This is a genomic window from Desertihabitans aurantiacus, from assembly GCF_003344635.1.
GTDB lineage: Bacteria > Actinomycetota > Actinomycetes > Propionibacteriales > Propionibacteriaceae > Desertihabitans > Desertihabitans aurantiacus.
On record NZ_QPKK01000002.1, the window covers coordinates 1 to 55,752 of the forward strand.

The 55,752-nt window shown below is 71.5% G+C and carries 59 protein-coding genes and 2 pseudogenes (1 of these 61 only partly in view); 26 read left to right on the top strand and 35 right to left on the bottom strand.

Annotated features, from left to right (window positions below; translation table 11 throughout):
• The 4 genes and pseudogenes from DVA66_RS00390 to DVA66_RS00405 form a co-directional block, all read right to left on the bottom strand.
• Nucleotides 1-628 (bottom strand): annotated as a pseudogene (locus tag DVA66_RS00390) (carbohydrate ABC transporter permease); the annotation flags it as partial.
• Nucleotides 625-1,626, bottom strand: coding sequence for an ABC transporter permease (locus tag DVA66_RS00395; RefSeq protein WP_232821652.1), 1,002 nt, complete (start codon nt 1,624-1,626; stop codon nt 625-627). The gene DVA66_RS00395 and the pseudogene DVA66_RS00390, both read right to left, overlap by 4 nt.
• Before the next feature lie 169 nt (nt 1,627-1,795).
• Complete coding sequence (locus tag DVA66_RS00400; protein WP_114558237.1) at nt 1,796-2,644, bottom strand: sugar phosphate isomerase/epimerase family protein; 849 nt, start codon at nt 2,642-2,644, stop codon at nt 1,796-1,798.
• Nucleotides 2,641-3,840 (bottom strand): Gfo/Idh/MocA family protein, encoded by a 1,200-nt coding sequence (locus tag DVA66_RS00405; protein WP_114558238.1) that lies wholly within the window; start codon nt 3,838-3,840, stop codon nt 2,641-2,643. Before DVA66_RS00405 ends, DVA66_RS00400 begins: the two co-directional genes overlap by 4 nt.
• A 209-nt stretch (nt 3,841-4,049) precedes the next feature.
• Between DVA66_RS00405 and DVA66_RS00410 the strand changes: the two genes are divergently transcribed.
• On the top strand, nt 4,050-5,072 hold the full coding sequence (locus DVA66_RS00410) for a LacI family DNA-binding transcriptional regulator (protein WP_114558239.1): 1,023 nt from the start codon (nt 4,050-4,052) through the stop codon (nt 5,070-5,072).
• A gap of 119 nt (nt 5,073-5,191) precedes the next feature.
• Nucleotides 5,192-5,581, top strand: coding sequence for a hypothetical protein (locus DVA66_RS00415; protein ID WP_157973736.1), 390 nt, complete (start codon nt 5,192-5,194; stop codon nt 5,579-5,581).
• 21 nt (nt 5,582-5,602) lie between these two features.
• Here the strand turns inward: DVA66_RS00415 and DVA66_RS00420 are convergent, their stop codons facing one another.
• From DVA66_RS00420 to DVA66_RS00435, 4 genes are all read right to left on the bottom strand, one after another.
• Nucleotides 5,603-6,478, bottom strand: a complete 876-nt coding sequence (locus DVA66_RS00420; protein WP_157973737.1) for an aminoglycoside phosphotransferase family protein — start codon at nt 6,476-6,478, stop codon at nt 5,603-5,605.
• A 190-nt stretch (nt 6,479-6,668) separates the two neighbouring features.
• Nucleotides 6,669-6,998: an HTH domain-containing protein gene (locus tag DVA66_RS00425; protein WP_332872849.1), complete on the bottom strand. Its 330-nt coding sequence runs from the start codon at nt 6,996-6,998 to the stop codon at nt 6,669-6,671.
• A gap of 25 nt (nt 6,999-7,023) precedes the next feature.
• Nucleotides 7,024-7,515, bottom strand: a complete 492-nt coding sequence (locus tag DVA66_RS00430; RefSeq protein WP_114558242.1) for a MarR family winged helix-turn-helix transcriptional regulator — start codon at nt 7,513-7,515, stop codon at nt 7,024-7,026.
• A gap of 13 nt (nt 7,516-7,528) precedes the next feature.
• Nucleotides 7,529-8,608, bottom strand: a complete 1,080-nt coding sequence (locus tag DVA66_RS00435) for an alkene reductase (protein ID WP_114558243.1) — start codon at nt 8,606-8,608, stop codon at nt 7,529-7,531.
• Between the two features lie 453 nt (nt 8,609-9,061).
• Between DVA66_RS00435 and mraY the strand changes: the two genes are divergently transcribed.
• The 3 genes from mraY to DVA66_RS00450 all read left to right on the top strand — a co-directional run bounded on the left by mraY (nt 9,062) and on the right by DVA66_RS00450 (nt 12,286).
• Nucleotides 9,062-10,162, top strand: coding sequence for a phospho-N-acetylmuramoyl-pentapeptide-transferase (mraY, locus tag DVA66_RS00440; protein ID WP_114558244.1), 1,101 nt, complete (start codon nt 9,062-9,064; stop codon nt 10,160-10,162).
• A 194-nt stretch (nt 10,163-10,356) separates the two neighbouring features.
• Nucleotides 10,357-10,920, top strand: a complete 564-nt coding sequence (locus DVA66_RS20695) for a GNAT family N-acetyltransferase (protein ID WP_157973738.1) — start codon at nt 10,357-10,359, stop codon at nt 10,918-10,920.
• Between the two features lie 337 nt (nt 10,921-11,257).
• Nucleotides 11,258-12,286 carry a serine hydrolase domain-containing protein gene (locus tag DVA66_RS00450; RefSeq protein ID WP_157973739.1) on the top strand — a complete coding sequence of 343 codons (1,029 nt, stop codon included), beginning with the start codon at nt 11,258-11,260 and terminating at the stop codon, nt 12,284-12,286.
• 264 nt (nt 12,287-12,550) lie between these two features.
• On the opposite strand, the gene DVA66_RS00455 is transcribed toward DVA66_RS00450, so the two are convergent.
• The 5 genes from DVA66_RS00455 to DVA66_RS00475 form a co-directional block, all read right to left on the bottom strand.
• A complete protein-coding gene (locus DVA66_RS00455) occupies nt 12,551-13,459 on the bottom strand; it encodes a phosphotransferase enzyme family protein (protein ID WP_157973740.1) in 909 nt (302 codons plus the stop codon).
• 229 nt (nt 13,460-13,688) lie between these two features.
• Nucleotides 13,689-14,522: a carbon-nitrogen hydrolase family protein gene (locus DVA66_RS00460; protein WP_157973741.1), complete on the bottom strand. Its 834-nt coding sequence runs from the start codon at nt 14,520-14,522 to the stop codon at nt 13,689-13,691.
• A 141-nt stretch (nt 14,523-14,663) separates the two neighbouring features.
• Nucleotides 14,664-15,203, bottom strand: coding sequence for a hypothetical protein (locus tag DVA66_RS00465; RefSeq protein ID WP_157973742.1), 540 nt, complete (start codon nt 15,201-15,203; stop codon nt 14,664-14,666).
• 132 nt (nt 15,204-15,335) lie between these two features.
• A complete protein-coding gene (locus DVA66_RS00470; RefSeq protein WP_157973743.1) occupies nt 15,336-15,806 on the bottom strand; it encodes a DUF6884 domain-containing protein in 471 nt (156 codons plus the stop codon).
• A gap of 239 nt (nt 15,807-16,045) precedes the next feature.
• Complete coding sequence (locus DVA66_RS00475) at nt 16,046-16,321, bottom strand: HEAT repeat domain-containing protein (RefSeq protein ID WP_198671357.1); 276 nt, start codon at nt 16,319-16,321, stop codon at nt 16,046-16,048.
• 521 nt (nt 16,322-16,842) lie between these two features.
• On the opposite strand from DVA66_RS00475, the gene DVA66_RS00480 reads away from it, so the two are divergent.
• The 3 genes from DVA66_RS00480 (at nt 16,843) to DVA66_RS00490 (ending at nt 19,481) form a co-directional block, all read left to right on the top strand.
• Nucleotides 16,843-17,799: a phosphotransferase family protein gene (locus DVA66_RS00480; protein ID WP_157973744.1), complete on the top strand. Its 957-nt coding sequence runs from the start codon at nt 16,843-16,845 to the stop codon at nt 17,797-17,799.
• A gap of 82 nt (nt 17,800-17,881) precedes the next feature.
• Nucleotides 17,882-18,052, top strand: a complete 171-nt coding sequence (locus DVA66_RS21460) for a VOC family protein (protein WP_232821653.1) — start codon at nt 17,882-17,884, stop codon at nt 18,050-18,052.
• Between the two features lie 556 nt (nt 18,053-18,608).
• The gene (locus DVA66_RS00490; protein ID WP_114558252.1) at nt 18,609-19,481 is read left to right on the top strand and encodes an aminoglycoside phosphotransferase family protein; all 873 of its coding nucleotides are present in this window, start codon (nt 18,609-18,611) and stop codon (nt 19,479-19,481) included.
• A gap of 126 nt (nt 19,482-19,607) precedes the next feature.
• On the opposite strand, the gene DVA66_RS00495 is transcribed toward DVA66_RS00490, so the two are convergent.
• On the bottom strand, nt 19,608-20,045 hold the full coding sequence (locus DVA66_RS00495; protein ID WP_114558253.1) for an NUDIX hydrolase: 438 nt from the start codon (nt 20,043-20,045) through the stop codon (nt 19,608-19,610).
• A 381-nt stretch (nt 20,046-20,426) separates the two neighbouring features.
• On the opposite strand from DVA66_RS00495, the gene DVA66_RS00500 reads away from it, so the two are divergent.
• The 6 genes from DVA66_RS00500 to DVA66_RS00525 all read left to right on the top strand — a co-directional run bounded on the left by DVA66_RS00500 (nt 20,427) and on the right by DVA66_RS00525 (nt 25,882).
• Nucleotides 20,427-21,224 carry a nucleoside phosphorylase gene (locus DVA66_RS00500; protein WP_198671358.1) on the top strand — a complete coding sequence of 266 codons (798 nt, stop codon included), beginning with the start codon at nt 20,427-20,429 and terminating at the stop codon, nt 21,222-21,224.
• Between the two features lie 422 nt (nt 21,225-21,646).
• Nucleotides 21,647-22,180, top strand: coding sequence for a GNAT family N-acetyltransferase (locus tag DVA66_RS00505; protein ID WP_114558254.1), 534 nt, complete (start codon nt 21,647-21,649; stop codon nt 22,178-22,180).
• Between the two features lie 48 nt (nt 22,181-22,228).
• On the top strand, nt 22,229-22,771 hold the full coding sequence (locus DVA66_RS00510; protein ID WP_114558255.1) for a GNAT family N-acetyltransferase: 543 nt from the start codon (nt 22,229-22,231) through the stop codon (nt 22,769-22,771).
• Nucleotides 22,772-22,871: 100 nt separating this feature from the next.
• Complete coding sequence (locus DVA66_RS00515; protein ID WP_114558256.1) at nt 22,872-23,726, top strand: TrmB family transcriptional regulator; 855 nt, start codon at nt 22,872-22,874, stop codon at nt 23,724-23,726.
• Complete coding sequence (locus DVA66_RS00520; protein ID WP_114558257.1) at nt 23,726-24,739, top strand: adenylosuccinate synthetase; 1,014 nt, start codon at nt 23,726-23,728, stop codon at nt 24,737-24,739. Before DVA66_RS00515 ends, DVA66_RS00520 begins: the two co-directional genes overlap by 1 nt.
• Nucleotides 24,740-24,988: 249 nt before the next feature.
• Entirely contained in the window at nt 24,989-25,882 is an 894-nt protein-coding gene (locus DVA66_RS00525; protein ID WP_269801578.1) for a phosphotransferase, read from the top strand.
• A gap of 163 nt (nt 25,883-26,045) precedes the next feature.
• Here DVA66_RS00525 and DVA66_RS00530 read toward each other — a convergent pair whose 3' ends face one another.
• Nucleotides 26,046-26,645 (bottom strand): class I SAM-dependent methyltransferase, encoded by a 600-nt coding sequence (locus DVA66_RS00530; RefSeq protein WP_114558259.1) that lies wholly within the window; start codon nt 26,643-26,645, stop codon nt 26,046-26,048.
• Between the two features lie 377 nt (nt 26,646-27,022).
• A complete protein-coding gene (locus tag DVA66_RS00535; RefSeq protein WP_114558260.1) occupies nt 27,023-27,886 on the bottom strand; it encodes an aminoglycoside phosphotransferase family protein in 864 nt (287 codons plus the stop codon).
• 164 nt (nt 27,887-28,050) lie between these two features.
• On the opposite strand from DVA66_RS00535, the gene DVA66_RS00540 reads away from it, so the two are divergent.
• The 3 genes from DVA66_RS00540 to DVA66_RS00550 all read left to right on the top strand — a co-directional run bounded on the left by DVA66_RS00540 (nt 28,051) and on the right by DVA66_RS00550 (nt 30,692).
• Nucleotides 28,051-28,644: an AAA family ATPase gene (locus DVA66_RS00540; RefSeq protein ID WP_114558261.1), complete on the top strand. Its 594-nt coding sequence runs from the start codon at nt 28,051-28,053 to the stop codon at nt 28,642-28,644.
• 141 nt (nt 28,645-28,785) lie between these two features.
• Nucleotides 28,786-29,667 carry a phosphotransferase family protein gene (locus DVA66_RS00545; RefSeq protein WP_114558262.1) on the top strand — a complete coding sequence of 294 codons (882 nt, stop codon included), beginning with the start codon at nt 28,786-28,788 and terminating at the stop codon, nt 29,665-29,667.
• 47 nt (nt 29,668-29,714) lie between these two features.
• Entirely contained in the window at nt 29,715-30,692 is a 978-nt protein-coding gene (locus DVA66_RS00550) for a serine hydrolase domain-containing protein (protein ID WP_114558263.1), read from the top strand.
• A 38-nt stretch (nt 30,693-30,730) separates the two neighbouring features.
• On the opposite strand, the gene DVA66_RS00555 is transcribed toward DVA66_RS00550, so the two are convergent.
• Nucleotides 30,731-31,228 carry a mycothiol transferase gene (locus DVA66_RS00555; protein WP_114558264.1) on the bottom strand — a complete coding sequence of 166 codons (498 nt, stop codon included), beginning with the start codon at nt 31,226-31,228 and terminating at the stop codon, nt 30,731-30,733.
• 71 nt (nt 31,229-31,299) lie between these two features.
• On the opposite strand from DVA66_RS00555, the gene DVA66_RS00560 reads away from it, so the two are divergent.
• Together DVA66_RS00560 and DVA66_RS00565 are read left to right on the top strand one after the other, a co-directional pair.
• Complete coding sequence (locus DVA66_RS00560) at nt 31,300-31,722, top strand: HIT family protein (RefSeq protein ID WP_114558265.1); 423 nt, start codon at nt 31,300-31,302, stop codon at nt 31,720-31,722.
• A 98-nt stretch (nt 31,723-31,820) separates the two neighbouring features.
• Nucleotides 31,821-32,300, top strand: coding sequence for an NUDIX hydrolase (locus DVA66_RS00565; RefSeq protein WP_114558266.1), 480 nt, complete (start codon nt 31,821-31,823; stop codon nt 32,298-32,300).
• Here DVA66_RS00565 and DVA66_RS00570 read toward each other — a convergent pair.
• From DVA66_RS00570 to DVA66_RS00580, 3 genes are read right to left on the bottom strand one after another with little or no spacing between them, the layout of a single operon-like run.
• Nucleotides 32,281-32,817: a GNAT family N-acetyltransferase gene (locus DVA66_RS00570; protein ID WP_114558267.1), complete on the bottom strand. Its 537-nt coding sequence runs from the start codon at nt 32,815-32,817 to the stop codon at nt 32,281-32,283. The genes DVA66_RS00565 and DVA66_RS00570 overlap by 20 nt on opposite strands.
• Complete coding sequence (locus tag DVA66_RS00575; RefSeq protein ID WP_157973745.1) at nt 32,814-33,818, bottom strand: phosphotransferase; 1,005 nt, start codon at nt 33,816-33,818, stop codon at nt 32,814-32,816. The genes DVA66_RS00570 and DVA66_RS00575 overlap by 4 nt, the downstream gene beginning before the upstream one ends.
• 43 nt (nt 33,819-33,861) lie before the next feature.
• On the bottom strand, nt 33,862-34,548 hold the full coding sequence (locus DVA66_RS00580; RefSeq protein WP_114558269.1) for a class I SAM-dependent DNA methyltransferase: 687 nt from the start codon (nt 34,546-34,548) through the stop codon (nt 33,862-33,864).
• Between the two features lie 115 nt (nt 34,549-34,663).
• Here DVA66_RS00580 and DVA66_RS00585 point away from each other — a divergent pair, with 115 nt between their 5' ends.
• Together DVA66_RS00585 and DVA66_RS00590 are read left to right on the top strand one after the other, a co-directional pair.
• Nucleotides 34,664-35,641, top strand: a complete 978-nt coding sequence (locus DVA66_RS00585) for a phosphotransferase enzyme family protein (protein ID WP_114558270.1) — start codon at nt 34,664-34,666, stop codon at nt 35,639-35,641.
• 112 nt (nt 35,642-35,753) lie between these two features.
• Nucleotides 35,754-36,647, top strand: coding sequence for a phosphotransferase (locus DVA66_RS00590; RefSeq protein WP_157973746.1), 894 nt, complete (start codon nt 35,754-35,756; stop codon nt 36,645-36,647).
• Between the two features lie 24 nt (nt 36,648-36,671).
• On the opposite strand, the gene DVA66_RS00595 is transcribed toward DVA66_RS00590, so the two are convergent.
• Both DVA66_RS00595 and DVA66_RS00600 read right to left on the bottom strand, forming a co-directional pair.
• Nucleotides 36,672-37,874 carry an MFS transporter gene (locus tag DVA66_RS00595; protein ID WP_157973747.1) on the bottom strand — a complete coding sequence of 401 codons (1,203 nt, stop codon included), beginning with the start codon at nt 37,872-37,874 and terminating at the stop codon, nt 36,672-36,674.
• A 33-nt stretch (nt 37,875-37,907) separates the two neighbouring features.
• On the bottom strand, nt 37,908-38,966 hold the full coding sequence (locus DVA66_RS00600; protein WP_114558273.1) for a MerR family transcriptional regulator: 1,059 nt from the start codon (nt 38,964-38,966) through the stop codon (nt 37,908-37,910).
• Between the two features lie 129 nt (nt 38,967-39,095).
• Between DVA66_RS00600 and DVA66_RS00605 the strand changes: the two genes are divergently transcribed.
• Complete coding sequence (locus DVA66_RS00605; RefSeq protein ID WP_114558274.1) at nt 39,096-39,656, top strand: GNAT family N-acetyltransferase; 561 nt, start codon at nt 39,096-39,098, stop codon at nt 39,654-39,656.
• Nucleotides 39,631-40,500 carry a phosphotransferase family protein gene (locus DVA66_RS00610; protein ID WP_114558275.1) on the top strand — a complete coding sequence of 290 codons (870 nt, stop codon included), beginning with the start codon at nt 39,631-39,633 and terminating at the stop codon, nt 40,498-40,500. The genes DVA66_RS00605 and DVA66_RS00610 overlap by 26 nt, the downstream gene beginning before the upstream one ends.
• Nucleotides 40,501-40,522: 22 nt before the next feature.
• Here DVA66_RS00610 and DVA66_RS00615 read toward each other — a convergent pair whose 3' ends face one another.
• The 4 genes from DVA66_RS00615 to DVA66_RS00630 form a co-directional block, all read right to left on the bottom strand.
• On the bottom strand, nt 40,523-41,374 hold the full coding sequence (locus tag DVA66_RS00615; RefSeq protein ID WP_114558276.1) for a PHP domain-containing protein: 852 nt from the start codon (nt 41,372-41,374) through the stop codon (nt 40,523-40,525).
• A gap of 15 nt (nt 41,375-41,389) precedes the next feature.
• A complete protein-coding gene (locus DVA66_RS00620; RefSeq protein WP_114558277.1) occupies nt 41,390-41,575 on the bottom strand; it encodes a zinc ribbon-containing protein in 186 nt (61 codons plus the stop codon).
• Between the two features lie 76 nt (nt 41,576-41,651).
• Nucleotides 41,652-42,530: a GNAT family N-acetyltransferase gene (locus DVA66_RS00625; protein WP_198671362.1), complete on the bottom strand. Its 879-nt coding sequence runs from the start codon at nt 42,528-42,530 to the stop codon at nt 41,652-41,654.
• Between the two features lie 656 nt (nt 42,531-43,186).
• Nucleotides 43,187-44,170 carry an aldo/keto reductase gene (locus tag DVA66_RS00630; RefSeq protein ID WP_114558279.1) on the bottom strand — a complete coding sequence of 328 codons (984 nt, stop codon included), beginning with the start codon at nt 44,168-44,170 and terminating at the stop codon, nt 43,187-43,189.
• 92 nt (nt 44,171-44,262) lie between these two features.
• Between DVA66_RS00630 and DVA66_RS00635 the strand changes: the two genes are divergently transcribed.
• From DVA66_RS00635 to DVA66_RS00645, 3 genes are read left to right on the top strand one after another with little or no spacing between them, the layout of a single operon-like run.
• On the top strand, nt 44,263-44,628 hold the full coding sequence (locus DVA66_RS00635) for an ArsR/SmtB family transcription factor (protein ID WP_114558289.1): 366 nt from the start codon (nt 44,263-44,265) through the stop codon (nt 44,626-44,628).
• Entirely contained in the window at nt 44,625-45,365 is a 741-nt protein-coding gene (locus DVA66_RS00640) for a cation diffusion facilitator family transporter (protein WP_114558280.1), read from the top strand. The genes DVA66_RS00635 and DVA66_RS00640 overlap by 4 nt, the downstream gene beginning before the upstream one ends.
• Nucleotides 45,299-46,264 carry a cation diffusion facilitator family transporter gene (locus DVA66_RS00645; protein ID WP_456297808.1) on the top strand — a complete coding sequence of 322 codons (966 nt, stop codon included), beginning with the start codon at nt 45,299-45,301 and terminating at the stop codon, nt 46,262-46,264. The genes DVA66_RS00640 and DVA66_RS00645 overlap by 67 nt, the downstream gene beginning before the upstream one ends.
• Nucleotides 46,265-46,268: 4 nt before the next feature.
• Here the strand turns inward: DVA66_RS00645 and DVA66_RS00650 are convergent, their stop codons facing one another.
• From DVA66_RS00650 to DVA66_RS00690, 9 genes and pseudogenes are all read right to left on the bottom strand, one after another.
• On the bottom strand, nt 46,269-47,351 hold the full coding sequence (locus tag DVA66_RS00650) for an adenosine deaminase (RefSeq protein WP_232821654.1): 1,083 nt from the start codon (nt 47,349-47,351) through the stop codon (nt 46,269-46,271).
• Nucleotides 47,352-47,378: 27 nt separating this feature from the next.
• Nucleotides 47,379-48,125, bottom strand: a complete 747-nt coding sequence (locus DVA66_RS00655; protein WP_198671363.1) for a GAF and ANTAR domain-containing protein — start codon at nt 48,123-48,125, stop codon at nt 47,379-47,381.
• Nucleotides 48,126-48,239: 114 nt separating this feature from the next.
• Nucleotides 48,240-48,659, bottom strand: a complete 420-nt coding sequence (locus tag DVA66_RS00660) for a cytidine deaminase (RefSeq protein WP_114127198.1) — start codon at nt 48,657-48,659, stop codon at nt 48,240-48,242.
• Nucleotides 48,646-49,941, bottom strand: coding sequence for an ABC transporter permease (locus DVA66_RS00665; RefSeq protein ID WP_114558281.1), 1,296 nt, complete (start codon nt 49,939-49,941; stop codon nt 48,646-48,648). The genes DVA66_RS00660 and DVA66_RS00665 overlap by 14 nt, the downstream gene beginning before the upstream one ends.
• Nucleotides 49,938-51,122 carry an ABC transporter permease gene (locus DVA66_RS00670; RefSeq protein ID WP_232821658.1) on the bottom strand — a complete coding sequence of 395 codons (1,185 nt, stop codon included), beginning with the start codon at nt 51,120-51,122 and terminating at the stop codon, nt 49,938-49,940. The genes DVA66_RS00665 and DVA66_RS00670 overlap by 4 nt, the downstream gene beginning before the upstream one ends.
• Nucleotides 51,123-51,243: 121 nt before the next feature.
• A pseudogene (locus tag DVA66_RS00675) lies at nt 51,244-52,815 on the bottom strand (ABC transporter ATP-binding protein); the annotation flags it as partial.
• A gap of 76 nt (nt 52,816-52,891) precedes the next feature.
• Nucleotides 52,892-54,007, bottom strand: coding sequence for a BMP family lipoprotein (locus DVA66_RS00680; RefSeq protein WP_198671365.1), 1,116 nt, complete (start codon nt 54,005-54,007; stop codon nt 52,892-52,894).
• Nucleotides 54,008-54,193: 186 nt separating this feature from the next.
• Nucleotides 54,194-55,420, bottom strand: a complete 1,227-nt coding sequence (locus DVA66_RS00685; RefSeq protein ID WP_114558282.1) for an amidohydrolase — start codon at nt 55,418-55,420, stop codon at nt 54,194-54,196.
• A gap of 82 nt (nt 55,421-55,502) precedes the next feature.
• Nucleotides 55,503-55,752, bottom strand: partial view of an acyl-CoA mutase large subunit family protein gene (locus tag DVA66_RS00690; protein ID WP_232821655.1) — the 3' end only. It continues 1,331 nt past the right edge of the window; only the last 250 of its 1,581 coding nucleotides appear in the window; its start codon lies off the right edge, out of view; its stop codon occupies nt 55,503-55,505.

Here is a 55,752-nt window from a genome sequence, read left to right on the forward strand (position 1 = left end):
CGCTCGAGGCGCCGTCGATGGCGGCGGACTCGAACAGCTCACGGGGCAGGTCCTGGAAGAAGGCCCGCATGACGATGACGTTGAACGCGTTGATCATCACCGGGAGGATCAGCGACCAGTAGGAGTCGATCAGCCCGAGCTGGCGCACCACCAGGTAGGTCGGGATCAGACCCGGGGTGAAGAGCACCGCACCGAGCACCAGCAGCGTCATCGGCTTGGCACCGGCCGCCCCGGAGCGGGACAGCCAGTAGGCCAGCCCGGCGGTGGTGGCCAGCGACAGCAGGGTGCCGACCACGGTGATGAGGATCGAGATGATCATCGCCCGGGTGACGACCCCGCCGCCCAGCACCGCGGTGTAGGAGGACAGGTCGATCGGGCCGGGCCACATCACCATGCCGCCGGCGGCGGCGTTGATGGTCTCCTGGGAGGCCAGCGAGGTGGCGATGATCGACCAGAAGGGGACGATCACCAGCGCGACCGAGATCCCCAGCACGAGGGTCTTGCCGATCTGCACCAGCAGGCTGGGCTTCTCCATCCAGACCGGACGCTTGCGCTCGCCGGTGCGGGTGCTGGCCTTCATCTCGTCGCGCACGGTGTCCGTGCCGATGGTGGACTCCTGCGTGCTCACTTCTCGTACACCCCTCTCTCACCGAACACGTGGGCCAGCTTGTTGGCCCCGATCACGAGCAGCACCCCGACGATCCCCTTGACCAGGCCGACCGCGGCCGAGAGGCCCCAGTCGCCGCCGAGGATGCCGTTGTTGTAGACGTAGGTGTCGAGCACCTCGCTGGCCGGGATGCCGACCGGGCCCTGCTGCAGGATGATCTGCTCGAAGCCGACCGACAGGCTCTGGCCCAGGCGCAGGATCAGCAGCAGGATGAACAGGCCCTTGAGCGCCGGCAGCGTGATGTGCCACAGCCGCTTCCAGGAGTTGGCGCCGTCTACGGCGGCGGCCTCGTACTGCTCCTGGTCGATCCTCGAGATCGCGGCCAGGAAGATGATGGTGCCCCAGCCGGCGTCCTTCCAGATCACCTGCGAGGTGAGCAGCGCCTTGAACAGCTCCGGGACGCCGATGATCTCGACGATCGGCAGGTCGTTCTGCACGAGGAAGGTGTTGAGCATGCCGGCGTTGCCCAGCATCTGCTGGAACAGCGACACCACGATCACCCAGGACAGGAAGTGCGGCAGGTAGAGCACCGACTGCAGCACCCGCTTCAGCCGCTCACCGGCGAGGCTGCTGAGCAGCAGCGCCAGCACCAGCGGGATCGGGAAGACCAGCACCGTCTGGATGACCGTCAGCACCAGCGTGTTGTAGAGCGCGGTGAGGAACTCGGGGTCGGCCTCCCAGAGGAAGGAGAAGTTCTCCAGCCCCGTCCACTCCGACTCCCCCACGCCCAGGTAGGGCTGGTAGTCCTGGAAGGCGATGACGTTGCCGATCAGCGGCACGTACTGGAACATCAGCAGCGCCACGGCGCCGGGCAGTCCCAGCAGCACCAGCAGCCGGTCGCGGGTCCAGCGGTTCGTCCCGCGACGGTGGCGGTCGCCGCGGTCGGCCGGCAGCACCGCGCCCATCGCGCGGGCACGGGGGGTGTCTCGTAAGCGCTTGCTTGACTGGTCGAGCGCCATGTCGTTCTCACCTGCTTCATCGGAGGTCCGTCGCGTCACGCTGCCCGGAGGCCAGGCCTGCCCGGGGGTCGCGACTGCGGCACAGTCAATCCCGGACGCGTGGGATGTGGCAAGCCCTTGCCACAACTTTTTCCGGGGCCGGCGGCAAACGTGCCGCGGGCCCCGGAGGTCAGGCCACCAGCGAGCGGAGGTAGGCCAGGTTGTCGGCGGTGCGCTCGGCCAGCGGGAGCTCGGTGGAGAAGTCCTCCACCGTCACCCAGCCGTCGTAGCCGTGCTCGGCGAGGGCGGTCAGGTAGGCAGCGACGTCGGCCTGCCCGGCCCTCAGCGTCGCCCACCCGAACTCCCAGTCCACCGTGCCGTCGTCACGGGTGCCGGTGCTGCGCCACACGCCGTTCTTGACGTGCACGTGCGCCAGGTAGGGGCCCAGCAGCTGGAAGGCCCAGCGGTGGTCCTCCTGGCCCTCGGCGAGCAGGTTGCCGAGGTCGTGGATGACGCCCACCGCGGCCGGGTCGAGCCCGTCGAGCAGCCGCAGCGCCGAGGAGGCGGACGCGGTGAGCGTGCGGTGGTGCAGCTCGACCAGCGCCTTGACGCCGTGGGCCGCGGCCCGCTCGGCCACCCAGGCGTAGGCCTCGCGGACCCGGTCGAAGACCTCGGGGTAGGTCTCGTCCGCGCCCACCCCGGGCACGCTGACCCGCAGCTGCTTGGCGCCGACCGCCGCGGTGGCGGCGATGACGCGTTCGACGTCCTCGCGGCGGGTGGCCGGGACGTAGGGGCAGAGCCCGGAGATCTCCAGCCCGGCCTCCTCGCTGACCCGCGCGATCTCCTCGACCGACTCCTCCAGCCCGGTCAGCGGCCAGGTGGCCTGGTTGCCGCGCCAGAAGCCCGGCTTGCCGTCGGGGCTGCCGGGGTCGTCGACGACCCGCCACTCGATGCCGTCGTAGCCCTGCTCGGCCAGCGTGCGGGCGGCCTCCTCGGGCGTCCACTCCGGCGTGGAGGCGGTGAAGACGGAGAACCTCATGCCGGCACCCCCACGGTGGCAGGGGTGGCGCCGGGGACGACCGGCTCCACGTCGTCGTGACGCCCGTCGAGGACGTCCTGCACCTGGACGGCCTGGCCGAGGGCGGCCGAGACGTAGATCGAGCGCACCAGGGCCTGGGACAGCAGCGCGTCCTCGGCCCCGACCAGCGGAGCCCGGCCCTCGCTGATCGCCGCGGCGATGTCGTCGTACTGGCGCAGGTGGCCGGCGACGAACTTGTCGGGCTCGTTGCGCGAGCCGGCGAACTCGTCACCGAGCGCGGCCTCGGCCTGGTTGCCGGTGACCTTGGCAGCGCGCAGGTTGTCGGCGACCTCGCCGTCGCCCACGTGCAGGTAGCGCAGCTCGTCGTTGTCGATGATCGCCGAGCCGCGGGTGCCGTGCACCTGGACGCGGGTGGTCAGGCCCGGGTAGGCCGCGGTGGTGCAGAAGATGGTCGCCAGCGCACCGGACTCGAAGCGGACGGTGGCCGTCGCGGTGTCCTCCACCTCGACCCGCTCGTGGGCCAGCTGGGCCACGTGGGCGAAGACCTCGACCGGGCGGCCGAGGAACCAGCGCAGCAGGTCGACGGTGTGCACGCCCTGGTTCATCACCGCGCCGCCGCCGTCGAGCTCCCAGGTGCCGCGCCAGTCGCCGGAGTCGTAGTAGCCCTGGCTGCGGTACCACGACATCGAGGCCAGCGCGCTGGTGAGGGTGCCGAAGCCGCCCTCGTCGAGGGTGCGCCGCACCACCACCGCGCCGGGGTCGAAGCGGTGCTGGCTGATCACCGAGACGACCTGCCCGCGCTCGGCGGCCTCGGCGGCCAGGCGGGTGAAGCGGGCGCTCTTGGAGACGGTGACGTCGAGCGGCTTCTCGATGACCACGTGCAGGCCACGGGCCAGGGCCTGCTCGGCCTGGTCGACGTGCATCCCGCTCGGGGTGCAGATGGCGGCCAGATCGGCGCCGCCGGCGGCCAGCGCGGTCTCGAGGTCGGTGTACTCCTGCGGGGCCGTCCCGCCCTCGTCGACGACGGCCTGCGCCACGGCGGCGGCGCGCTCGGCCACCGGGTCGACCAGGCCGACCACCTCGAAGGAGGGGTGCCGGGTCAGCACGATGCCGTGGTGCTTGCCGATGACGCCGCAGCCGACGACGAGGACGCGCACGGGCCCGGATGTCGGTGTGGGGCTGGAGGTGGTGCTCATGGCAGGGGGACTCCTCAGGAGGTTCTCGGGCGGGGTCCGGCGGAGGCGCCGGATCCGGTCGGCGGGCGGGTGCCCTGCTCCACGACGGCGTCGGCGGGAACGGGTTCGCTGCCCACGACGGCGTGGCTCATGGTCGTGCAGCGTAGGACCGGTGCTGGCAACAGCGGAAGAGGTTTGCCAAGAAGTTGCCATGATGGTTCGATCTCGGCATGGCGTCCCCAGTCGCGCCGGTCGGCGGCGCCGCGGCCGGGCGCACCACCCTGGCCGACGTGGCCGCGCGCGCCGGGGTGGCGGTCTCGACGGTGTCGCGCGCGCTGTCGGACCCGGGACGGGTCAACGTGCACACCCGTCACCGGATCGAGGTGGCCGCCGAGGAGCTGGGCTACCGGCCCTCGCGCCCGCCCCAGCCGCCGGAGGGTGGTGGCGGCACGCGGACCGGGGTGGTCGCCGTCCTGGTGCCCAACATCAGCGACCCGTTCACCGTCGACCTCATCCGCGGCACCCACCACGAGCTGCGCGCCGCCGGCCGGCACCAGCTGCTGATCGACACCGAGGGATCTGACGCGCTGGAGGAGGTGCTGCTGACCCGTGCCAAGGACCTCTGCGACGGTGCGGTGCTGGGCATCCCCCGGCTGCCGGACGCACGGATCGACGCGCTGGAGCGGGCGACGGTGCCGCTGGTGACCATCAACCGCCCCCGGCGGCGGGGCGGCAGCGTGGTCCTCGACACCGCGGCGGGGATGGCCGAGGCGGTGGAGCACCTGGTCTCGCTGGGGCACCGCCGACTCGTCTACGTCAGCGGGCCGCGGACGTCCTGGTCGAGCGAGCGACGCTGGCGCAGCATCAGCCGGACGGCCGCCCGACTCGGCGCGAAGGCGACTCGCACCGGACCGCACCCGCCCTCGCACGCCGCCGGCACGGGTGCCGCGGAGGCGGTGGTCAACCTCGGCGCAACGGGGGTGATCGCCTTCAACGACATGATCGCGATCAGCATGCTGCAGCGGTTCGCCGAGCGCTCCGTGCGGGTGCCCGAGGACGTCAGCCTGGTGGGGTGCGACGACACCTTCATCGGGGCCTGCACCTCCCCCGCCCTGACCACCATCGCCAGCCCGACCGAGCGCGCCGCACGGACGGCGGTGTCGCTGCTGCTCACCGGCGGGCCCGAGCGACGCTCGGTGGTGCTGCCCACGCACCTGGTGGTGCGGGGCTCGACCGGACCGGTGCGCTCCTGAGCACCCCGACGAGACTCGCGTCCCGGTGGCGACACCGGGGCGCCTGCGGCCGCGCCGAACGCCTTCCGTGTCGTCCGGAGCGGGCCGGGTACCGGGCCGGGGTGACCCAGGACGACGGCGTGAGCCGCCCCACCTTCTGGCTGATGGTCGTCCCGAGCGTCCTGCTGGCGGCGCTGTTCCTGCTGGCGCCGGGCGCCCTGACCCGCCGGCTCGGGCTGCGGGACCCTCGCAGCACCACCCTGGCGCGGTGCTTGGGCGTCCGGCAGGTCGCGGTGCTCGCGGCGTTCGTCCGCCGGCCGGCCAGTACCCGGCTGTGGATGTTCGTCGGTGAGGACGTCATGGACGTGGCCCTGAGCCTGCTGCTCCTGCGCGGGCGGCCTCCGGCACGTGGGGCCCGCCGGGCGGCCCTCGCCGTCGCGGCCGGGCTCACCGTGGCCGACCTGCTCATCACCGTCCTGGCTCGCCGGTCCCGCCTGCCGGACGGGGCCCGTCGAGCGCCGCTCCGGTGATGACGCTGCGCTGCTGCTACCTCACACCAGGGCGTCGAGTCGGTCGCGAGCGGTCGTCGGGTCGCCCCAGGTCTCACCACCCGGCACCAGCTCGAGCAGCGGCCACAGGCTCCGCACCGCGCGGGCCGCGTCGACCAGGCCTGGGTCGGAGGTCCGCATCGCTGCGGCGATCTCGGTGACGACCTCCGCGCCCAGCTCGCCGTGCAGCAGCGCGAGATCGATGGCGGGGTCGTCGACGCCTACCTCGCCGAGGTCGAGGAGCCCGGTCAGCTCGCCGTCGCCGTCGACCATGAGGTGCTCGACGCGGAGGTCCCGGTGGCACAGCGTCCGGATCGCTGCGCGACCTTCGAGCCGGTCGACCACGCGCAGCACCCGGTTCCGCAGCTCGGGGCCCAGGCCCACCGTGGTCGCTGCGTGACGGAGCTCCGCTGTCGGGTCGTCCCGCCGCACGCCGTGGGCGACGGCGTCCTCGGCGTCCATGCTGTGCAGGCGGTCGAGCAAGGTGGCGATCGTCTGCACCATGGGTGAGCCGGGTCGGACGTCCTCCGGACGCAGTGGTGACCCGCCCACGCGCCGCTCGAGGATGGCCGCCGGTAGCCCGTCGACCTCCTCGAGCACCGTGGCGTCGGCGGGACAGGGCACGCCGCGGCTGCGCAGCTCAGCGAGGAGGGCGACCTCGTGCCGACGACCCCCTCGCCAGGTCCACGGCTCGGGATAGGACCGTGACACCCGCATCACCCAGTCCCCATCGCCCGACGCCAGCGCGTAGGTCAGCGTGCTGACGCCCTTCCCGATCAGCACAGGTGCCGTCGTGGTGATCACCGGTCTCCGTCGCCGGGCCCGCGCTGCCAGCCGTTCCAGCGCGAGCGGGGACAGGGTGCCGTCCGTCCCGGTCACGACGTCACGCCCAGGACTCCGGCGGGTGATCTGACACGAGTAGGACGGTACCCACAACGCGCCACCGGGCGATCCCGCGCGCCGGTGGCGAGTCCGGAGCGCCATCACCGGCCGGCTTGTTGCAGCGGGCGATCATCCGTCTCCTAGGTCCAGGTGGCCGAGCCGTACGGTCCGACCGCGACCAGCGTCGCTAGCAACCCCGAGATCTCGCCAGGAGACAGCTGGAGGCCTCGGCCCGTGCGGCGATGCGGTACCCGCCGCGGCGGCCGGTGACTGCCTCCACCGGGATCCCGGCCTGTCGCAGACGGGTGGTGTCCCGCTCGATCGTTCGTGGACTGACCCCGACCAGGTCGGCGAGCTGCCCGACGGTGGTGAACTTCGGGTGCCGGGCACGCAGGTGCTCGATCACCGCATGTTGGCGCTCCACCAACGGGACGACCTGGTGAAGCCGGATACTGCTCGCGCTAGACACATCGGCGAGACTCACACGCAAGGCAGCCCCTCCACCACCCCGACTCACAGACGAACGTCAGTGGACGGTTGTCCTAGGAGTTGGCCACTGCAGCTCCGGCCACGGCTGGCGGCCGCAGTGGGGCCAGGCTGGACTGTTCGACCAGGGCGGTGAGAGGGGCAAGTTCCGGGACGGTTTGGGCTTGATCCAGCGCGGACTGGAGTGCGGCGTCGTGGACAGGCCGGGCGCGATCGAGCAGGTTGCTGCCGTCCTCGGTGAGCTCGGTGTAGATGCCGCGCCGGTCGTCTACACAGATGAACCGGGTGAGGAGGCCGCGCTTCTCCAGCCGTGCGACGAGGCGGGTGGTCGCGCTGCTGGACAAGGCGGTAGCGCGAGCCACCTGCTGCATCCGCAGGTGGTGGACGACCTGGCGACTGAGCACGTCGAGCACGGTGTACTCGACGACCGACAGACCTACCTCCTGCTGCAGGGCGGCCTCTAGAGCGGAGTCGACCAGATCATGGAACGCGACCACTGCCCGCCACCCCCGGGCACGCACCTCGACCGCATCATCGGGGAAGGCCACCGGTAATCCCCTTCTACTCGCCTGCTGCGTCGATCAGGGCAGGGTAGTCGGTGTATCCGATTGCCGGATCCTGTCCAGGCCTGGGGTAGAAGGTGTCGGGGTCGGGGATGTTCAGTTCAGCGCCGGCCGCGACCCGTTGCACCAGGTCGGGGGTGGCGATGAAGTCCCGGCCGAAGGCGACGGCATCGGCGTGGCCGGACTTGATGAGTCGCCGCCCATCGTCGACGTTCATCTCCTCGTTGGCTACCACGGGCCCGCTGAAGGTCGCCTTGATGTAGCTGAGCAGGCTGTCTTCGGCCTCGATCTCCCGGACGAACAGGAAGGCGACCTTTCGCTCACGCAGCTGGGCTGCGACGTGGCCGAAGATTGCGCGGGGGTCGGAGTCGCCCATGTCGTGCTCCTCTCCTCGAGGACGCAGGTGCACCCCTACCCGGTCGGCGCCCCACACGTCGACGACGGCGTCGGTGATCTCCAGCAGGAACCGAGCCCGGTTTTCCACCGATCCGCCGTAGCGGTCGGTGCGGCGGTTGGTGCTGTCCTGCAGGAACTGATCGATCAAGTAGCCGTTAGCGGCATGGATCTCGACACCTTCGAACCCAGCGTGCTTCGCGTTCTCCGCCGCGCGGCGGAAGTCGGCGACGATCGCACTGACCTCGTCCGTCGACAGCGCACGGGGGACGACGTAGGGGCGCTTAGGGCGAAGTCGACGGACCCACCCGTCTGCGGCCACCGCACTCGGAGCGACCGGCAGCTCACCATCGAGGAGTTCTGGATCGGAGATCCGCCCGACATGCCACAGCTGCAGCAAGATCCGCCCACCCTCAGCGTGCACAGCAGCGGTGATCTGCTTCCACCCGTTGACCTGGTCCTCGTTCCAGATCCCGGGTGTGCCGTGGTAGCCGACTCCCTGCGGGCTCACCGATGTCGCCTCGCTGATGATCAGGCCGGCCCCGGCCCGCTGCCGGTAGTACTCGGCCATCAGGGCGTTGGGGACGCGGCCCGCGCCGGCCCTGCAGCGCGTCAGCGGGGACATGATCAGGCGATTGGGAAGGGAAAGTGCTCCGAGGTCGAGCGGGGTGAACAGGACAGACACAGCGGCTCCTACTAGGTGCAGACAGTGTGGATCGTTTGTGAGCAGTCGGAGCACCCGGGGGCACGCCCAGGTGAGCGGGAGCGCGCCGCAGTTTGTTCCGGTATCTGCGCGTGCAATTATCTGCGGCCGGACGCGGATGCGTACCCGATTTCGGACGGCTTCAACCCACCTGAGGGCGGCGACGCGGCAGCCGTTGTGACCTGGCACCACCAGGCGCTCAAGCCTGGCTTGCTTGCTACACCCCCTACCGCTGACGAAACGGCGCGCAGAACCGTGGGGCCTTCGATGGCGTGGTTTCGAGCGGTCGTTCTCGAGCCGGCCTGTCCGTCGGCGTCCTGTCATGAGGATCGGTCGGATCCGTGTGCACCTGCTCGGCGAGGCCAACCGCCTCGAGCCGTTGGTGCCGCTAGCGTCTCCCGCGTCTTCCACACCTGATCACGGAGGTGACCGTTCTTGGTTGCGGCCATCGTCGCCTTCTGCACCGGCGTCCTGTTCTGCCTACTGCTGACCCGGCCGGCCATCGTGGTCCTCAAGAGACTGGGCTGGTCCCAGTTCGTCCGCGCCGACGGCCCGCAGACCCATCTGGTGAAGAAGGGCACCCCGACCAAGGGGGGTCTGGTCTTCGGGGCCGGGACCGTGGTGGCCTACTCTATCGCCCACGCCGTCACGGGCCAGGAGGTCACGACCTCCGGGGTGCTGGTCCTGCTCGCGATGGCCGGCATGGGCGCGGTCGGGTTCGTCGACGACTACCTCAAGACCCATCACCAGAACTCCACCGGGCTGCCCGAGCGGGCCAAGATCGTCGGGCAGCTGCTGGTCATCGCCCTCCTCGTCCCGGTAGCGCTCTGGGGTGCGGACCGGGCCGGCCGGTCGCTGGTCTCCTCCCACATCACCTTCGTCGGTGACGTGGGCCTGCTCGACCTGGCCCGCTGGGGTCCGGTGGTTGCGGTGGTGCTCGCGCTGGTCTGGTACGGGTTCCTGTCGATCGGGACGACCAACGGCGTCAACATCGTCGACGGTGCGGACGGCCTGCTCGCCGGGTGCGCCATCTCCAGCCTGTCCGCCTACGCGCTGATGCTGCTGTTCCAAGCCCAGAACACCTGCTCCGGTGCGGGCGGTCCGGGCTGCTTCGACACCGTCCACCCGCAGGACCTGGCCGTGGTCACGTGCGCGCTGCTCGGGAACCTGGTCGGATTCCTGTGGTGGTCCTGCTACCCCGCGAAGATCTTCATGGGTGACACCGGATCGCTCGGCATCGGTGGGTTCCTGGTAGCGCTGGCGGTCCTGTCGCGGACCGAGCTGCTGCTGCCCATCATCGGGGTCATCTACGTGATGGTCACGTCCTCGGTGCTGATCCAGCGCTACTACTTCCGCTTCACCGGCGGGAAGCGGTTCTTCAAGATGGCTCCGTTGCACCACCACTTCGAGCTGAGCGGCTGGTCCGAGACCACCGTGACCATCCGATTCTGGCTGATCTCAGCGCTCGGGGCGATCACCGCCGTGATCATCTTCTACTCGGTCTGGCTCGCCCGCACCGGGCTCGTCGGCCCCTAGCCCCGCAGAGGCCGCGACCGCTCAACACGTGGGCTCGGCCATCAGGCCAGTGTCAGACGAGAACGACGCACCGGTTCCTGGACCGGCTCGGTGACGATCCTTTGTGCACGACGGTCGATCCACCGGCGCTACGACGTCGGCGAGCCGAGAGCCAGTGGCGGCTGAGGCCCCACAGTTCATCAACACTGAGACTTGTGCCGACACTTCCAGACGTCGAGATCCGGGTCGATGACAGCATCACGCTGAATCCTCTGAGGCCCGGCGATGCACCGGCGTTGCACCGTGCTGTCCACGACCCCGAGTTGCGACGCCGCTTTCCGCTTCCCGAGCCCTACACCCTCGAGCGGGCGCGCACCTGGTGCACCACCACGACGCGAGAACTCCGGGTCACCGGCCAGGCGCTGGTTCTCGCAGTACGGCACAACGGAGAGCTCGCGGGCAGCATCGATGCCAAGCGGATCGACTGGCGGACCATGACCACCGAGCTCAGCTACTGGACGGCAGCACACGCACGCGGCCGTTGCCTCATGCCAAAAGCCGTTGCAACGCTGTCGCGCTGGCTTCTTCGCGAACTCCACTTCGAGCGCATCGAGTTGCGCATCGCCCCGGACAACCCGTCCTCGATGCGCGTGGCAGAGAAGGCCGGGTACACAGCCGAGGGAACGGCGCGCAATGCGGGCTTCACGAACAGTGGCCGCAGCGACCTCGTCATCTACTCGCTGATCCCCAGCGACCTCTCGCAGCCTTCCTTGCCCTGAGAGGCGCCTCACGAAGATGGTCTCGAGCAGCGGCTAGGAGGCGGTCGGACGCAGTAGCGACCAGAACTGCGTGTCGGCCGGACGATCACGGTCAGCAGAGATCGGCGATCCTCACCGCGGTGCGGTCGGCCTCGACATGACTTCGAGCGAGCCGCCGTAGAGCCGGCACTGGTCGCGTCGGCTGCTGCGGCGAGCCGGAGGCTCAGCGCGAGGTCGTCTCGGTGCAGCCGATGCCAGAACGACGCTGCCACAGCGTTCCCTCTTCGGACCGTGGCTGGAGAGTCATTCGTGCCGCAACTGTTGGACAGTGGCCTCATGGCCGTGCGACTTTGTGGCGATGACCAGCGTGTCGGAGGCTGCTCAGCGCTGGGCCGGTGAGGAAGCCCTGCGCCTGCTCACTCGTCACCGGGTGCCGGGTCTTGCCGTCGGGTTGTGTGATCGCACCGGGCCGCTCTGGTCGGCCGGCTTCGGTGTGACGGCACTGAAGGCCGGTCGATCGGTGTCCACCGGCACCCTTTTCAGCCTCCAGTCCGCGTCGAAGATGTACACCGCGACGGCGGTGATGTGCGCTGTCCGCGACGGCCTGGTCGACCTCGACGAAGCCCTGCCGGCGTACCTCCCGGAGTTCACCGTTCACAGCCGTTGGGAGTCCACACCTGAGGCAAGGATCACGCTGCGGCACCTGTTGTCGCACCGGTCGGGTCTGGTCCATGAGGCGCCGCGCGGCTCCAACTATGACAACAGCGACGATTCGTTCGAAGACCACTGCGCGAGCATCAGCGAGACGTGGCTGGAGTTTCCCGTCGGGGACCACTACTCCTACTCGAACCTCGGAATCGACCTGGCAGCGTTGGTGCTCCAAAGGGTCAGCGGGGCCGACTTCGCAACCTACATCGACCGGGTTGTACTCCATCCCCTCGGTCTACATCGCACCACGTTCGACATCGCCCGCATCAAAGCCGATCCTGACCGTGCTGTCGGACACTCCAACAACGCGCCACCGCGGCTGAGAGTCCCGATGCTGGCCGCTGGCGGTGCTTACGCCAGCGTTGACGACGCACTGAGGTACATCGCCTTCCACCTGGACGGTGGCCGCGGCATCCTCACACCGGAGCTGCTGCGGCAGATGTACCAGGTGCCGGATGCTTCTCCGGGGCAACACGTCGGCTACGGACTCGGGATCGACACCGGCGTCTGGAACGGTCGGCTGGTGCGCAACCACGGCGGTGGGGGGTTCGGCTTCCTCTGCGATCTCGCCTGGTATCCGACCGTTGGGGTGGGCGTGGCGGTGCTGACCAACAGTGAGGACCACCCGTTTCAGGTTCACTTCGCGACGCAACTCCTGAACCTCGTTACGTCGCACTGAAGGGCGACTCACGATCAATGGCTGTCGAGCACCCGCGTCGGTCGACGACACGCCGCCTCGAAGCGCTACCCGAAAGTCCTATCACCCCGATGCCCCTCCGGAGTTCGAGCATCCGATCTCTGAACGCCTCCTGTAGTCCTGGAGTTCTCGCGCAGCGAAGCGGGCGAGTGGCTCCTCGATTCAGCTCGGAACCGCAATGTTGAGGTGGATCGGAAGACCTTAGTGTCCGTTCATCAACGCCGACCGAGGTGGATCGGCTCAGCCCTACTGCCTGAGCCATGTCCTGGCCAGCTCAAGAGAGCCAATCTGGCCACGCAGGTCGTCTACCGGGTTGAACGCAAGGCCGGCGATGGCAGGTCGGTGAAGAGCTGTAGCGGCAGCGATGATGGGTAGGGCACGGCGTTCGGCCTCGTCCAGCGGCGCCTTCGAGGCGTCCTCGTACTCACGGGTCCAGAGGGGGAAGTGGTCGACGGCGTGCGTGCCCATGACGAGCAGAGTCCAGTGCAGGGTGTAGGCCAGGTCGTGCACCCGCGGTCGGTACGCGGAGAACCCGAGGTCGAGGACGATGCTTTGTGCTGCATCGTCGCGCGGCAGGTTGTCGAGGGTGGCGTCACCGTGCACAACCTGCGCCGGGAGGTCGCGCAGCGGGATCCACCGCCTCGCGATCGCCTGGCACTGCCTGCTGAGCTCTGCAGCGAAGGCGGCCATCTCGTCATCGGCGCTCACAGCCGCTCGGGTGACCGACAGCCATCGGCGCAGCGTCGATGGTGTCGCCCAGGTGGCGACCACAGGTCTGCTGAGCCGACCATCGAATCCCCTCAGGTGCCGGTCAAGTCGCCCCAGATCGGCGGCGAGCACAGCACACGTCTCGGGATCGGCTTCCGGTGGTCGCCGGTGAGGAAGCTGAGCCCATCGGTCGGCGCAGCGGAACACTGGACGCCCTGCCAGCCGTAGCGGCCGCGGCCCTCTTACGCCGCGAGCGATGAGGTGCCGCCTGACCGCCTGCAGGTCGAGCAGTCGTCGACGCGAGATGAAGGGCTGATGGATCCGTAGCACCACCTCCGCTGTCTCGAGGTGGAGGTTGAGGCTGTAGGCGCCGCCGAGATCGCGGATCGGGCTGCCCGGGGCGATCCGCTGGGCCAGATCCGCCACCTCAGGCGTCGAGGCGTCCAATCGGCCCGGTGTAGCGGCTGGGGCCTCCCGCCACCAGGAGCGCAATCCGTGAGGGGGGAGCGCAGACGCCATGACACCCAAGTGTGCTGGGCCACTGGCAGGGCGACCTACAGCCCACCCGTAGCGCCAACACTTCAGTTGCTGCACGCCCCGGTGGACGCCTCTTCCGGCGGTGTGCTGGCCGGGGAGACGAGTCGCACGCGATCGCCGGGCCGCAGCTGAGGAACTCTCACCGACTAGCAGCGCTGGCTCGGTGCAGCTCGCGCCAGGTCCGGCCTCGTTCGCGGCCGAAGCGGATCCGGGGCTCGTCCCGGTCGAGATCGGCGATCACCGTCTGGACGGTGCCGTCGGGTCGTCCCTGCGCCAACCAGGTGAAGCCCGCCGCGGCCACCGCCGACGGCATGTGCCCGGGTGCGGTGCCGGGAGCCGCGAGGATGGTCCAGCCGTCGATCATGGTGGCGTGGGCCAGGGCGCGCTGGTCGTCCTGGGACTGCTGGGGCGTGGCAGCGGTGAAGGTGGAGATGACGACGGCGTCGACACCGAGGGTCTCGTACTCGATGACCGCATCAGGCAGCAACGCCTCGATGCACAGCAGGAGACCGAACCGGAATCCGTCGACGTCCACGACCACTGGAGCAGCCCCCGGCTGGTACATGAAGTCGGCCTCAGTGCGGGAGAGGTAACGCTTGTCGTAGCGGTCGACCACCACGCCGGTGTCGTCGATGACGAGGAGGCTGTTGAACGGCCGGCCGGCACCGTCTGCCGGCCACACCGACCCGACCACCACCCACACGCCGAGCTCGCCGGCCAGCTCCGCCACCCGCTCGACCTCCACCGCCAGCACGTCCCACGGCATCCGTGACCAGTCGGCCTCAGCGAGACGAGCGGGATCGGACGACATCATCCGTTTCCCCGGGTAGGTCGACAACGCGCCTTCGGTGAAGACCACCAACCGTGCCCCGGCCTGGTGGGCCTCCCGCATCACCTCGCAGATCGCGGTCGCGTTGTCCCGGACCGCCTGGGCGCTCGGTCGTTCCGACCCGATGCCCTGTCCGACAGCCACCCTCAGCACCGACATGCGCGTCCTCTCGACGTGGTCACAGCCCCCAGCGGTGAGACACACGAGAAAGAGGTCAACACGGGTCAGCAGTCCAGAGGAATCGAATCCCCTTCGCCTTCACGAGCACCGGGCTGGGGCCGGTTCTCAGCGGGCTCGGCGCTGGACGGACCGCCGGCAGCCCGATCCTCGTCGGCCAGGACGCTGGGTGTCAACGGCGACGCTCGCCTCGAGCGGCTGCGACGCCTCCCCGGCGGCTGCGGTGCGTGTTGTGTCGAAGGGCCAGTGCTCGGCATGGGTATGCGGGACGGCGACAACCTGGACGTCGTCCTCGTAGACGATGCGACCCGGCGTTCTGGTGCGCAGCTCGTGCCAGGGGACGGCGTAGCGGTCGAGCAGCGCTAGGTACTGCTGAACCGTGGAGAGCAGGCCGGTGGCGTCGCTCTTGAACCAGGAGCGGGCGCCGGGGTTGAGGGTGGGGTCGTAGCAGGAGGGGTCGACGGTGCTCGGGTCGTGGTAGGCCGCGTTGGCGGCGTCGTTGGCCGATCGCCACCACTGGTGGTCCTCGGGGCTGAGAAGACCCTGATGGGCCAGACCGTTGGCCATCGCGAAGACGCCGGGGAACCGACCCAGCCGGTTGGCGACCGCGCTCTGGAACCTGACAAGGGTCTGTGGTGCCCAGTCCATCGCTCGATCATGTCATCGCGCCACCGTCGCTTCGTCTCGCCGTACTGTCCAAGTGACGATCGTTTGTGAGCCCGGTCGCCGTCACGCCCAGCGAGTGCTCCCTCTGGCGCGGTCGGCGAGGGTGACTCCGACTCAGGAGGCGCTGTCGGGTGGAACACGGGCGTCGTACCACCTTGGCCAGTCCTCCCAAGCCACGCTGCTGAGAGGAAGGCTCAGGGAGGCACCGGCGGCGGCCAGAGGCGCTGTCGGCGGCTCGATGTAGCCCTTCGGGGCATGCACCTCCACCGTTGCACCCTCCAACCCACGCTGCTCCTTCAGCAGTTTGGCAACGACCCAAGCTCCCCACGCCCGGCGGTAGACATCGGTGGTGTCGTGCAGGCCGGTGTCGTACGGGGCCAGCCAGTCGTCGGGTCGGACGAGGCCGTGCTCGCCAGAGAGGATGTACCAGGGGTGGGGTTGCTGCTCGGCGTACCTCCGCGACCGCTGAAACAGCGGACCGGTGTACAAGTCTCTGGCCGCTGCGGGATGGGGCGCCTTCGGATTGACGCAGCAGATGAGCAGCACTCGTACAGCCTCGGCGTTCGGGCCTGCAGTGGTCGTCACCCAACCTGGACTACCAGAACGGAACGGCGAAGTCGCCCATGTTCTTGCGGTCGGGCCGATGGCGAGCCTGCGCGCGGGGCCGGACGGATCGCCGGAGCCCACGGTCGAGCGACCGGCTCACACAACGATCGACACCGGGCAGCCCTGGAAGGGTAGGCATTGGTGACGCATCGAGCGGCAACTCCGGGACGTTGAAGTTGCCGTCATCTTCTGGGCTCGAGCCCGGCCGGGGAGTGCGCTCAGGCGTTCGCACTGCTGATTCGGGCGATGGCGCGCGCGGCGGCCGCGGCGACGCGCCGGTCGGGGTGGTCGTCACGCAGCTGTTGCAGGAGCTCGAGCAGATCACCGAGCTGGTGCCTCGCCGCGACCTTGGCGGCCATCTCGCGAACGCGCCAGGCGGAGTCCCCCAGCGCCTCCTCGATCACCGGCGCGGCCCGGTCCTCCCAGACCCACAGCAGTCCTCTCGCCGCCCACACCCGCAACCAGTAGTCCGGATTGCTGACACCGCCGGACACCGCCCACTGCGCCGGCGGCCACCTAGTGCGAGGACCAGGGTCGGGTCGACGTCGGTGCTTCCACGCAAGAGCTCGACACATCCGTCGATGACCGCCGCTTGCCCGCGCTCGCGGCACTCTCGTTCGACGCTCTGTCGTGGGCTCGTTCCCCAGTTCGATGTGGTCGCCACCCTCGGAGTGTTCCCCGCTGACCCGGCCGAGGACCAGAGCGTTCGACGCCGGCCAGCAGCTCGGCATGCCGGCCGGTATCGGAGGACGAGTGTGGCGAGTAGTGCGGGTCTGGCTCAGGCCGGTCGCGCGCCTCGCTCCCGCGTTGCCTTGCCGACTGCACATGTTGAGAACTCGTAGCCCGCACCTGTCGGGTACGTCGAAGCACTCACTCGCGTCCGAGGTGCGACGTCCGGGAACACGGGTGCGGGCCGCGCAGACTTTGTCGTCACTGGTCAGATGCGACGTGCTGGACGAGTCGCGATCTCCCCGAAGCCTGTGCGCGCCGGGCCGATCTGTGCGGGAATGGGCACGTGCCGGAAGAGTCGTTCCTGGCCGGGTGGCATGCACAGGTCTCGCTCCCGGTCGACGCCATCCGGGTCCTCCTCGCTGACGCGACGGAGGATCGGCCGGCTCAGCTGGAGCAGGTGGTCAACGGCTATGACAACGAGGTCTACCGCGCCGAGTTGAGCAGCGGCTCGACGGTGTTCGTCCGGGTCGGACGTCAGCCGGACGAGCTGTTCGACGGTGAGACGTGGGCGATGAGGCAGGCGCGGGAGGCCGGCGTCCCAGTGCCTCAGGTGTTGCTCGAGACATCCGTCGAGACCAGCACCGGTCGACGTCCGGCGATGGTCGTCGCGAGCGCCCCGGGTGTGGCGTTGGCTCAGCTCCTGCCGCGGCTGTCGACGACCGACCGCGCGATGGTGCTGGCCAACCTGGGGCGGGTGCTGGCGAGGCTGCACTCGGTGCGTACACCGGGGGTGTGGCGTCCGGACCACGCGGGATCCTGGCCGGATCCGCACGAGCTGCGCCGCGACTTCGTCGCCAGGCGACTGGCCGAGCGTCCGCACCTGGTCGCCGCCGGACTCAGTCCCACTGAGGTCGAGCGGATCGTGGCTCTTCTCGGCGACTCACCCGACGTCCCTCCGCTGACGGGGTTCGTCCTCTGCCATGGCGACGCCACGCCTGATCACCTCTTCATCGACACCGACCTCCGCGTCAGCAGTGTCATCGACTGGGGCATGTGGCACGGCGGCTCCCCGGTGGGCGACCTCGGCTCCGTCGCGTCGTGGGCTCATTCCGAACCCGACCTCGACGCACTTCTCGCCGGCTACGGCACGCCGCTCGACCGGTCGCTACGCGAGAGGCTGGCTCGCTCGATCGTCAACAGCCTGGTCGGCCAGGTTGCGCACCACGTCACGATCGGCGACGTCCGGGGAACCGCGAACGTGACCAGCAGCCTGCGACGCGCACTGGCACTTCTGGGCTAGCTGCCCTCGTCGCTGGTCGACCCGCTGCGGGTGCTGCTCGAGCGGCATCTCCGCATCGGCGGTCATCGAGCACCGACGACGGATGTCGGCTCGCGCGGTGCATGGCCGTGACTCGAGCAGTGAGCGGGCCGAGATCGGCCGAGCGCTCGGGGCGTCCCTGGCAGAGCACCAGCCCCAGAAGGACGTGCGAGTCATGCTCGATCCCGACGGCCACCCCTTCTGTCTCTACCCGGATGCGCCGTCGTCTGGTTAGGGCGAGAAGTGTCGAGCGACCGCCTCCAGATGCTGCCGGTACTCGGCCCACCACGGCACGCTGGCCGGGTGCCCTGACCCACCTCACGGAGCACACGGTCGGAGTGGGCACAGGCTTGCTCGTGCAAGTCGACGATGTAGGCCCGCGACTCGTCGATAGTTGTCCGAGTTGGCCGCGCGCGCGGAGATGGCCGTTGCAGACAGGCACTCAGGTACCCGCCCTCGATGATCAGGTGCTTGACAACGCCCAGCAGGTTCGTGCCGGTCGCTTCATCGGGCGCCCAACCTGGTACTCCTGCAGGCCTTCGAGTGAGCGAAGGACCTGACGGCGTGACTCGTGCAGCTAGCCGTGATCGTCGCGATGAATCGGCGTGCTGGGCACCGCCGAGATGCCAGTTCGGACCCGGGGCGACCGTCGAAGGTGCGAGGTCGGCGAGAGCCCCGGTCTGCGGCTGGACGACGCATCAAACCCACGGCTAGAACTGCCCGAGTGACGGTCGGTTGTGAGCAGTTCCGCCAGGGGTGGGTGCCACGGACGCCGCTGCTACCTTCCGCGGATGGGTGACGACAAGTCCGAGGCCCTGAGAGCGTGGGCGGCGGCCAGGTGGCCGCGGGTGGACTGGACCGGCGCGGAGGTGCGGCAGGGCGCCTTTCACCAGGTGGTGTTGTCCCGAGGCGCGCCAATCATGCGCGGCGCCGTTGGGAACGGCCATCCGGCTCGCAGTGCACGTGAGGCGGCCATCGCGAGAGTGGTAGCCGGTCTCGGCCTCACCACCGCGGTCCCATCCGTACTGGACGGCCCCCTTGGTGACGAGCACATGACCGCCATCCTCATCAGCCGGGTGCCCGGCGTGCACGGAGCCGATCGCGACTGGAACACCGATCTCGCTGTCGAGTACCAGCGTCTCCTCGATCAGTTGACCGGTGTTGACACCAGCCGGTTGGAAGTGCTGCCCGAAGTTCGGTCATGGTGCGGCGGACAGCGGTGGCCAGAGATCGTGCAAGAGGTGACCGTGCCCTTACCGCGACGCTTGCGAGCACTGGCCGACCGCCTGGTAGCGGCCGTCCTGGACGTTGAAGCTGACCAGCCAGGCGCGCTCGTCCATGGCGACTTCGGCCCCCACAACGTCTTGTGGGACGACGGTCGGGCAGTGTCTCTGATCGACTTCGACCATGCTTGCGTGGCAGATCGAGCCATTGACGTTGCTCCCTTGATCGGGGTCTACGGCGCAGCAGCCGTAGCCGAAATGGTGGACGAGCCCCTGCTCACTCGAGCGATGCATCACCGAGCCACTCTGTCGCTGCAGGTTGCCTGTGGTGCTCACCTGATCGGCGAAGGAGAGCTGCGCGACTTCGCGCTCAGCAACTACGTCAGCCGGGCTGCCGCGGGGCTGCTGCATGACCCGGCCGGGGCCACTCCAGGGGGCTGAGTTGACGCGTTCGCGACGCAGTGAGCCGGGCTGGCGAACAACTCAGTAACCATGGTTCCGAGCAGACCAGACGGCTGCACCAACGGTGCCTGCCTGCCCCGGCGCGCCGCCGGTCGGCCCGCCGGATCAGCGGTACTGCTGCCAAGCGGTGAGGGCGATGTCGACGATGTCTGCTTGGGGGTGCAGGTGTCGCACCTGGTCGAGGGCCACCCAGCGCGCGAAGTCGGTCGTCCCTCCGACTTCGAGCGTGCCCAGCTGTCCGCCCACCACGGTGGCGGTGAAGAAGACCCGGACCGACCGGTACGGCCGAGGTGGTCGTGGTCCGTCAGGACTGACGCTGTGCGTGGTCAGGGGTCGCCCGACACTCACGTCATAGCCCGTCTCCTCCTTCACCTCTCGGACGACCGCTTCCTCGAGCGACTCGCCGTACTCCACGCCACCGCCGGGCAACGTCCACGCCGGGCCGGGGCGAGGGTTGTTGTACCAGGTGAGCAGGACCCCCTCGGCCGGGTCGACGATGACGCCGTAGGCCGCCAGCCTCGTGTCGCATTCGGTGAAATGCATCCCCGGAGTCTGTCAGGCCGATCGTCCGACGAAGCGCCGCCCGTTCTGCAGTGACTGCAGTCGTGGACCCTCCAACGACTTCGACCAGCTCACTGACGATGGCTTCCAGCAACCCTCGGGCCCGCGACACGCCTATCCCATGAGTGCTCTGCTCGACAACCGTGTGACCAGGCCGCCTACTTCTCGACCAGGGGGTTTCGAGCGAAGGCGGCGCCCCCGGCTCCCTGGAGCACTGGTGCGCGATCCACTACCGAGTATCGGACAGCCAGTGACTCTCGCGGCTCCATCGCAGCATCGGAGTCCGACGAACCCCACCGCAGCCGGGTGGCTGGCAGGTCGAATCAGTGTGCCGACGATGCCGGGGCGGCCTAACCTCGGCTCATGCCTGCCGACCCGCCGCTGCTTCCGCTGCTCGAGGACGACCTGGCCGAGCCCGGGCTGATCACTCCTGTTGGGTTCACCGCGGACGCAAACGTGCCGAGCGCGGTGGTGATCTGCTTCTTCGCTGAACTGATCGACCAACTCGCCAGGCGCCAGGACACCGAGCGGATCGGCGTACTCAGTGCTGCGCACGGCCAGCACCCGGTCTACTCGGTCGCGCATGGGCCCAGCCGTGTCGCTGTGTTCCACCCCGGCGTCGGTGCACCGATCGCAGCTGGCTTCCTGGAAGAGGTCATCGCTGCGGGTGGGCGATCCTTCATCGTCGTCGGTGGAGCGGGAGCCCTCCTTCCGAACCTCGTGCTCGGCCACCCGGTGGTCGTCCATAGCGCGGTTCGTGACGAGGGCACCTCCTACCACTACGCCCCGCCGGGACGGGTGATCGACGCCGACCCCGTAGGCGTCGTGGCGATACAGGAGACCCTCGACGCGATGGGCGCCGACTACCTGGTTGGTCGGACCTGGACCACCGACGCGTTCTATCGCGAGCCACGCACTCGGATCGCCCGCCGGGTCGATGAAGGTTGTCTGGTGGTGGAGATGGAAGCGGCCGCGTTCATCGCCGTAGCGCGCTTCCGTGGAGTACGGCTGGGGCAGCTCTTGTACGCCGGGGACAGCGTCGCCGGAGCCGAGTGGGACAAGCGAGACTGGTCCAACGCCAGGGACGTCCGGTCCAGCCTCTTCGATGTCGCCGCAACCGCCGCACTGCGCCTTGACTCAGTGACCGTCGTCGCGCAGTAAACGACACGTGAGAAGTCGAGGTGAGCCGCCGCGCGCCGCGGCTCGCTGGTCTCGGTGGTAAGGGCGCTGCCTGGTTAGGGGATCCGCTATCGAACCTGTGGCTGAGGCGCTGCGGTTGCAATTGCCCGGTGGCTGGCATCCGCTCGACAGCGCCGCGAGGAAAGCAGGCGCGTGCCCGAGACGCTCCAGCCCGTGCGTAGAGACCGCCAAGGCGACAGCCGCAGTTCCCACTGTCGGGAGCGGACTTCTGAAACCCAGCGCCCGGCGAGCCCGCGGGATACCCGTCGCGGACGACGGCTTGCCTGGAGATCGCCTTCCACCGCGCATGCCTGGTGAGGTGAAAGGCCGCGACTTAGAGACGTTCGTCTGTGAGCGAGCTACTCGGCCTCCTCCGCACGGCTCGTCCTGGCTAGCCTCCACACATGAAGGAGTACGTCGTCAGGGCCGCCGTCGCGGAGGACGCCCCTGGCATGGCGTCCGTCCACGTCGAGTCGTGGCGCCAGACCTACCGCGGCATCGTCCCCGATACCGTGCTCGACGACCCGGACATGCCCGGACGGAGGCAGCGGTGGTGGGTGCGAGCGATCACCGAGCAAGCCGAGGGAACGACCGCCGTCGTGGTTGCCGAGCACCTGGGCCAGATCGTCGGGATCGTGTCGGCGGGCAGACCGCGAGATGACGACGCGACGTGGCCGCTCGAGCTCTTCGTCATCTACCTGCTCGAGGAGCACCACGGTTCGGGCGTCGGGGCCCGGCTGCTGCACGCGGTGGTGGCTGACGGGCCGGCTGCGCTCTGGGTGGCCCAGCCCAACCCGCGCGCACAGGCCTTCTACCGCAAGCACGGGTTCGTCGCCGATGGCGCCTCCAAGCACGAGGGCATCCCCGAGATCCGGATGGTGAGGGACGTCAGAACGCCGACCACCCACCTCGGTGCCGCGGGCAGGCGTGACCTGTGAGCACTCCGAACGCCAGGAAGCAGTCGCAGAGAGACAGGAACTCATCGAATGGAAGTGACGGTGCACGACGCCCGGGCAGCGGCAGGCTTCCGGGACGACGTGCTGCGGGTCTGGAACGCGGTGTTCGGGCCGGTGGCGGAAGCTGACGCCTGGCGTGCGGAGGTGTGGGACCGGCACCGCGGCCGCGCCGACTACCGGTTGGGGACGGCTCACGATGACCGTGGTCGCCTGGTGGGGTTCAGCTGGGGCTACACCGGCCAGCGCGGGCAGTTCTGGCCGGACGCGGTCGTGGAGAAGCTCGGCGCCGCTGTCGAGGGCTGGGTCGGCGGGCACTTCGAGTTCGTCGAGCTGGCCGTCCTGCCCGACGCGCGCCGACAGGGGGCGGGCGGGGCGCTGCACGACGCGGTGCTGGCCGGGCTGCCGCACGACCGCGCGCTGCTCGGCACCTCCCCGGACCCGGAGGACCCGGCGGTCCGGCTCTTCCGGTCCCGCGGGTGGCACCACCTCGGGCTCCTCCGGCCTGACGCACAGGTCATGGGCCGTCGGGCCAGCCCAGCGCAGAGCTCTGACGCGGTCGGCCTGCCCGAGTGAACCAGTCCGCCGTAGCGGGGATGCTCTTGACCACTGATGTCACTGCTTCGAACGGGAAGTAGTTGCGGGAACTACTACGCCCTGCCTAGGCTGGCGGCACGTGATCGACGAGATGACCGCCCTCGGCTTCACCGCGTCCGAGGCGCGGGTGTACGTGGCCCTGCTCAAGCGCCCCGAAGCGACGGGGTACGAGCTCGCCAAGGAGGCGGGTCTGCAGCGGGCGAACGTGTACGCGGCCCTGGAACAGCTGGTCACCAGGGAGTGCGTCACCCGCATCGCTGCGGCGAGCGGCCCGGCGCGGTTCCTCGCCGTTCCACCCGCAGACGTGTTCGGACGCATCAAGCGTTCGACGAGCCGCCGAGCCGACGCGTTGATCGCCGACCTGGCTCGGGTCGCACCACCGCCTGCGGCCACGTCCTTCTACACGCTGCACAGCCTCGAGGCGATCATCGACCGGGTGGCCAGCCTGGCCGACACGGCGCGGCACCGGATCGGGGTCTGCGCCTGGAGCGACGACATGGACTGGCTCGCCGGCCCTCTCCGGGCGGCGGCCAACTCGGGTTGCCAGGTCGTGCTCAACCTCTTCGGCGAGACCAGTCTCGACTTCGGTGAGGTCTACCAGCACGAGAGCCCGGATCGCACCGTGGCTGGCCACGTGCTGACGATGGTCTGCGACTCCTCCACCGCGGTCATCGCCAACCTGGGCGCCGAGCCCTCTGCGCTGTGCACCAACCAGCCGGCGGTGGTGCAGGTGGTGGAGAAGCTGATCCGTGACGAGGCCTACCTCGCGGCCATCTACGCCACCCACCACTCCGAGCTCGAGGAGACGTACGGACCGCACCTGGTCCAGCTGCGTCGCAAGCTCCTCCCGGCTGACCAGGCCGACAACCTCGTCTCCATCGTGGGGTTCGGCGCCACGGACCTCGACCGCGACCCGTTCCGGCAGGAGAGCTGATGCCCGTCACCGTCATCGTCGACGCCTTCTGGGGGGACTCCGGCAAGGGGAAGGCCTGCGCCCATCTCGCCACCACGCTGGACGCCAGCCTGGCCGTCCGCGCCGGGGTGGGGACCAACGCCGGCGCCAGCTTCACGCTGCCTGACGGCACCCACGTCAAGCAGCGGCAGCTGCCCACGGCCTGGGTGAACCCGAAGACCCAGCTCGCCGTCGGGCCCGGCGTCCTGGTCCATCCCGACACCCTCCTGAGCGAGATGGAGCGCTACGGCCTGCAGGACCGGACCACCATCGACCACCGGTGCGGCGTGATCACCGCCGAGGACATCGAGGCCGACCAGCAGGACCAGTTCCTGCGTGACGTCGTCGGCACCAGCGGCAGCGGCGTCGGTCCGGCCCGGGCCAGGTACGTCAACCGGACCGCGAGCCAAGCTCGCGACCACGCGTCGCTCGCCCATCTCTCCACCGACGTCGCCGTCGAAGCCAACAGGCGCGCAGCCGCCGGCGAGGAAGTCCTGATCGAGGGCGCGCAAGGCACCCAGCTGTCGGTGTCCTTCAGCTACGAGTACCCGTGCACCACCGTCAAGAACTGCACGACGGCCGCAGCCATCGACGACGTCGGCTTGAACTGGCGCCACCTCAGCGACGTCCTCCTCGTGGTCAAGGCCATGCCGACTCGAGTCGGTCAGGGACCGCTACCCCACGAGATGACCCACGCGGAAGCGGAAGCCCGAGGCATCGCCGAGTACGGCGTCAACACCGGGCGGCCGCGCCGGAAGGCCCACCGCATCGACGACGACCTCCTGGCCTACGCCGCCATGCTGAACGGTCCGACGAAGATCGCCCTGACGTTCACCGACCACTACGACCCCGCTATGCGCGGCCGAACCGACCCAGCCCACATCACCCCGCGGGTCCGCGACCTCATCACCCACGTCGAGGAGGTCACCGGCGCACCGGTGACCATGATCGACACGGGACCGCTCCTGTCGCACATCATCGACCTGGACAGATAGGCCCGCGGCCGTGGTGGCCCAGCAGTGCGGCTCTGCGGTCTCGGGGGCACGGCGCACGTCGGCGAGCGGTGGTTGAGTGCCCGACGACGCCTCGCATGGACGGCAGCCTGTGTGTTGGCTGCCCTTCCGGACGGGCTCGCCGGTTCGTCTGGTCGCCCGAGCAGCGGCTGGGCCGCGGGCTCGGCCGTAAGGTGTCTGGGTGTGTGCTCCGCTCATCCCGAAGCGCTGCCGGCCGAGGTCGTCGACGACGTGGCCAGCACGGTCGGGGCAGAGGTCACCCTCCTCAGTCGCCTACCCGGGGGCGTCAACGGGGGTGCCGTGCGCGTCCAGCTGGGTGGCACGACACCAGCGGTCCTGAAAGCGGTGCCGCGGGCACACGATCACCACCTGGACGAGACGCTGCGCGCCCAGCGGGTGGCCGAGCACATGCGCCGCCACGGGTATCCCACCCCGGCCTGGCTCGGAGTGGGGGCCACGGCGACCCATGTCTGGCACCTCATGGAGCTCGTGGACGCGGCGCCGGCGTCAGCGCTGACGCCGTCACTCATCGAGCAGCTGATGGAGATCATCGAGCTCCAGGCCGGTCAGGCCTCCGAGCCCTACGACCACTGGTCGTACGCCTGGCGGGTCGCCACCGGTCAGGAGATCCCAACCGACGGGTCTGCCGTCGGGGAGACGCCGGAGCAGTCGGGCCTCCGCAGGTCCATCGCTGGGCTCGCGGGGCACTCCCCCGCGGTGTCGGTCTTGGTGGAGCGCGTACGGCTCCTGTGTGCCGACGCTCCACCACCACGGGACGCACCCGACATGGTCCATGCCGATCTCGCCACCCCGAACAACGTGCTGGTCCGCGGCGGAGCGGTGGTGGCGGTCGTCGACATCGGGAACGCAGGGAGCGGTACACGCGCCACTGATCTGACGGCCCTCGCGTGGTACACCTTCCAGGACCCGCTGCTGGACGGTGTCCGCAGGCGGCTGTGGGCCAGGACCCTGGACCTGGTCGGCTGGGAGGGGACGGCGGTGCTCGCGGCGGCGCACATCCTCCACATGCTCGAGATCCCGATCCGTGGCGGGCGCCAGAAGGTCGTCCCAGCGGTGGTCGGGCGGGGCCATCGCGCTCTCGATGAGCTGAACGCGCTGCGCTAGGCGTCGCGTCGGCTGCACGGGAAGCGTGCTCGATATCGGTGGTGTGGTGGCGCCTGTGTCCGGCCTCCCACGTCGAGCCAGACGATCGCCAAGCGCTGCAGAAGCGCTGCTCGACGATCGAGTCACCCGGGTTCATCGACTCCGGACGTCGCAGAGGTGCGATTCACTCGCTCGGGCGAGTCGCCACGACGAAGTGCGTGTGCCAGTGCTTCGGTCCGAGGCCGGAGGGCGCGTCGCGCTCGGACTCGCGGTGGATCTGGACCGTGAAGCGATCGAGCAAGGTAAGGAGCTCCGCTCTGGTCAGGGTCGTCACGCCCGGTCGGGTGCTCCAGTCGTCGTTCTCACCGAGGAAGTGCCCGGCGAACACACCGCTCGGTCCGAGCGCGGCGGTGATCAGGTCGATGGTGTGGCGGAGCTCGGCAGGGGTGGTGAACGGGAGCGACATGCCGGCGTAGATGAGCGTGGCGGGACGGAGGTCCTCGATCTGGGCGAACGTGGTCTCCCAGACGCTCAACCGCTCGGCGCTCTCCGCCGGCGCGGTCCGCAGAACACGAGCTCGCAGGCCGGCCGTCGCGTCGACGGCGAGCACCTGCCAGCCCTCGCGGAGCAGGAAGCTCGTCTCGGTCCCGTCGCCGGCGCCGAGGTCGATCGCTGTCCTCGGTGCTTCTGCGTCGACGAGACCGAGTGCGTCCAGGAAGTCGGAGCGCACCGGTCGCCCCACGTGGAGGCGGAAGTACGCCTCCCAGTCCTCGCTCTCGTGCACGATTTGAAGGCTGTCACACGCCCGACGACCACCACCGGGCGCGGTGACATCCTCGTGGGGTGCGCGACCTGGACTTCCATCCCGGTGAGGAGACGGTCCGCTGCTTCGGCATCCCGCCTGCAGGGGTTCTTCGTCATGACGACCATGGGTGCTTGACCCGGGTACGCGAGCTCAACCCGTTCCCAGGACGGCCGGCGGAGCTGGGGCTCCAGCACCACAACATCGATCCTGCGACCGCTGGCGACGCTCCGAAGCCGCTGCCCTTCGCACGCGTGCCGATCGAGCGCGTGCCCGCGGTCGTCGCGGGCACGTGTCGAACCTGGACCGGGCCCACGCTGTAGCCGCTTGATCAGCTGACGTGCCCCGCCGGGCATGGCTCACGTGGCCAGCAGGTCGTGCATCGCGGGTGAGGCGATGAGGTCGTCGAGGGCTGCCTGGTCATCGCGCCAGGCCTGGGCGGCTTGGTGGACGGTCCACACCACCGTCCAGCGGAGCGCTCGGCCGACGTCCGCTCCGACCTTGCGAGCCAACGCCTCGGCGACGGGCAGGATCAGCTCTGCGGGCTGGTAGGCAGCGAAGGTCGCCACCTCCACGGACGGCTCACCGACCATCGGTGCGGGGTCGAGGACGACCCAGCCGACCGCGCTCGCCCCATGGCGGACCAGGTTCTTCGTGATGAAGTCGCCGTGCAGCACCCTCTGCTCGGAGGCGGTGGCGCACAGCCCGGCTGCAGCCGACCTGGCAGCCGGAAGGCGCCGCAGCCCGGGTAGGCCACGCTCTGGCTCTCGACGTTCGCGCTGCTCGTGAGCGGCATCCTCACGAGCGACCCGCTCCCGCTCCGGATAGCTGCCGCCGACCGTGGGCAGCGGATGGCCAACGGCCGGTGCGGCCCACAGCCTGCCCAGCAGCTCACCAGCGACGTCGACCATGGCCTCGACGGTCGCGGCAGGCGATCGCCATGGCCACGGATCGCCAGGACGTGCCCGTTCCAGCAGCAGAGCGTCGGCGGTGGAGTCCACCAAGGTGATGGCCGCCCCGGTCGCGCGCCACGACGTGAGCACCGCGGCCTCGGTGACAGCAGCCCCGCCGGTCCGAGCCGGCGGGAGCTTGAGCACGAGGTCTCTCCCCGCAGCATCTCGTGCGCCGAACACGGCCGAGCGGGATCCGCCCGGCATCGGCCGACCTACCGCAAGGTTCCAGTGGTCGGCCGCGCGCTGGAGACGCTGCGCGGTGCTCGCCATTCGTCGAACATAGCCATGGCGACTGGTAGCGGCGATGCAGGCTGGTCGACTGCGCGAGCCGCTCGACACCCGACGCCGGACCGACGTCGGGCGCCCCGCGACAAGCCTGTCGCTGGGCCGGAAACCGCTGGTCCGTCCGCTGACTCTGCTGCTAGGAAGCGGCGGTGACCACGTCCACTCCACCGACCAACTCCCCCGCAGCTCGGGTGCTGTGGTTCTTCGGCACCGATGCCGTCGGGAAGTCGACCGTCGCCTGGGAGGCCTACTCGGCGCTCACCGGGCTCGGCGCGCACGTCGCCCACCTCGACACCGACTACCTCAGCTTCTGCCACCCCGCCCCGCCCGAGCCGGCCTCCGTCGTGGCTGCCAACCTCAGTGCGGTCTGGTCGGTCTACCGGTCGCTTGGTGTCGACCACCTCGTCATCTCCGGCATCGTCGTGACCCCGGCCGACCGGGACAGGTTCTGCCGTGCGATCCCTGAGGCCCACTTCACCTTCTGCCGCCTCACAGCGGCTCCCGCCACGATCCGACGGCGCATCTTCGCCAGGCGCGACGCCGAGGCCCACACCCAGGGCAGGCGGCTCAGCCCGAGCGTCCACGCCGAGCTCGAGGAGTACAGCGAGCGCAGTGCCGGCTTCGCAGAGCTGCTCGACCGGACCGCGTTGGAGGACTTCACCCTGGCCACCGACGACCGGTCCCCCGTCGAGCTCGCGACCGAAGGCGTCACACGATTCCTCAGCGCCGCGCAGCCCCGGTAGTGCACAGGAAGCACCGGCCCTGGCTCAACCTCGCCCGGTAGGCCTCGTGGTCGAACGCCACCCGCTCGTCGCGCACCTGTCGATGATCACGGCGTCGGATGCCACCGGTCCAGTGTCGGAGGTGGTTGGCATGGTGAGGACGTGAACGCTGACTCTGGCGGCGGCGCCGGTCGACCCGGGGACGCGGCGTCCCTCGCTGCTCGTTGGTGCGGGCGGCTGGGACTGGGCGAGCCGAGTGGGGTCCACCGTCTGACGGACGGCAGCTCGGGTTCGCTCGTCCTCGCACTGCGGGACGGTGGGAACCAGCTGGTGATCAAGGTGACCACTGATCCGGAGCGCCTACGCCGCGCCGCCCTCGAGGCCCAGCTGCTCTCGTCGGGCGAGATCTCCGACGTCGCTCCGGAGCTGGTCGCCTCGGCCCAGGGGACCGGCTGGGTCGCGGTCGCGACCCGCCGGGGCAGGCCGCTCGCCCCGGCCACCCAGCTGACCCGGGAGACCTGGCTGTCGCTCGCCACGAGCCTCGCTGCACTGCACCGTCGAGCTCCCGAGGGTGATCTGCTGCAGCGGCAACCGGTTCCCGTGGCGGCCAGCGCGCACGGGGCCTGGAAGGCGATGGGCGCCGAGGACGCGGCCGACAGGGGGATCCGTCGTCTGGCCGATGCACCGACGTCGGCTTTGCCGGTCGTCCTGGTGCACGGCGACAGTCACGTCGGCAACATCATCCACGACCACGACGGGGCTCCCCTCTGGATCGACTGGCAGGAGGCTCACCTGGGCGATGGACTGGCCGACCTGGTGTTCCTGTGGCAGCGGGGCGAGTTCGCCGGAGCCCGTCCGCCGCGGGTGGAGATGACGGCCCGCTACGCCCAGCAGCGGTCGATCCACCCAGACCAGCTGCAGGAGCGCCTCGACCTCGCTGAGCTCCGGCTGCTCCTGCACAGCTGGCCACCGTTCCTCGAGCACGGGAGCCCCATGGCGCGCGAGACGATGCGACGCCGCCTCGTCGCGTTGAGCAGCAGGTAGCCCGCAGCGGCGGGCGCCACGGGTCGTCGGCGGGATAGCGTCGTCGCGTGCACAGTGTCGGCGAGCGGCTGGGGTCGTGGTCGGGGTCGGCGCTCGTAGCGCGCGGCGGCGAGCTCGTCGAGGAGGTGTCGCTCGGCCTCACCGCCGGGACCGGGTCCCGACCGTGCTCGCCTGCGACGCGATTCCAGGCCGGCTCGATCAGCAAACAGGTCATGTCCGTGGTCGTGCTGGCGCTCGCCGGCCGCGGCGAGCTGCAGCTCGACCAGCCCATCGACCGCTGGCTGCCTTGCCTGCCACCCCAGCTGCAGTCGATCACGCTCGCCCAGCTCCTCAGCCACAGCTCCGGGATGGGCCACTGGGGCGACATCGCCGGACTCCCCCAACCCCTGGACATCCCAACGGACCACAGCAGGATGGTCGACCTGATCTGCGACGCGCCGCTGACGTCTGCGCCGGGGACCCGTTGGCGTTACAGCGGCCCCGGGTTCGTCGTCGTCGCGCTGGCGGTCGAGGCAGCGACGGGTGGTACCTACGGCGAGGTCGCCGACGAGCTCGTCTTCTCCCGGGCGGGCCTGGAGGCCACCACCTCCGGTCGGTTCCCGATCGGCGACGTCGACGTGGCCGTCGGACGCCGCGGCGGTCAGCCCGTCGAGGTGCACGAAGGGTTCACCCACATCCCAGGCACCGGCGACCTGTGGACGACCACCACCGACCTCCTCCGCTACAGCCGTGCCCTGCGCCACGGGGAGGTCATCGAGCCGTCCACGGCAGCCCGGCTGTGGACCCCCGCGGCCGACCTCGACCCGCCCGATCCGACCGACCGGATCACTGCCGCGACGAGCTACGGCTACGGCACCTTCATCGGCCGCGTGGCGGGACACGAGGCCTGGTACGTCCCCGGCGACAACCCGGGCTACCAGTCGCTGCTGGCCCACCTGCCGCACCTGGACACCGACATCGCCGTCCTCGGCCAGGAGTCGCCCGGCGTGGACGCGGTCCTCGGCCAGCTGGACCTGCCCGCCTGAGCTCGAGCGCCTCGGGGACCCTCCAGCGACTCGGTTGCTCAGTAGCCGCGTCGACCGTCCGCGTGCTCGCGGAGCAGGTCGAGGTGGCCGACGTGCCGGGCCGTCTCCTGGAGGAGATGTCCCAGGATCCATCGCAGGGTGACGACGGGGAGGCCGTCGGGTGCCCACCGCTCCGGGCTGTCGAGGGGAAATGCTGCCGCGATCTCGACCGATCGGGCGCACTGCTCGCGGTAGTCCTGCAGCAGCAGCTCCAAGGGCCGTCCGGGCGGTGGGCTCCAGCCTCCCCCAGGAGCCGCGGGGACGAGCTCGCCGAGGAAGGAGCGCACCATCCAGTGACGCTCGACATCGGTCAGGTGGCTCACGACACCGGCGATGGTCAGCCCAGGCGACGTCGGCACCCACGCCACCGAGCCCAGCCCGGGCTCGAGGTCGGCGCACTTGGCCACCACCGTGGCCCGCTGCCAGTCCAGCCACTGCACCAGGACCTCGCGCTCGTCCGGCGCCGGCACCGGGAACCGCCGGCCTGCCACCTCCACGTGGGCCTCCTCAGTCGACGTCCGACGTCCCGTCCCGTCGTCGGGCGGTACCGCGCTGCGAGACTCATCCCATGGTCGCCACCTGCATCTTCTGCCAGCTGCTCGACGGCCAGGGACCAGTGGAATGGTTGCACCGCGGCGACCGCGCCTCCGCACTGCTCCCCCGCCCGCAGGGAAGACTCGCGGTCGGTCACACCCTGGTCATCTCCAACGAGCACGCCGTCGGGGTGCAGGACGTGTCCCCCGATGCGCTGTCGGCCGCAGCGCTCCTCGTGCAGCGGATCTCCCGTGCGCTGGCGGCAGCCATCGGTGCCGAGGGCGTCAACGTGCTGAACGCGAGCGGGCCGAACTCCGACCAGTCCGTCGACCACCTGCACTTCCACGTGGTCCCGCGCTGGGCCGGTGACGACCTCGACACCTGGCCACGCGGACGCTCCTCCCACCAACCGCCTGACGACTGGCTCGACGCCGTCCACGCGCACCTGGGTACCTGACGACGTCGGGCTCCCGCGCCGGTGCCGATCCGGACGCCGCCGCGCGGACGCGGCCCGTCCTGCGCCGGTTCGACCCCGGCTCCCCTAACGTGCAGCAGGTGGGCGTCCCCGACTTCATCGTGGCTCTTCGACGGCACATCGGCCACGCGCCGCTCTGGCTGCCAGGTGTGACCGCCGTGATCAGGCGCACCTCCGGCGGCGATCCGCAGGTGCTGCTGGTCCGCCGGGCCGACAACGGTCGGTGGGCTCCGGTGACCGGCATCATCGACCCCGGCGAGCAGCCAGCGGTCGCGGCGTCGCGCGAGACCCTCGAGGAGACCGGTGTCCACATCACCGTCGACCGCCTGGCGTCGGTGGTGGCGCACCCGTTGACGAGCCATCCCAACGGCGACCTCGCCTACTACCTCGACCACACCTTCGCCTGCACCTGGGTGGGAGGAGAGCCGTACGCGGCGGATGAGGAGTCGGTGGACGCGGCGTGGTGGCCTGTCGACGGGCTCCCCGAGATGGAGCAGGCCCACCGCGACCGCATCGACACCGTGCTCGCCGAGGACCCCGTCACCCGCTTCGTCCGGTGACGCCCGGGGCGGGCCCGTCGGACGCCCCGGGACCGATCTCGTACCGCCGGCTGCCGTCCCGGTCGGCGACCCGGCGCAGGCCCGCGCGCTCGAGCACCGCGATCGAGGGGTGGTTGTCGTGGTCGACCCCGGCCCAGACGCACCGGACGGCCGGCTGGGCGAGCGCCCACCGCACCGCCGCCCGCACGGCGTCGGTCATCAGCCCGCGGCCTCGACCCGACGGAGCGAGTCCGTAGCCGATCTCCACGCGCCCGGCCTCGTCGGGCGCCGTGCTGAAGGCCCAGCCCCCGCAGACCAGCCCTCCTCTCGGGCGCAGGGTGTACATCCCGAAGCCGGGAGCCCAGGTTCCTGCCCGGACCGACGCCGCCAGCCGATCGACCGTGAGCCGGGTGCCGGGGGTCGGGTAGTCGCTCGCCCACCCGCTGCGCCGGGGCCCGTCCAGCATGACGGCGGCCTGGGCGGGCCAGACCTCCTCCGACACCGTGAGGTCGCCCTCGATCACGACGCGGTGCGTCATGGCGGAGGACCCGAGGGCGACGTCCCGCCACCGCCCGCCCGGACGGCCGCGACGTCGGAGGCGATCGTCCGGAGACGCCGGTCGAGCTCGGTGTCGTCGCCCAGGCTCAGGTGCCACGGCAGCGCTTCCACCGCCTGGACGAACCGCGTCAGCCGCAGCTCGTCCCAGAGCTGCTCGTCGAGCGCCAGGGCGCTGCCGTCGGCGAGGAACCGCAGGTAGTCGGCGAAGATCAGCCGCTCGTCCCGGCCGGACAGCTCGGCCAGGGTGGGCAGCAGGTTCGCGATGTCGGCGAACCGTGCCCGCCGGCCGAGGGTCGCCAGGTCGAGCAGGACGAGGGTGCCGTCCTCGGTCCGGCCGAGCTGCTGCGGGGCCAGCTCGCCGTGGGTCAGCGCCTGCGGCAGGTCCCGGTACACCCTGGCCGCGTGGCGGTAGGTGTCGAGCCAGCCCGACGGCCCGTGGTCGGCGAAGACGCCGTCGAGCTCGTCCAGCGCCTCACTGAGCCGGGCCTCGAACTCCTCCGGCGGCAGCCCGGGAGGAGGGCTGCCGATGTCGGCCGGCACACCGGTCAGTGAGTTCAGCGTCGCGACCAGCCGCAGGACCTCCTCGACGTCGTCCGGACCGATGCCGATCGAGGGCAGGAGCTGCAGCCCGAGGACCTCCTCGCCCTCCCGTTCGACGCACACCACCAGCTGCGGCACGGGGACACCGCGCTCGGTGAGGAAGCGGTAGCGCTGCGCCTCCCGGGAGCCGTCGCGGTTCAGCTTGAAGAACAGCGTCCGGCTGCAGTGCCTCTCCTGCGGGTCGCAGGACACCGTCAGGATGACCGAGGGGTGACCGCCCTGGTGCCGGCCACGCTTGGCGTGCGAGACCACGGCGCGGCCCTCGGCCCCCAGCTCGTGCTCGAACGCCGCCCGCAGGTCGGCCCAGGTCAGTCCGAACGGCAGGGCGACCGGCCGCCCGGGCTCGAGCGGTGTCGGCGACAGCTCTGCTGGCGTGCTCACCGTCAGACGGCCGACGGTTGGCGGCGGGTGGCGACGGCCGCGATCACGGGGGGCACCTCCCGCCAGGAGCCTGCCGTCGCCGGGATCTCGGCCACCTGGGCCAGGTCGAGCCCGCTCCGGGCCAGACCGTTGAGGAAGGTGGCCAGGGTGCGGTGGTAGGCCCCGATCTTGCCCGGCGGGCCGTGGCGCAGGTCCGACCGCCAGTGGCCCTCGGTGAAGTAGCCGGTGACCGTGCGGTGGGCGCGACCCGCGTCGTCCACCACTCCCCGCTCAGCGGGGTGTTGAAGCAGGGGTGGAAGACCGAGAACCCGAACCAGCCGCCGGGACGGAGCACCCGCGCCACGCTGGCGAAGGTCGCCTCGAGGTCCTCGATGTCCATCAGCGCCATGTTGCACAGCACGCCGTCGAACTCCGCGTCGTCACAGGTGCTCAGGGTGTGCGCGTCGTCGTGCCGGTAGCTGAGGGACGCCGGGCTCGGATAGGTGCCGGCGATCTCCAGCATCCGGCTCGAGACGTCGACCCCCACCACGGTGGCGCCGGCGGCGGCGAGGTGCCGGCTCGTCCGTCCCTGCCCGCAGGCGAGGTCGCAGACGCGCTGGCCGGCGACGGGGCCGACGAGCTCGAGCAGCGGCAGCGCGAACGGATCGCTGCCCAGCCCCGCACCGTCACCGAGCCACTCGTCGTACCAGTCGGCGAAGCGGTCGTAGCTGGCGCGAGCGGGCGTGGCCATGCCCTGACCCTAGGCACACCGGTCAGCCCGCCACCAGGGGTCGGGACGGAGCGGCGACGGACACGGCAGCACGGACGTCGTGCGTCGACGGGGTGCGCTGTGCTGGGCTGCGGACATGAGCACCGACGACGCCGCCGAGCACCCACCCATCGACCGCGGACGGTCGTCGGCGGCGCGGGAGGCGGCCGCGGCGTGGGCCTCCCTGCTCGGGTCGGCCTACGCCCTCGAGCCCCTCCCCCGGGTCACCAACCCGGTCTGGCAGGTGTCGACGGCCGCGCTCCCGCCGATGGTGCTCAAGCAGCTCCCGCTGTACGCGCCGGGCGTGGACCCGGTCACCGAGCACCGCGTCCTGACCCACCTGCTCGGCCGGGGCGTCCGCGTCGCCTGTCCCGTCGTCACCGACGCCGGCTCCGTCACCGCACTGGTGGACGGCCGGCACTGGCAGCTCCAGCCCTCCCTGCCCCACCGCAGCGCACCGGAGGCTGTGGCGGTCGAGGACGCTGGTCTGGCCGCCACCGTGGGCAGCGCCATCGGCCACCTCGACCGCGCTCTGGCCAGCTATCCCGGTCCGGTGGGGTCCTACACCGACGACCCCGTGGCGACCCTCGCCGAGGTGGTGCCCGAGCTGCCCGTCGAGCTCACCCGCCTGGTCGACCCGCTCGCCGGGCACCTGCACGAGGCGCTGGCCGACCTGCCCCGGCAGCTGACCCACGGCGACTGCAACGACGGCAACGTGCTCATCGGACCCGACGGCGGTGTCGGCTTCATCGACCTCGACCACGTCCCCGTCGGTCCACGCGTCCGGGACCTCGCCTACTACCTCGCCAGCCGGCTGCACCGCGCCCGGGCGGACGCCGCCCGCACCGCCGTCGCGGCCGCACTTCCGCACTACCTCGACGGCTACCGCGACAGCCACCCCCTCGGCACACGGGAGCGTGCGGCGCTCGTGCCCTTGATGCTGCTCACCGAGATCGCCGGCGCGCACTGGGCACTGCACGGGTGGGACCCCGACCACGACGAGTACCGGCGCCACCTCGCCACCACCGCCTGGATCACCCGCCGGTACGACCAGCTCCTCGCCTCGGTCAGCTGAACCGTGGACCCCTCGCCGCGAGCTGGGTGTCGGCGCGCCCGTTCAGGCGGTGGCCGGCGAGTACGGTGGGCGACCGACGGGTCCTGCTCCTCGACGCCGACGGAGGACGGTCGTGGACACAGCCACCGCTCGTGACCGCGCGCTGGTCGACGCGGTCAGCACCGCTGCCGGCACCCGGCTCGGGTACGAGGGGCGGGCCGACCGTGGGACGTCCGGTGGTGCCGTCCTGGTGGTCCTGCCCGACGGGCGACCCGGCGTCCTCACCCGGTTCCTCGGACCCCTGTCGCAGGCGCGGGACACGGCGCTCGTCCTGGACGAAGCCCGCCGGCAGGGCCTGCCGGTGCCGCGCCACCACTTCATCGCCCAGGTCGGGCCCGACGTCCTCGTGGTGCAGGAACGACTCCCCGGCCAGCCGCCCGACGAGGCCACCCCGGACGTCGTCGCGGCGGTCATCGGGATCAACGAACGGTTCGTCTCCGTGCTGCGCGCCTGCCCGGACGTGCCCACCGTGCCGCTGTGCCTCTCCCGCAGCGGACATCCCCACCCGCGGCACGAGGTCCTGGCCCGGCACAGTGACCGCAGTCGGCGCGTCCTCGAGCGGATCCGGTCCCTCGCCGGCGGGGAGGTCGAGGAGGCCGTCGGTGACGACCTGCTGCACATCGACCTGACCCTCGACAACATCCTCTTCGACGACGCCGGCTCCGTCACCGGCGTGGTGGACTGGAACCTCGGCGCCCACCGCGGCGACCGCCACCTGGCGCTCGTCAAGACCCGCTTCGACCTGGAGTGGGCGCTGCGCGAACCCGGCACGCTCCCGGAGTGCGCGGCCGCCGCTGAGCACCTCGACAGCCACCTCGCCGCCACGGTCGAGGAGGGGACGCTGCTGCGCTACTGGGCCCACCGCGTGCTCTACCAGCTGCACTGGATCCTGCAGTCCGGTCCGCAGCAGGTCATCGACTGGCACCTCGAGCTGGCCGAGACGAAGCTCGGTCTCGAGCGCTGGTGAAGGCCACCGGGCGGTCGACCCACTTCAGGCGGCCCGGAGCGGTCGGAGGCCCAGGGCGGCGGCGAGGAGCGCGGCAACCGCCGCAGCCGCGAGCGCGGCAGCGGGCTGGAGGTGGCCGAGAGTGGCGTAGGGGGCGCTGAGCACCGCAGCAGGCAACAGCTGGACGACGCCCAGGAGCGACTGGAACCGGCTGAGCTGGTCGGCGGGCGCCAGCCGGAGAAGGGCCGGCGCGACGTGCGTGGTGTACAGAGCGGTGCCGGCGCCGACGAGGGCGGTGCTCGCTGTGGCGATGGCGGGTGACGTGGCCACCGCGAGCCCGGTCAAGCCGAGTGCGCAGCCGGTGGGGCCGGTGACCAGGGCCAGCCGGGGCCGGTGCAGCGTGCTGGTCAGCGAGACGACCAGGGTGACGCCGAGGACGCCGGCCGCCCAGGCCGCGTCGATCTGCGCGGCGGCGGCTGCGGTCCACCCGCGGGCTCGGGCGGTGATCGGGACGAGCACGGCGATGCCGGGCAGCACGGCCGCGCACACCAGAGCGACCGAGAGCAGCAGCCGCCACACCTTCAGCCGGGTTGCCGACCGCAGCCCTACCACCAGCTCGGCCACGATGCCGCCGGGTGGGCCCGACGAGCCAGTCGCCCCCGTCGCGGCCCCCGCCTGGACCACCAGCAACGTCGCCAGGGCCAGCGCGACGGTGCCGGCATGGAGGACGAGGACGATGGCCAGGGGCTGGGTGGCCATCAGCACGCCGGCTGCGGGGACCCCGACGATGCGGGCCAGCTGGATGCTCGCGCTGATCTGGGCCAACGCCCGCGGCAGCTGGTCCTCGTGGTCGATGAGCAGACGGGGCAGCACCGTGGCGGCGGGCTGGCCGAGCGCCGAGAGGACGCCGGTGGCCAGCGCCGTGGCTGCGAGCAGCCCGACCGACGGTGCGGCACCCACGAGCGGCACCAGCACCACCAGGAGCACGACCTGGATGCCGTAGGTGGCCAGGAGGGTCCATCCCGGACCGTGCCGGTCGCCGAGGACCCCGCCCAGGAGCAGGAACGCCACCCGGGGGACGAGGGCGAGGGTGCTGGTGAGGGCCACCGCGGCAGCGCCGTGGCCGCTGGCCAGCCAGATCAGGGCGAAGGCCAGCATGGCATCGCCGGCACTGCTGGCGGTGGCCCCGATCCACCAGAGACGGAACCGCCAGGGCAGCCGGCGCAGGGCACGAGAGGGAGTAGCCACCCTCGGAGGCTGGGCCTTCGGGTGGGTTGAAGGTCAAGGCCGCATCGGCATCACCAGCGACGTCAGGTGCGGTTGGTCCGGTGAGGTGACCACCAGCGGCTCGCCGCCGCCCGCGACCCCGACCAGGACGTCGTCCCCGACGCAGGCCCGCACCGCGGCCGACAGCAGCGAGGGGCGCACCAGCAGGTGCAGCGGCTGCGGTGCGGTGGAGCTGGCCCAGCCCACCAGCTCGGTGCCCGCTGGCCCGAGGTGTGCGACCTCGCCGACGATGCGAAGATCCGTGGGCCCGGCCGGCTCCAGCTCCCCCAGCAGCTGCAGCAGCGGGCCACGGGCGAAGCCGGCGAGGGCTCGCCGGGGCGGCTGACGCGCGACCAGCAGCCCGAGATCCGGAACCGCCCGCTCTCCCCCGTCGAGCTCGGCGATCACGGCGTCGTCGGGCGTGCGGAGGTGCACTCCTGCCGTGGTCACGGTCACCGTCGCGAAGGGCTGGCGGGCGAGCGCCCGAGCGGCCGACCCGGTGTCGCCGACCCCGGTGAAGGCGCTGACGGGGCCGCCTGACGCGGTCGCCGTGAGGGTGTGGTGCGCGAGCCAGTACCGGTCCGTGGCCGCCACCGCCAAGCCGGCCTCGGTCAGGGCCCACACCACGCCCGCGACCTCCGGGGCCGCGGTCCGCGAGGTCTGCAGCACCTGCTCCAGCGCTCGTGCCAGCACCGGCCCGCACAGCCGGACGGTGCCGCTGCGGGCGTCGTCGGCCGCGGCACGCAGGTCGGCGACGATGCCGCGGAGGATGCCCAGACGCACCTCGGACTCCTCGGCCCGCTCGCTCGCCAGCTGCTCCAGCAGCACCGCAGCCCGCTCCGCAGGCAGGCTCAGAGCCTGCCGGACCGTCCGCAACGGCACGCCCGCTGCGCGCAGCCGAGCCACCAGCACCCCGTGCCGCAGCTGGGCGGGGGCGTAGTACCGGTAGCCCGACGACGGGTCGACCTCAGCGGGCTCCAGCACCCCTGCCTCGGCGTAGTGCCGCAACGCGCTGGCCGGCAGACCCACCGCACGTCCGAACGAGCTGATCGCCAGCAACCGGTCACCGTCCACCGGACGTCACCACCCGCCGCGATCCCATGAGGACCTCAGGCTCTCACGCCGCCCACGACCCCGCCCGGACCCGGTAGCGCCTCCCGAAACCCGGTCGACGCCGACGCCCGGGGCTCCGAGGATGGTCACATGCTGAGCGGCGACGTGGACCCCAGACCCTGTGAAGCCACCGACCTGCCCGCGTTGGAGGAGTGGGCGCCGACCGGGAACAGCCGGACCCACGACCGACGGTTCGCCCGTCAGCGGACCGGCGCCAGCACCTTCTACCTCGCCCACCGCCGGCAGGCGCCGGCGGAGTTCGTCGGGTCGGCCGAGATCCGGTGGGACGGCTGCGCCGCCGCCGAGGTGCCCCGCTGCCCCGAGATCAACGGCCTGCAGGTGTGGCCCGAGCACCTGCAGTCCCGCGGGATCGGCACCCAGATGCTCCGCCTCCTCGAACGCGAGGTCCGCCTGCGGGGGCATCGCAGCGTCGGGTTGGGCGTCGACGACCCCCGAGCACGCGCCCTCTACCTCCGGCTCGGGTACGTGGACACCGGGGTGGAGTACGTCGACCGGTACACCTGGATCGACGAGCACCACCGGGAGCACCACGTCGCGGAGCTGGGCCAGTGGTTGATGAAGGCCCTACCGGTCGAGCGGGACGAGCAGGAGCCGGGGACAGCGCATGCAGCAGGACCTCCAGCTCGCTGAGGCGCTCCACGCCGTCAGCGCGACCACGCAGACCGACTGGCGCGTCGTGGAGCTCGCCACGGGCACCCGGGGCCGGACCTGGCGACTCACCTCGGTCTCCGGGGACGCGGTGCTCAAGCTGGCACCGGACCGGCAGTGGAGCTCCCAGGTGCTGCGGGCAGCGGCCGCCGTCGCGCGCAGCCGTGCTGCCGGTTACCCCACCCCGCCCTGGCTGGCCTCCGGGATCACGGACGACGGCATCGCCTACCACCTGCAGGCCCTGGTCGCGGGTGCACCCGTCGCGGTGGTCGGGCCGGACGAAGCGCGGGAGCTCATCCGGGTGCTCGAGCTGCAGGCCGGCATCGACCCCGACCCTGACCGCAGCTGGTCCGACCACTGCAGCGACGTGCTCACCTCGCAGCTGCCCACCCTGCGGGCCAGAGCGGGCTCGACCGGGAGGGACGGCCGTGCGCTGGTCGCCGCCTGCGACCGGTTGCTCGACGGCTGGGACCCTCGTTCCCAACCGCGAGTCGACCTGGTGCACGGCGACTTCCGTCCCGCCAACGTCCTCTTCCACCAGCGCGAGGTCGCCGGCGTGGTCGACATCGAGGCGATCGGGAGCGGCAGCCGGGTCTTCGACTACGCCACCCTGCTCGACCACCAGCGGATCGAGCCCGCTGCTCTGGAGCTGCTCGTCACCGCCGCCGCTGCCGTCGCGGGACCAGGCCTGCTGCGGGCCTGCTTCGCCCTCGTCGCACTCGACCTCGTCGACTACCTGACGGCCGGCCCCGAGGACCACCGCGTCCTGCGCATCCGCGAGCTGACGACCCGCGCACAGCAGATCGACCGCCTCACCTCGCGGTGAGCCGGGTCCCCCGCGTCCACCGTCAGCGGGTCCAGTAGTCCTCGGCGCGCCGCCCCGGCCGGAACCCGTGGTGTGCGGCGAGGGCGGTGGCCTCGGAGAAGTTCGCCGCCAGCCCGCTGGTCGCGTGGTCGTCGCTGCCGAAGCTGATCGCCCGGCCGCCCTCCTCGGCCCACCACTGGGGGATCCAGGGCCGCACCGGACGTCCGGTGTTCAGCTCGAGGGCTCGCCCAGAGGACGCGATGGCGCGCAGGGCCTCGCGGAAGCCGTCCTCGAAGCGGCGGTGGTCGAAGGGACCGTGCTCGTCGGTCGGCCAGTAGCGCGCGGCGTAGTCGATGTGGGTGAAGACGTCGAAGGTCCCGCCCTCGACCATCACCGGCACCTCCCGCAGATAGGCCCAGACGACCTCGGCCGGGTCGGGCAGCAGCCGGAACAGGGTCACCGGCTCGCTGCGGTTCCCGGCGAAGGGCACCGTGTGCAGCGAGCCGTTGACGCGGTCGAGCTCCGACAGGTCGACGAGGGCACCGGCGGCCTCGCCGTCGAGGTGCGGCTGGCCGAGCTCGACCCCGGTGAGGACGCGCAGCTCGGGGAACTCGTGGCGGCAGCGCTCGATGCTGTCGAGGTATCCCTCGACGTCGAGCGGTGGCGGCTGCATCAGGCCCTCGCGGATCAGGACCCGCTGGTGCTCCGCGAAGTCCTCAGGCGCCGCCCGCCAGCCACTGAGGTCGAGGTGGTCGGTGAAGGCGAGCGCCGGTAGCCCGATCCGCACGGCACGGGCGCAGGTGCGTCGCATCGTCCCGGCGGCCGGCCCCGACGCCCCACCGGTGTCCCAGGAGAACTCGCTGTGGACGTGCGTGTCAGCCGGGAGCGGGGTCACCCGCCCACCCTCGCACTAGTGCCGGTCGGGATAGGGGTCGTGCGTCGAGTCCCCGCCGCTGAGGGTCTCGTAGTAGCCGTTGCCACAGCTCGGGCAGGGCGGCAGGTGCTTGGTGGACGTCACCTGCAGCCGGTAGCCGCACTGGTTGCACTTGTACGTGCCGGCGGAGGCGTCGCTGCCGGCGGGGACGGGATCAGCCATGCCTGGTTGGTACCCACGCCGGCCCGGCTCACCTCACCGGTCGGAAGAACGACGACCGGCGGGCCCGGGCAGCCCGTCAGCCGGCCGCGGGTCGGCGCAGGGCGAGCAGGTCCATCGGGTCGGCGTCGTGCTCGGGCAGGCCTGCCACCAGGACCGGGAAGTGCGGATCGTCGGTGTGGCCCTCCAGCTCCACCCGGCGGACGCCCCTGGCCCCGAGCCGCAGCAACGTGCGCGCCACGGCGGCCTCGAGCAGCGCCACCCCGTCCTCCTGGTCCGGGGCCGCGGTCTCGCTGACCGCCAGGGTGCGGCCCTCCCACTGCTGCGCTGAGACCAGGCAGAAGGCCAGCACCTCCTCGGGTGCCGCATCCTCGACGACCACCGTGGAGGTGTCCGCGTCGAGCCCGGCGCGATAGCGCTCCCACGCGTCCACGAGATGGTGCGGACGGACCGGCCCGACCGATGCGTGCGACCACTCGTCGTACTGCAGCCACGCCCGGCGGACGCCGGCCGGGTCGGCCTCTGCGAGGGTCAGGGCGGTGTGTCCTCCGGGCACGGGATGGGCATCGATCCACTGCTGCCAGGGCGTGGTCGTGGGGTCCGCCCACGGCTCGGGGTGGTGGCGCACCACCTCACAGCCGAGCGCTTCGGCGAACAGCCGCCGCAACGGCTGGCTCGCCATCGCCCGCGCCTGCACCCGGTAGGGGCGCTCGAGCAGCTGGCAGGCCGCGCCGTACAGGCTCGTGCCGATCCCGGCCCGCCGGTGCGCGGGCGCGACCGCCACCTCGCAGAGGTAGCTCTCCGTCACCGGGTCGAGCTGCATGCTCGCCAGCCCCACGACCTCCCCGGCGCGTTCGGCCACCACCGTCCGACGCCACCGGGGGCCGTCGCCGTCGGGCCGCAGCGGCGGCAACCCGTCGGACGAGGCCTGGTCGGCGGGACGCGCAGGTCGGATCACGACATCGGAGGAATCACTCGAAGAATGCACCGTCATGTCCCCGACATTGACAGGTCGATATCGACGAGATCAATAGCCCGCGGAAAGAAGTTGAGAATTCTGGACAAACCGCTACCAGGGGAACTCGGTATTCTCATCCTATAACGATCTCGCCCGCCCCGCCTCCGCTCGCACAAGATATCTCAGAATTGATGAGCCTTTTCCCGTGGCGGTGTTTCTCGCGATAGGATGTCGGAGAACACCCGGGGCGGCGCAGGCCTCCATCGACGACGACGCAGAGGCGCTCAGTCCAGACGCACCCGGACGAACCGCCGCGGGTGCCGGCGTCGTCCGCCGGACTCGGCGGTGTCGGCCCGGACCTCGACCACGACGACCGGGTCGGCGTGGGTGATGGTGACCGGGTCACCGCCGAAGGGGCGGCGCTAGCTGGTCCGGCCGCGGGTGCGGAACCGTCGGCGGGCCCAGCGGCGGGCCGATGACCGCGCCAGGGCACCGCGAGCGAGGCCAGCGCGCCACCGAGCACAGACGCGATGACCCCCGCGTCACCACCAGCGACGTGTCCTTGTCGGCGCGCTCGCGGTCGAGGCCGATCGAAGTCGGTCACCCTCCGGTGCTAGCCGCCCGCCGCGGACCCAGACCGCGGCGGGCGACCGGGCTCACCAGGCGTAGTCCTCCGGGGCCGGCTTGTGGCCGGGGAAGAGCTCGTCGAGCCGCTCCAGGGTGGACGCGTCGAGGCTGACCTCGACCGCTGCGAGTGCGCCGTCGAGCTGCTCCGGCGTGCGGGGGCCGATGATCGGCGCGGTGACGACCGGCTGGTGCAGCAGCCAGGCCAGGGCCAGCACCGCCGGCTCCAGGCCGAGGTCGTCGGCCAGCTGCTCGTAGGCCTCGATCGCGGGCCGGTTCGCCTCCAGCGACTCCTTGGCCCGACCCTCCAGCCGGCGCTGGCCCTCGTTCTCCTTGCGGACCACACCACCCAGCAGACCGCCCTGCAGCGGCGACCACGGGATGACGCCGAGCCCGTGGTACTCCGCGGCGGGCAGCACCTCCAGCTCGACCTCGCGCTTGAGCAGGTTGTAGATCGACTGCTCGCTGACCAGCCCGTTGAACGAGCGCATCTCGGCCGCGGCCTGCGCCTGGGCGATGTGCCAGCCGGCGAAGTTCGAGCTGCCGACGTAGAGGATCTTGCCCTGCTGGACGGCGACCTCCATCGCCTGCCAGATCTCCTCCCACGGCGTGTCCCGGTCGACGTGGTGCATCTGGTAGAGGTCGATGTAGTCGGTCTGCAGCCGCTTCAGGCTGGCGTCCAGGGCCCGGCGGATGTTCAGCGCCGACAGCTTGCCCTGGTTGGGCCAGGGGCGGTCGGGGTCGGACATGTCGCCGTAGACCTTGGTGGCCAGCACCGTGCGCTCACGGCGTCCGCCGCCCTTGGCGAACCACTCGCCGATGATCTCCTCGGTGAGCCCGAGGCGGATCTGGCGGCCGTAGCCGTTGGCGGTGTCGAAGAAGTTGATCCCGACCTCGTGGGCGGAGTCCATGATCTGGTGGGCGGTCTGGGTGTCGGTGGCGGGCCCGAAGTTCATCGTCCCCAGGCAGAGGCGGGAGACGGAGAGCCCGGTGCGTCCGAGATGGGTGTAGTCCATGGCCCCACTCTGCCCGGCGCCTCCCCGCCACCATCTCCCGGGTCGAGGGTTGACCGGCGTCCGGTCAGCGGCGATAGCATCGCCGCGTGACGATGGGAACGACGACCGACGATGCCGCCCTGGTCGACGAGCGGGCGGCGCTCACGGCAGCCGCCTGCCTCTTCCGGGCCCTCGGCGACCCGGCCCGGTTGGCGATCCTGCGCCACCTGCTGCTCGGCGGGCACCGGGTGGTCGACCTCACCGCCCACCTCGGGCTGGCCCAGTCGACGGTGTCGGCGCACCTGGCCTGCCTGCGCGACTGCGGGCTGGTCAGCGCGCGTCCGCAGGGACGGGCCTCGGTGCACGAGCTGACCCAGCCTGAGCTGGTGCTGGAGACGCTGCGGGGCGCCGAGCGGCTGCTGGCCGCCACCGGTGACGCCGTCACCCTCTGCCCGGTCACCGGCGAGGACGTCCGGTGAGCGCCCCGGCGACGCCACGCCCTACCGGCTGGGTCGCCGACCCCGCGCTGCGTCGCCGGCTCGGACGCCGCGCCCAGCTGCTCGCCGGTGCGTCGGTGGTCTACAACGTCGTCGAGGCCGTGGTCGCCATCAGCAGCGGGATGGTCGCCGGCTCGGTCGCCCTGGTCGCCTTCGGCCTGGACTCCACCGTCGAGGTCGCCAGCGGCCTCATCATCCTGTGGCTGTTCCGCCACCGGTGGCCGGAGGCGCGGGAGCGGCTGGCGCTGCGGCTGCTGGCGGTCTCGTTCTTCGCACTCGCTCTCTGGGTCGGGGTGGAGTCGGTGCGGACGCTCCTCACCGGCAGCGATCCCGAGGCCTCGCCGGTGGGCATCGGGCTGGCCGTCGCCTCGCTCGTCGTGATGCCGCTGCTCTCCTGGGCGCAGCGCCGCACCGGCCGGGCGCTCGGGTCGAACGCGGTGGTCGCCGACGGCACCCAGACCCTGCTCTGCACCTACCTGTCCGCCGTGCTGCTGGTCGGGCTGCTGCTCAACGCCACCCTGGGCTGGTCCTGGGCCGACCCGCTCGCGGGGCTGGTGATCGCCGGAGTCGCGGTGCGGGAGGGCTACCAGGCCTGGCGGGGCGAGGGCTGCTGCGGCTCCGTCGGGGGCCGCGACGACGAGGACGCGTGCGGGTGCGGCGACGGCTGCACCGCCGCTTGCTGCCGACCGGCCGCCGCCCCAGCGGACCGGGTGGGCTGATGGGCGCCGGGCACAGCCACGGCCACGCCGGCGCCAAGCACCGCTGGCGACTGGCGGTCGCCTTCGGCCTGGTGGCCGTCTTCTTCCTCGTCGAGCTCGTCGCCGGGCTGGTGTCGGGCTCGCTGGCACTGCTCTCCGACGCCGGGCACATGGCCGCCGACGTGGTCGCGCTCGGCGCGGCGCTGGTCGCCACCCGGGTGGCGGCCCGGCCCGACACCACCGGGCGCCGCACCTTCGGCTCCTACCGCGCCGAGGTGTTCGCCTCCGGGCTGGCGGTGCTGCTCATGCTCGGCGTCGCGGCGTACGTGGTGGTGGAGGCGGTCGGCCGCTGGGGCTCGCAGGTCGAGCCGCAGACGGGGGCGATGGTCGTCGTCGGCGTCCTCGGGCTGGCGGTCAACGTGGCGGCGCTGGTGCTGCTGCGCGGCGGTGCCCGGGAGAGCCTCAACGTCCGTGGTGCCTACCTGGAGGTGCTGGCCGACACCGCCGGCTCGGTCGGGGTGGTGCTGGCCGGCGTCCTGGTGGCGACCACCGGGCAGCCGCTGTGGGACACCGGGGTGGCGCTGGCCATCGGCGCCTTCGTGGCCGTCCGGGCCGGGCTGCTGGGACGTCAGGTGCTCGCGGTGCTCGGCCAGCACGCCCCCGAGGGTGTCGACCCCGAGCGGGTGGCGGCCGACCTGGAGGCGATCGACGGTGTCCTGGAGGTGCACGACCTGCACCTGTGGACCCTCACCTCCGGCATGCACGTCGCCACCGCGCACCTGGTGACGGCCGAGGAGGAGGCGGTGCACCCGGTGCTCGACCGGGCCGGGGCCCTGCTGCGTGAACGGCACGGGCTGGCGCACGCGACCCTGCAGGTGGAGCCGCGCACGCACCGCACCTGCGCCGAGATCGACTGGTAGCCGCTCAGCCCCCCAGCCCGGGCAGCAGGACGTCCTCCCGCAGCCGGTCACGCTCCGGCTTGGGCAGGAAGGACGCCTCCAGCGCGGTCAGCTGCAGCCGGCGGAGCCGGTCGAGGTCCCAGCCGAAGGCCTCCACGCACAGCGCCAGCTCGCGGCTCAGCGTGGTGCGGCTCATCAGCCGGTTGTCGCAGCTGATCGTCACCGCGAAGCCGAGGTCGACCAGCCGGCCCACCGGGTGCTCGGCGATGCTGGCCGCGATCCCGGTCTGGAGGTTGGACGACGGGCACACCTCCAGCGGCAGCTGCAGGTCGCGCACCAGCGCGGCCAGCGTGCCGAGCCCGCCGTCGGCGGCCACGTCCTCCAGGACCCGGACGCCGTGGCCGAGCCGCTGCGCCCCGGCCAGGTGGACCGCCTCCCACACCGACTCCGGTCCGGCGGCCTCCCCGGCGTGGACGGTCACCCGGGCGTTGGCGCTCTTGAGCAGCTCGAAGGCCTCCAGGTGGCGTGACGGCGGGAACCCGTCCTCGGCGCCGGCGATGTCGTAGCCGGCGACCGAGTCGTCGCGGTACTCCACCGCCAGCCGCGCGATCTCGGCCGACCGGTCGGCGTGGCGCATCCCGGTGACGATCTGGCGGGCCACGATGGTCCGGCCCTGCGCCGCCGCCTCCGCGACCCCCTCGGCCAGGCCGTCGCGGACGGCCTCGACCGCGTGCGCCGGCGTCAACCCCTGCTGGCTGTGCTGCTCGGGCGCCCAGCGCGCCTCGGCGTAGACCACCCCGTCGGCGGCCTGGTCGAGCACCCACTCCCGGGCCACCCGGCGCAGCGCCGAGGGCGTCTGCGTCACCGCGATGGTGTGGTCGAAGGTCTCCAGGTAGCGCACCAGCGAGCCGGAGTCGGCGGCCTCGAAGAACCAGTCGGCCAGGGCCTCGGGACTCTCGGCCGGCAGGGTGTGGCCGATCTCGGCGGCCAGCTCGAGCACGGTGGCCGGCCGCAGCCCACCGTCGAGGTGGTCGTGCAGGGCGACCTTGGGCAGGGCCCGGATCTGCTCGGGGGTGGGCGGGATCAGCGGGTCAGCGGCGTTCGGCACGGCGGGCAGCCTAGTGCCACCGACCGGTCAGGACTCCATCAGATGGCCGGTCCGCACCAGCTCCTCGGCGACCTCGCGGAGCTTGACGTTGCGCTGCTGGCTCACCCGCGACAGCACCCGGAAGGCCACCGCCGCCTCGATCTGGAACCGCTCCATGAGGATGCCCTTGGCCTGCCCGATGAGGTCGCGGCTGGCGATCGCCCGGCCGAGCTGGTCGGCCTTCTGGGCGTTGGCGAAGGCCACCGCGGCATGGGTGGCGAACAGCAGCCCGATCTGCTCAGACTCGTCGTCGAAGGCGCGAGCACGGCGCGAGTAGAGGTTGAGGGCGCCGAGGTTGTCCCCCTCGACGTAGAGCTGGAAGGCCAGCATGCCCCTGGCGCCCAGCTCGAGCGCCCGGCGGCTGAACCGGGGCCACCGCTGCTCGGCGGCCATGTCGTCGACCCGGACGGTCTGCTGCTCGAAGGCCGCGTCCAGGCAGGGGCCCTCGCCCAGCTCGCTCTGCACGGCGTCGACCTGGTTGGGCAGCGCACTGGTGCCGTGGTAGCTGGAGACCTCGCGGCGCGCGAGCACCACGCTGATGGAGCCCTCGTCGGTGCCCGGGATCAGCGCCACCGCCGAGCGCACCAGCTCATCGAGCATGGTCTCGGTGTCGTCCTCGCTCTGCAGCTGCCGAGCCAGCGTCCCGAGGCTCTCGGCCAGCGCCTGGTCGGGGACGTCGCCGGCGCTCTCGGCCGACGGCTTCCCGCGCGCGCTGTCGTGGCTGTCGTCCCTCACCTCGGCTCCCTCGGTCGGCGATGGCCGCCGCAACGGCCCGAGGGCACGCTAGCAAGGGGCGGCCGCCGCCGCCCAGTCAGCGTGAGCAGGGCCGCGGGCGCACCCGCAGGTGCTTCAGCCGCCCCGGACCGCGTCGAGGTCGGTGACGTCGAAGGCGTCGGGCAGCACCTCGCGCATCGTGCGGATGCCGCGGGCGGTGTCGACCAGCAGGTCGGGACCGCCGTTCTCCCACAGCAGCTGACGGCAGCGACCACACGGCATCAGCACCTCACCCCGGGCGTCCACGCAGCTGAAGGCGACCAGTCGTCCACCACCGCCGGCGTGCAGCGCGGAGACGACCCCGCACTCGGCGCACAGCGTCACCCCGTAGCCGGCGTTCTCGACGTTGCAACCGACCACCACCCGGCCGTCGTCGACCAGCGCGGCCGCACCCACCGGGAACCGCGAGTACGGCACGTAGGCGTGCTCGGAGACGGCCCGAGCGGCCTCGCGCAGCGCGGCCCAGTCGACGTCGGCCGGCTCAGGGCTTGTCATAGGGCACCCCGTCCGCGGCCGGGGCCCGCACCTTCCCGATCAACCCGGCCACCGCGATGATCGTCGCCACGTAGGGCAGCACCAGCAGGAACTGGCTCGGCATCGGGGTGTTGAGGGTCTGCAGCTGGGAGGCCATCTGGGTGACGAAACCGAAGAACAGCGCCATCAGGGTCGCCCAGACCGGGTGCCAACGACCCATGATCAGCGCGGCCAGCGCGATGAAGCCGTTGCCGACCGTCATCTCCTTGGTGAACGACCCGGTGGCGGCGAGGGAGAAGAACGCGCCTCCCAGACCGCCGAAGACGCCGCCGACCAGCACCGCCGACCAGCGGATCCCGCGGACGCTGATGCCGACGGTGTCGGCGGCCTCGGGGTGCTCGCCGACCGCACGGACCCGCAGCCCCCAGGAGGTGCGGAACAGCAGGAACCAGACCACCAGCACGGAGGCGATCGCCAGGTAGGCCAGGGCGTTCTGCTCGAACAGCACCGGCCCGAGCAGCGGCAGCGCCGACAGCCCCGGGATCGGGATCGGGGTGAGCAGCGGCGCTGAGTTGAGGTCGCCCGAGCTGGGCTGCACCAGCTGGTCGAAGACGAAACCGGTGAGCCCGGCGGCGAGCAGGTTGAGCACCACCCCGAGCACCACCTGGTCGACCTTGTAGCGGATGGCGAACAGGGCCAGCAGGGCCGCCATCACCAGCCCGCCGACGACGGCAGCCAGCAGCGCCAGGGGGATCGAGTTGGTGATGCTGCCGACCACCGCGGAGGTGAAGGCGGCGCTGAGGAACTGGCCCTCGATCGAGACGTTGACGACGCCGGCCCGCTCGCAGAGCACCCCGCACAGGGCGCCCAGCACCAGCGGGGTCGCCAGGGTGAGCGTGCCGGAGAGCTGGTTGCTGACGGGGAACGGCAGGTCGCGCCCGGCGGCGGCCCAGGTGAGGAAGCCGAGCAGGAAGGCCAACCCGGCGACGACCCCGGCCAGGGTGCGCACCCGGCTGCTCAGCCGGCCGACGAGGAAGCCGACCCCGGCCAGCAGGCAGAGCAGCGCGCAGACCACCACGACCGGCACCCCCGGCAGCCCCAGGGTGGGCAGCTGCACCTCGTCGAAGGCGTTGGACAGCGCGAACCGGGCGACGTCGCCGGTGCTGGCGGTGAGCACCACCAGCACCACACCGACGACCAGCACCAGCACGCCGACCGACAGCCGGTGCGTGCGGTCCTCCCTGGACTCCAGCCGGGTGCTGGCGGGGCGCTCGGTCACGGGTTCGGGACGGGTGGTGGTCACGAGGACAGGCCTCCGGTCGGGGTGGTGCCGGTGAGCGGCGCGCGCCGCGCCTTGAGGAAGGGCACCACGGTGGTGACCAGGGCGGGTGCGGCGACGAAGAGCACGATCAGCGCCTGCAGCACGGTGGTGAGCTCGGCCGACGTCTGCGCCTGGGACTGCATCGCCAGCCCACCGGCGTGCAGCCCGCCGAACAGCAGCCCGGCCAGCACGGTCCCCAGCGGACGGGAGCGTCCGAGCAGGGCGACGGTGATGGCGTCGAAACCGATGCTGCCGACCAGACCGCCGCTGAGCGGGGTCGGCGTGCCGGAGACGTTGGGCCCGAGGGCGGCCTGCACCCCGGCGAGCCCGGCCAGCGCACCGGCGATGAGCATCGCCAGCACGGTGCTGCTGGACACGCTCATCCCGGCGGTCCGGGCGGCGTGCGGGTTGAGCCCGACCGACTTGATGGTGAACCCGGCCACCGAACGCTCCATGAGGAACCAGACCAGCACCGCCGCGGCCAGCGCGAGGACGAAACCCAGGTGCAGCCGGCTGCCCTCCAGCCGCGGCATGGTGGCGTTCCAGTCGACCACCGGCGAAATCGGGTCGGCGCGTCCCGGACGCTGGAAGGCGGTGGTGGTGAGCGCGAAGGCCAGCAGGCCGGTGGCGATGTAGTTGAGCATGATGGTGACGATCACCTCGTGCGCCCCCGCCCGGGCCTTGAGGACGCCGGCGATGCCGCCCCACACCGCCCCGGCCAGCATGCCGAAGGTCACCGCCACCACCAGGTGGATGCCCGGCGGCAGGTGCCAGCTGAAGCCGACCCAGGCGGCCGCCATCGCCCCGACCACGGCTTGGCCCTGGGCGCCGATGTTGAACAGCCCGGCCCGGAAGGCCAGCCCGACGCCCAGACCGGCGCAGATCAGCGGGGCGGCCTGCGCGGTGGTCTCGGTCAGCGGCACCCAGCCGCCCACCGACCCGGCGACCAGCGCGGCGTAGGCCGAGGACACCTTCTCCCACGACGCCCCCAGCGGCAGCTGCGGCGCGGTGAACAGGTAGGCGTACTGCCCGACCACCGCGGGGTCGGAGACGATCATCAGCACCGCGCCGACGAGGAAGGCCAGCACGAACGCCAGCGCGGTGATCAGCACGTCGCGCCAGGGCACCCAGCGGCCGAGCCGGCGCAGCACCCATCCGAGCAGCTCAGACACCACTCCCACCGCCCTCCAGGCCCGGCCCGGCAGGGCCCGAACCCTCCAGCTCCGCCACGTGCTCGGCCACCTCGGCCTCCAGCTTCTGCTCCTCCTCGGCCACGGTGGTCACCGAGGCCGAGCGGACCGCCTCCTCGTGCGGGACGCCGGCCATCATCAGCCCGAGCACCTCCCGCGAGGTGTCGGCGTCGACCACCCCGACCACCCGGCCGCGGTACATCACCGCGATCCGGTCGGCCAGCGCGGACACCTCGTCCAGCTCGGTGGAGACGATGAGCACGGCGGTGCCCTTGTCGCGCTCCTGCACGATCCGCTGGTGCAGGAACTCGATGGCGCCGACGTCCACCCCACGGGTGGGCTGGGAGGCGATCAGCAGCGACAGCGGGCGCGACAGCTCACGCGCCAGCACCACCTTCTGCTGGTTGCCGCCCGACAGCGAGGCCACCGGCGTCTCGACGGACTGGGTGCGGACGTCGAACTGCTCGGTCAGCGTCTCGGCGTGGGAGCGGATGTCCCCCAGCCGCAGCAGACCGCGGTCGGCGAAGGCGTCCACGTGGTTGAGCACCATGTTCTCCGCGACGGTGAAGGAGCCGACGAAGCCGTCGTGCTTGCGGTCCTCGGGGACGAAGCCCATCCCGGCCCGCAGCCGGCGCCGCGGCGTCGCCCGGCTGAGGTCGGTGCCGTCCAGGCGGATGCGACCGCGACTGGCGGGCACCACCCCGAGCAGCGCCTCGGCCAGCTCGCTCTGCCCGTTGCCCTGCACCCCGGCCACGCAGAGGATCTCCCCACCGGCCACCTCCAGGTCGACGTCGTCGACGACCACCACGCCGTCGGGGCTGGTGACGGTGAGGTGCTCGACCTCCAGCCGCGCCCCGGCCACCTGCGCCGGGGTCTTGTCGACCCGCAGCGAGACGGCCCGGCCGACCATCATCTCGGCCAGCTCCGACTCCGAGGCCGACGGCGCGGCCTCCCCGACCACCCGGCCGCGGCGGATCACGGTGATCCGGTCGGCGATGGCGCGCACCTCGCGCAGCTTGTGGGTGATGAAGACGATGGCGCGGCCCTCGTCGCGCAGCGCGCGCATCACCTCGATCAGCTCGTCGGTCTCCTGCGGGGTGAGCACCGCGGTGGGCTCGTCGAAGACGAGGAAGCGGGCGTCGTTGCTCAGCGCCTTGAGGATCTCCACCCGCTGCTGGACGCCGATCGGCAGGTCCTCCACGCGGGCGTCGGGGTCGACCTCGAGCCGGTAGCGCTCCGACATCTCCCGGACCAGCCGGCGGGCCGCGCGCAGGTCGAGGATGCCGCCGCGTCCGGGCTCGCGGCCGAGCACGATGTTCTCGGCGACGCTGAACACGTCGACCAGCATGAAGTGCTGGTGCACCATGCCGATCCCGGCGTCGATGGCCTGGCGCGGGTTGGCGAATCGGACCGGTGCACCGTCCAGCAGGATCTCCCCGCCGTCGGGCTGCAGCAGCCCGTACAGCTGGTTCATCAGGGTGGACTTGCCGGCCCCGTTCTCACCCAGCAGGCAGTGGATCTCGCCGGGGCGCAGGTCGAGGCTGACGGCGTCGTTGGCGACCAGGGAGCCGAACACCTTGGTGATCCGGTCCAGCCGCAGGACGCCCGCACCGGCGTCCGTCCCGGCCACGTCCCCTGCGGGCGGGGAGGCGCTGCTCTGGGTCACCTTCGGGATCCTTCCACACGGGTCCGGCAGCGCGACGCCCCGAGCCCGGTGCAGGGCTCGGGGCGGCGGCGGGTGCTCACTTGGGCTGGGCGGCGGACTCGATCTGGATGGTGCCGGAGGTGATGTCGGTGCGCAGCTGCTCCAGCTCGGCCTTCAGCTCGGCCGGCACGTCGTCCTCGAACTCGTTGAACGGGGCCAGACCGGTGCCGTCGTTCTCGAGGGTGCCGACGTAGGGCTCGTTGGAGAACTCGTCGTCGTACGACGCCCGGATGGCGTCGGCCACCGCGAGGTCCATCGCCTTGTAGACGCTGGAGATCAGCTGCGGGCAGTACTGCTCGGCCGAGACGCAGCCGTCGGTGTCGACCCAGATGGCGTTGACGTTGCCGCCGCTGGACTGGGCCGCCTGCAGGGCGCCCTCACCGGCCGGGCCGGCGACCGGGAAGAGGATGTCCGCACCCTGGCTGACCAGGGTGTCGGCGGTCTGCTTGCCGCCGGCGATGTTCTGGAACGGGTCGTCACCGGGGACGAACTGGCCGTCCTGGTTCTCCGAGCTCCAGCCGATCACCTGGACGTCGGTGCCCTTGGTCTCGTTGTGGTGGGCCACGCCCTGGGCGAAGCCGTCCATGAAGATCGTCACGGTCGGGATCTGCAGGCCGCCGAAGGTGCCGACGGTGCCGGTCTTGGTCATGCCCGCGGCCAGGTAGCCGGCGAGGAAGCTGGACTCGGCGGTGTTGAACAGCAGCGGCTTGAGGTTGTCCAGGTCGGCGCTGCCCTCGGGGTTGGAGTCGACGATGGCGAAGTCGATGTCGGGGTTGGCCTCGGCCGCGGCGGTGGTCGCGTCGTCGAGCAGGAAGCCGACGGTGACGATGATGTTGCAGCCGTCGGCGACCATCGCCTCCACGTTGGGGGCGAAGTCGGCGTTGGTCGAGGACTGCACCTCGTTGCTCTCGATGCCGAGCTCGGCGACGGCGTCGGTCAGACCCTTGTAGGAGGTCTGGTTGAACGACTTGTCGTCGAAGCCGCCGGAGTCCGACACCATGCAGGCCTTGAACGCCGCGGCGCCGTCACCGCTGCCGCCGGCGCTCTCGCTGGTGCTGGGCTGCGGGGCCTGGGGTGCCGGCGGCTCGGCGCAGCCGGCCAGGGCGAGCAGGGCGGCGGTCGCCAGTGTGGCGACGGCGGGGAGCTTCTTCACGACGAGGGCCTTTCGACAGGAGGATCCACGCCCGCGGGGGGTGGGTTGAGACGATCATGCGGCCGCCTCGGGCGGGCGCTGGAACTGTAGAACGGCAGCCCTGCCCGCGTCTGCTCCGACCGGGGGCTCCGGCCGGAGTGGTATCGACTTGTAATACGCCGGGGTCCGGAGAGGCCCGGCGGGCGGTCAGGACAGGCGGGCGGCGCCCACCGCGGCGACCCGGCTGAGCACCTGGACGCCGACCGCGATGCAGCCCTCGTCGACGTCGAAGTAGGGCCGGTGGATGTCGGGCCAGTCGGTCTCGCCCGGGCTGCGCACACCGAGCCGGGCCATCGCCCCCGGCACCCGCTGCAGCATCCAGGAGAAGTCCTCCCCGCCGAGGGACTGCTCGGTGCGGGTGACCGAGCCGCGACCGAGCTGGCTCTGCGCGGCGTCCATCAGCCGGTCCACGCCGGCCGGGTGGTTGACCGTCGGCGGCAGCCCCTCGTCGAAGTCGACCTCGATGGCGACGTCGTAGGGCGCGACCAGGTGCTCCAGCACCTCCGGCAGCAGGGTGCGGGCCCGCTCCCAGCCCTCCACGGTCAGCGTCCGCATGGTCCCGGCGACCACGCCGTGCCGCGGGATCGCGTTCTCGGCGGTGCCGGCCTGGACGTGGCCCCAGATCAGCGAGGTGCCGCTGCGCGGGTCGAGCCGGCGGGACAGCACCAGCGGGGCCTGGGTGATCACGGCACCCAGCGCGGCCACCACGTCGCTGGTGGCGTGCGGGCGCGAGGTGTGCCCGCCCGGCCCGCTGAGCGAGACCCGGATGCGATCGGCGGCCGAGGTGATCGGGCCCTTCTTCAGCGCCACCTGCCCGACATCGGTGCGCGGGTCGCAGTGCAGCGCGTACACCTCGTCCAGACCCTCCAGCGCCCCCTCGGCGATGACCTCGGGCGCTCCGCCGGGACTGACCTCCTCGGCCGGCTGGAAGATCAGCCGGACGGTGTTGCGCAGCAGCCCGCGGTCGCGCAGCCGGGCCAGCACCAGACCGGCGCCGAGCACGATCGTGGTGTGCACGTCGTGGCCGCAGGCGTGGGCCACCCCGGCCTGGGTGGAGGCGTAGGGGACGTCCTTGGTGTCGTTGATCGGCAGCGCGTCGATGTCGGCGCGCAGCCCCACCCGGGCCGGACGCCGCTCGCCGTCGAGCACCGGCACCGGCTCGCGCGGGGCGATCTCGCAGACCAGACCGGTGCCCATCGTCAGCGGCTCGGGGCTGAGCCCGGCCCGCGTCAGCCGCTGCACCAGCCGGGAGGTGGTGCGCCGCTCGTTGAAGCCGATCTCGGGGTGGGCGTGCAGGTCACGCCGGAAGCTGACCAGCTCGTCGTCGAGCCCGAGGGTGGCTTCGCGGATGACTTCCTGGACCTGGTTGTACACGAGGTGCGGGCTTCCTGAGGACGACGTCGGGACCTCTCGCAGTCTGCCAGAACCCGTGCCCCGGACCGTCCCGCCCGCCGGCTCAGAAGGTCTCGCGGGGCCGGTGGACGCCCCAGACGTCGCGCAGCGCGCCGCACACCTCGCCCACGGTGGCGCGCCGGCGCAGCGCCTCCTTCAACGGCACCAGCACGTTGTCGGTACCGGCCGCCGCCCGCCGGACCTCCTCCAGCGCGGCCTCCACCGCGTCGCCGTCGCGGGACGCCCGCAGCCGGGCCAGCCGGGCGGTCTGCTCGGCCTCCAGGGCCGGGTCCACCCGCAGCGGCTGGTAGGGC

Bases quoted from the DNA above. Each gene is read 5' to 3' on its own strand.
- DVA66_RS00395 (WP_232821652.1), bottom strand. From the start codon at position 1,626: ATGGCGCTCGACCAGTCAAGCAAGCGCTTACGAGACACCCCCCGTGCC.
- DVA66_RS00400 (WP_114558237.1), bottom strand. From the start codon at position 2,644: ATGAGGTTCTCCGTCTTCACCGCCTCCACGCCGGAGTGGACGCCCGAG.
- DVA66_RS00405 (WP_114558238.1), bottom strand. From the start codon at position 3,840: ATGAGCACCACCTCCAGCCCCACACCGACATCCGGGCCCGTGCGCGTC.
- DVA66_RS00410 (WP_114558239.1), top strand. From the start codon at position 4,050: ATGGCGTCCCCAGTCGCGCCGGTCGGCGGCGCCGCGGCCGGGCGCACC.
- DVA66_RS00450 (WP_157973739.1), top strand. From the start codon at position 11,258: ATGACCAGCGTGTCGGAGGCTGCTCAGCGCTGGGCCGGTGAGGAAGCC.
- DVA66_RS00465 (WP_157973742.1), bottom strand. From the start codon at position 15,203: ATGGACTGGGCACCACAGACCCTTGTCAGGTTCCAGAGCGCGGTCGCC.
- DVA66_RS21460 (WP_232821653.1), top strand. From the start codon at position 17,882: ATGTCGGCTCGCGCGGTGCATGGCCGTGACTCGAGCAGTGAGCGGGCC.
- DVA66_RS00490 (WP_114558252.1), top strand. From the start codon at position 18,609: ATGGGTGACGACAAGTCCGAGGCCCTGAGAGCGTGGGCGGCGGCCAGG.
- DVA66_RS00495 (WP_114558253.1), bottom strand. From the start codon at position 20,045: ATGCATTTCACCGAATGCGACACGAGGCTGGCGGCCTACGGCGTCATC.
- DVA66_RS00500 (WP_198671358.1), top strand. From the start codon at position 20,427: ATGCCTGCCGACCCGCCGCTGCTTCCGCTGCTCGAGGACGACCTGGCC.
- DVA66_RS00505 (WP_114558254.1), top strand. From the start codon at position 21,647: ATGAAGGAGTACGTCGTCAGGGCCGCCGTCGCGGAGGACGCCCCTGGC.
- DVA66_RS00510 (WP_114558255.1), top strand. From the start codon at position 22,229: ATGGAAGTGACGGTGCACGACGCCCGGGCAGCGGCAGGCTTCCGGGAC.
- DVA66_RS00520 (WP_114558257.1), top strand. From the start codon at position 23,726: ATGCCCGTCACCGTCATCGTCGACGCCTTCTGGGGGGACTCCGGCAAG.
- DVA66_RS00535 (WP_114558260.1), bottom strand. From the start codon at position 27,886: ATGGCGAGCACCGCGCAGCGTCTCCAGCGCGCGGCCGACCACTGGAAC.
- DVA66_RS00560 (WP_114558265.1), top strand. From the start codon at position 31,300: ATGGTCGCCACCTGCATCTTCTGCCAGCTGCTCGACGGCCAGGGACCA.
- DVA66_RS00570 (WP_114558267.1), bottom strand. From the start codon at position 32,817: ATGACGCACCGCGTCGTGATCGAGGGCGACCTCACGGTGTCGGAGGAG.
- DVA66_RS00580 (WP_114558269.1), bottom strand. From the start codon at position 34,548: ATGGCCACGCCCGCTCGCGCCAGCTACGACCGCTTCGCCGACTGGTAC.
- DVA66_RS00585 (WP_114558270.1), top strand. From the start codon at position 34,664: ATGAGCACCGACGACGCCGCCGAGCACCCACCCATCGACCGCGGACGG.
- DVA66_RS00605 (WP_114558274.1), top strand. From the start codon at position 39,096: ATGCTGAGCGGCGACGTGGACCCCAGACCCTGTGAAGCCACCGACCTG.
- DVA66_RS00610 (WP_114558275.1), top strand. From the start codon at position 39,631: ATGCAGCAGGACCTCCAGCTCGCTGAGGCGCTCCACGCCGTCAGCGCG.
- DVA66_RS00620 (WP_114558277.1), bottom strand. From the start codon at position 41,575: ATGGCTGATCCCGTCCCCGCCGGCAGCGACGCCTCCGCCGGCACGTAC.
- DVA66_RS00630 (WP_114558279.1), bottom strand. From the start codon at position 44,170: ATGGACTACACCCATCTCGGACGCACCGGGCTCTCCGTCTCCCGCCTC.
- DVA66_RS00635 (WP_114558289.1), top strand. From the start codon at position 44,263: ATGGGAACGACGACCGACGATGCCGCCCTGGTCGACGAGCGGGCGGCG.
- DVA66_RS00660 (WP_114127198.1), bottom strand. From the start codon at position 48,659: ATGACAAGCCCTGAGCCGGCCGACGTCGACTGGGCCGCGCTGCGCGAG.